Annotated in this window: 35 protein-coding genes; 27 read left to right on the top strand and 8 right to left on the bottom strand. The window is 47.8% G+C overall.

Annotated features, from left to right (window positions below; genetic code table 11):
• Positions 1–290: 290 nt before the first annotated feature.
• The 5 genes from AC1DYT_RS25925 (at position 291) to hemH (ending at position 4,330) form a co-directional block, all read left to right on the top strand.
• A complete protein-coding gene (locus AC1DYT_RS25925; RefSeq protein WP_477472390.1) occupies positions 291–1,142 on the top strand; it encodes a 4-hydroxy-3-methylbut-2-enyl diphosphate reductase in 852 nt (283 codons plus the stop codon).
• Between the two features lie 9 nt (positions 1,143–1,151).
• Entirely contained in the window at positions 1,152–1,658 is a 507-nt protein-coding gene (locus tag AC1DYT_RS25920) for a WG repeat-containing protein (RefSeq protein WP_477472389.1), read from the top strand.
• A gap of 40 nt (positions 1,659–1,698) precedes the next feature.
• The gene (locus tag AC1DYT_RS25915) at positions 1,699–2,427 is read left to right on the top strand and encodes a fatty acid desaturase (protein ID WP_477472388.1); all 729 of its coding nucleotides are present in this window, start codon (positions 1,699–1,701) and stop codon (positions 2,425–2,427) included.
• Positions 2,428–2,539: 112 nt separating this feature from the next.
• Entirely contained in the window at positions 2,540–3,106 is a 567-nt protein-coding gene (locus AC1DYT_RS25910; protein ID WP_477472387.1) for a hypothetical protein, read from the top strand.
• A gap of 198 nt (positions 3,107–3,304) precedes the next feature.
• Positions 3,305–4,330, top strand: coding sequence for a ferrochelatase (gene hemH / locus AC1DYT_RS25905; protein WP_477472386.1), 1,026 nt, complete (start codon positions 3,305–3,307; stop codon positions 4,328–4,330).
• A 112-nt stretch (positions 4,331–4,442) separates the two neighbouring features.
• Here hemH and crtD read toward each other — a convergent pair whose 3' ends face one another.
• Complete coding sequence (gene crtD / locus AC1DYT_RS25900) at positions 4,443–5,921, bottom strand: 1-hydroxycarotenoid 3,4-desaturase CrtD (protein ID WP_477472385.1); 1,479 nt, start codon at positions 5,919–5,921, stop codon at positions 4,443–4,445.
• 113 nt (positions 5,922–6,034) lie between these two features.
• Between crtD and lpdA the strand changes: the two genes are divergently transcribed.
• Complete coding sequence (lpdA, locus tag AC1DYT_RS25895) at positions 6,035–7,438, top strand: dihydrolipoyl dehydrogenase (protein ID WP_477472384.1); 1,404 nt, start codon at positions 6,035–6,037, stop codon at positions 7,436–7,438.
• Positions 7,439–7,515: 77 nt separating this feature from the next.
• A complete protein-coding gene (locus tag AC1DYT_RS25890) occupies positions 7,516–7,953 on the top strand; it encodes a sterol desaturase family protein (protein ID WP_477472383.1) in 438 nt (145 codons plus the stop codon).
• A gap of 158 nt (positions 7,954–8,111) precedes the next feature.
• Here AC1DYT_RS25890 and AC1DYT_RS25885 read toward each other — a convergent pair whose 3' ends face one another.
• Positions 8,112–8,759, bottom strand: a complete 648-nt coding sequence (locus AC1DYT_RS25885; RefSeq protein WP_477472382.1) for an LA_2272 family surface repeat-containing protein — start codon at positions 8,757–8,759, stop codon at positions 8,112–8,114.
• A gap of 204 nt (positions 8,760–8,963) precedes the next feature.
• On the opposite strand from AC1DYT_RS25885, the gene AC1DYT_RS25880 reads away from it, so the two are divergent.
• Complete coding sequence (locus AC1DYT_RS25880; RefSeq protein ID WP_477472381.1) at positions 8,964–9,917, top strand: hypothetical protein; 954 nt, start codon at positions 8,964–8,966, stop codon at positions 9,915–9,917.
• 142 nt (positions 9,918–10,059) lie between these two features.
• Here the strand turns inward: AC1DYT_RS25880 and AC1DYT_RS25875 are convergent, their stop codons facing one another.
• Positions 10,060–11,376 (bottom strand): sugar MFS transporter, encoded by a 1,317-nt coding sequence (locus tag AC1DYT_RS25875; protein ID WP_477472380.1) that lies wholly within the window; start codon positions 11,374–11,376, stop codon positions 10,060–10,062.
• A 113-nt stretch (positions 11,377–11,489) separates the two neighbouring features.
• Between AC1DYT_RS25875 and AC1DYT_RS25870 the strand changes: the two genes are divergently transcribed.
• The gene (locus AC1DYT_RS25870) at positions 11,490–12,470 is read left to right on the top strand and encodes a glycosyltransferase (RefSeq protein WP_477472379.1); all 981 of its coding nucleotides are present in this window, start codon (positions 11,490–11,492) and stop codon (positions 12,468–12,470) included.
• 11 nt (positions 12,471–12,481) lie between these two features.
• Positions 12,482–12,994 (top strand): hypothetical protein, encoded by a 513-nt coding sequence (locus tag AC1DYT_RS25865; protein WP_477472378.1) that lies wholly within the window; start codon positions 12,482–12,484, stop codon positions 12,992–12,994.
• Between the two features lie 103 nt (positions 12,995–13,097).
• On the opposite strand, the gene AC1DYT_RS25860 is transcribed toward AC1DYT_RS25865, so the two are convergent.
• Positions 13,098–13,868: a hypothetical protein gene (locus tag AC1DYT_RS25860; protein ID WP_477472377.1), complete on the bottom strand. Its 771-nt coding sequence runs from the start codon at positions 13,866–13,868 to the stop codon at positions 13,098–13,100.
• Positions 13,865–14,446 carry a hypothetical protein gene (locus AC1DYT_RS25855; protein WP_477472376.1) on the bottom strand — a complete coding sequence of 194 codons (582 nt, stop codon included), beginning with the start codon at positions 14,444–14,446 and terminating at the stop codon, positions 13,865–13,867. Before AC1DYT_RS25855 ends, AC1DYT_RS25860 begins: the two co-directional genes overlap by 4 nt.
• 127 nt (positions 14,447–14,573) lie before the next feature.
• Here AC1DYT_RS25855 and AC1DYT_RS25850 point away from each other — a divergent pair, with 127 nt between their 5' ends.
• Both AC1DYT_RS25850 and AC1DYT_RS25845 read left to right on the top strand, forming a co-directional pair.
• Entirely contained in the window at positions 14,574–16,256 is a 1,683-nt protein-coding gene (locus tag AC1DYT_RS25850) for a glycosyltransferase family 39 protein (RefSeq protein WP_477472375.1), read from the top strand.
• Positions 16,257–16,472: 216 nt separating this feature from the next.
• The gene (locus AC1DYT_RS25845) at positions 16,473–16,964 is read left to right on the top strand and encodes a hypothetical protein (protein WP_477472374.1); all 492 of its coding nucleotides are present in this window, start codon (positions 16,473–16,475) and stop codon (positions 16,962–16,964) included.
• A gap of 107 nt (positions 16,965–17,071) precedes the next feature.
• Here AC1DYT_RS25845 and AC1DYT_RS25840 read toward each other — a convergent pair whose 3' ends face one another.
• The gene (locus AC1DYT_RS25840; RefSeq protein WP_477472373.1) at positions 17,072–17,971 is read right to left on the bottom strand and encodes a tetratricopeptide repeat protein; all 900 of its coding nucleotides are present in this window, start codon (positions 17,969–17,971) and stop codon (positions 17,072–17,074) included.
• Positions 17,972–18,079: 108 nt separating this feature from the next.
• On the opposite strand from AC1DYT_RS25840, the gene murB reads away from it, so the two are divergent.
• From murB to AC1DYT_RS25825, 3 genes are all read left to right on the top strand, one after another.
• The gene (murB, locus tag AC1DYT_RS25835; protein ID WP_477472372.1) at positions 18,080–19,099 is read left to right on the top strand and encodes a UDP-N-acetylmuramate dehydrogenase; all 1,020 of its coding nucleotides are present in this window, start codon (positions 18,080–18,082) and stop codon (positions 19,097–19,099) included.
• A 271-nt stretch (positions 19,100–19,370) separates the two neighbouring features.
• On the top strand, positions 19,371–19,907 hold the full coding sequence (locus AC1DYT_RS25830; protein ID WP_477462203.1) for an RNA polymerase sigma factor: 537 nt from the start codon (positions 19,371–19,373) through the stop codon (positions 19,905–19,907).
• 524 nt (positions 19,908–20,431) lie between these two features.
• Positions 20,432–23,053 (top strand): alpha-L-arabinofuranosidase C-terminal domain-containing protein, encoded by a 2,622-nt coding sequence (locus tag AC1DYT_RS25825; protein ID WP_477472371.1) that lies wholly within the window; start codon positions 20,432–20,434, stop codon positions 23,051–23,053.
• A 74-nt stretch (positions 23,054–23,127) separates the two neighbouring features.
• On the opposite strand, the gene AC1DYT_RS25820 is transcribed toward AC1DYT_RS25825, so the two are convergent.
• Both AC1DYT_RS25820 and AC1DYT_RS25815 read right to left on the bottom strand, forming a co-directional pair.
• Positions 23,128–24,336: an alkaline phosphatase family protein gene (locus AC1DYT_RS25820; RefSeq protein WP_477472370.1), complete on the bottom strand. Its 1,209-nt coding sequence runs from the start codon at positions 24,334–24,336 to the stop codon at positions 23,128–23,130.
• A 153-nt stretch (positions 24,337–24,489) separates the two neighbouring features.
• Positions 24,490–25,398, bottom strand: coding sequence for an AraC family transcriptional regulator (locus tag AC1DYT_RS25815; RefSeq protein ID WP_477472369.1), 909 nt, complete (start codon positions 25,396–25,398; stop codon positions 24,490–24,492).
• 281 nt (positions 25,399–25,679) lie between these two features.
• Here AC1DYT_RS25815 and AC1DYT_RS25810 point away from each other — a divergent pair, with 281 nt between their 5' ends.
• The 12 genes from AC1DYT_RS25810 (at position 25,680) to AC1DYT_RS25755 (ending at position 49,955) form a co-directional block, all read left to right on the top strand.
• A complete protein-coding gene (locus tag AC1DYT_RS25810; protein ID WP_477472368.1) occupies positions 25,680–27,935 on the top strand; it encodes a hypothetical protein in 2,256 nt (751 codons plus the stop codon).
• Between the two features lie 54 nt (positions 27,936–27,989).
• Positions 27,990–29,333 carry a sugar porter family MFS transporter gene (locus tag AC1DYT_RS25805; RefSeq protein ID WP_477472367.1) on the top strand — a complete coding sequence of 448 codons (1,344 nt, stop codon included), beginning with the start codon at positions 27,990–27,992 and terminating at the stop codon, positions 29,331–29,333.
• A 13-nt stretch (positions 29,334–29,346) separates the two neighbouring features.
• On the top strand, positions 29,347–32,649 hold the full coding sequence (locus AC1DYT_RS25800) for a DUF5107 domain-containing protein (protein WP_477472366.1): 3,303 nt from the start codon (positions 29,347–29,349) through the stop codon (positions 32,647–32,649).
• Positions 32,650–32,800: 151 nt separating this feature from the next.
• On the top strand, positions 32,801–35,008 hold the full coding sequence (locus tag AC1DYT_RS25795) for an alpha-galactosidase (RefSeq protein WP_477472365.1): 2,208 nt from the start codon (positions 32,801–32,803) through the stop codon (positions 35,006–35,008).
• 22 nt (positions 35,009–35,030) lie between these two features.
• Positions 35,031–37,982, top strand: a complete 2,952-nt coding sequence (locus tag AC1DYT_RS25790) for a discoidin domain-containing protein (RefSeq protein WP_477472364.1) — start codon at positions 35,031–35,033, stop codon at positions 37,980–37,982.
• 111 nt (positions 37,983–38,093) lie between these two features.
• Positions 38,094–39,131 (top strand): aldose epimerase family protein, encoded by a 1,038-nt coding sequence (locus tag AC1DYT_RS25785; protein WP_477472363.1) that lies wholly within the window; start codon positions 38,094–38,096, stop codon positions 39,129–39,131.
• Between the two features lie 998 nt (positions 39,132–40,129).
• Positions 40,130–43,405: a SusC/RagA family TonB-linked outer membrane protein gene (locus AC1DYT_RS25780; RefSeq protein WP_477472362.1), complete on the top strand. Its 3,276-nt coding sequence runs from the start codon at positions 40,130–40,132 to the stop codon at positions 43,403–43,405.
• Between the two features lie 26 nt (positions 43,406–43,431).
• Positions 43,432–45,342, top strand: coding sequence for a RagB/SusD family nutrient uptake outer membrane protein (locus AC1DYT_RS25775; RefSeq protein WP_477472361.1), 1,911 nt, complete (start codon positions 43,432–43,434; stop codon positions 45,340–45,342).
• 51 nt (positions 45,343–45,393) lie between these two features.
• Positions 45,394–46,629 carry a DUF4959 domain-containing protein gene (locus AC1DYT_RS25770; protein ID WP_477472360.1) on the top strand — a complete coding sequence of 412 codons (1,236 nt, stop codon included), beginning with the start codon at positions 45,394–45,396 and terminating at the stop codon, positions 46,627–46,629.
• A gap of 23 nt (positions 46,630–46,652) precedes the next feature.
• On the top strand, positions 46,653–47,873 hold the full coding sequence (locus tag AC1DYT_RS25765; RefSeq protein WP_477472359.1) for a DUF4998 domain-containing protein: 1,221 nt from the start codon (positions 46,653–46,655) through the stop codon (positions 47,871–47,873).
• A 597-nt stretch (positions 47,874–48,470) separates the two neighbouring features.
• Positions 48,471–48,890 (top strand): (R)-mandelonitrile lyase, encoded by a 420-nt coding sequence (locus tag AC1DYT_RS25760; protein WP_477472358.1) that lies wholly within the window; start codon positions 48,471–48,473, stop codon positions 48,888–48,890.
• 81 nt (positions 48,891–48,971) lie between these two features.
• Complete coding sequence (locus tag AC1DYT_RS25755; RefSeq protein ID WP_477472357.1) at positions 48,972–49,955, top strand: aldo/keto reductase; 984 nt, start codon at positions 48,972–48,974, stop codon at positions 49,953–49,955.
• The last annotated feature ends 1,176 nt before the right edge of the window (positions 49,956–51,131 follow it).

Here is a 51,131-nt window from a genome sequence, read left to right as displayed (position 1 = left end):
GTGTTAGGATGTGGACAACGCTCCGCGTTCCCCACATCCTAACACGGCAAACAAACAATAATAGTTTTATCTTTATAAAATACTGTCAACCTTTCTTAGGACAAGACAAACTCGAATTTTATGGAATTAAAAGAATTTCCAGAATTCTAAAACAAACCTTCGAAGTAGGGATTCCCTTCCAACCTTCCAACCTTCCAACCTTCCAACCTTCCAACCTTCCAACCTTCCAACCTTTTTTTAACCTTTCCAACTTTCCCCAACCAAAATAAATACCGTATTTTTGCCATCAAATGGGTGATTATCAATTACAGGTTACGATAGACCAGGATTCGGGCTTTTGCTTCGGGGTGGTGTATGCTATAGATATGGCCGAGGAGATATTGGCCGAAGACGGCTACTTGTATTGTCTGGGCGATATTGTGCACAACGATGAGGAGGTTGACCGCCTGAAAGCGCTCGGCCTGCGCATTATTGAACATGCCGACCTGGTTGGTCTGCACGATGAAAAAGTGCTTATCCGCGCCCACGGCGAAGCGCCCGAAACCTATAAAATTGCCTTAGAGAACAACATTACCCTGATAGATGCCAGCTGCCCGGTAGTACTTAAGCTGCAGAACCGTATCAAAACATCGTACGATAATAACGAGAAGATACTCATCTTCGGCAAGCATGGCCATGCCGAAGTGGTAGGGCTTGAAGGCCAGACCAATGGCAACGCGCTGGTTTTTCAGGATATCAGCGAACTGGATAACGCCGACCTTCCTGCTAACTTTACCCTATACAGCCAAACTACCAAAAGCATGGAGAAATTTTACCATGTGAAGGACGAGTTGCTGAGCCGTGGCTACGAGGTGAAGGCCAACGATACCATTTGCCGCCAGGTAAGCAACCGCGATAAAGATTTGCCCGCTTTTGTGGCCAAATTCGATAAGATCGTGTTTGTATCGGGCAAAAAATCGAGCAACGGCAAGGTGCTTTACGAGGTTTGCCGCAAGCATAACCCCAATACCTACTTCATATCAAGCGTGAACGAGTTGGACAAAAACATGTTTGCCCCGGGCGATAAGGTAGGCATAGCCGGCGCAACATCGAGCCCGATGTGGCTGATGCAGATGGTAAAAAGCGAACTGGAAACTTATTAACCGCAAAGCATGAAACGAGCGCTGGTTATCATTATACTTTTCATGAGCGCTTGCCAAGCTAAACACGTTTCTAACGACTATCTCTTGAGGGTGAATGATAGCGTAACCGATAGGTACGGCTATGTTGACGCCAAAGGCGATACCCTTATCCCCATGGGCAAATACCCCATGTGCTTTACCGACACCTTTAAAACGTTCGCTGTAGTTACCGACCCGGAAACAGGCTTCGTGGCGATAGACCGTAACCAAAAGGTGTTGTTTAAAGTTTTCCCTTTCGATAACGGGCCGGACTATACCTCTGAAGGGTACTTCCGCATTGAGGATGGCAACAAAATTGGTTATGCCGATACCACCGGCAAGGTGGCCATTACCGCGAGGTTCGGCTGCGCATTCCCCTTTGAGCATGGCCTGGCAAAAGTAAGCGACAATTGCAAAACCATTACCGAAGGCGAACACTCCACCTGGCAAAGCGATAGCTGGTATTATATAGATAAAACGGGCAAGCGCGTTAAATAAGGAACGGGTTTTGCACAGCGTTACCTCAAATTCATTTCCCTTGCAAAAAGCACCATCATATACCGGCTTATTAGTAGCCCTGTTGGTTATCGGCAGCTGGGTTGCTTCTACTTTATTGCTGATGCAATGGCGGGTAGATTTTACTAATCCTTTGCTTTACCTGTTTATTTTGGTGCAGATGCATTTATACACCGGCTTGTTCATCACCGCCCACGATGCTATGCACGGCACGGTTGCGCCAAACAAAGCAATCAACAACCTGGTGGGTTACATCTGCACCTTTCTTTATGCCGCTTTTTTGTACCCGCAACTTTATACCAAGCACCATAAGCACCACAGCCATGTGCATACCCACGAGGATCCGGACTACCACAACGGTAACTTTTTTGCATGGTACGTACAATTCATCCGTAATTACCTGTCCATCTGGCAAATTGTAGCGATGGCCATCCTGTTCAATATATTTAAGTTATGGGTGCCTCAGCCCAACCTTATTATGTTTTGGGTGGTACCATCATTACTGAGTACACTGCAGCTATTTTACTTTGGCACCTACCTGCCGCACAAGGGAGAGCACGATAACAAACACCAAAGCCGCAGCCAGCATCGCAACCACTTCCTGGCTTTTTTTAGTTGCTATTTCTTCGGCTATCATTACGAGCATCATGATGCGCCATGGCTGCCGTGGTGGAAATTGTGGCGAAGCCCGGCACCTTCTGGAGCCTCACCTAAATCCTCTCCAAAGGAGAGGACTTTAAAAACAGGATAGAGAACCCTCTCCTTTGGAGAGGGCAGGGTGAGGCTTCTTCAAAGTTTCCAGTTCAGAAGGAAGGGGGGATAAAATCCTTCCTTTAATCCATTATTAATCATAGCTTTATACCATGGACAGGTATGAAATATTAAACGAATTAGCGCCTCCAGGGGCAACATATTTCTCGGCAGCGCCGCATAATGAGCGTTTTTCGCCGGAGGATGATGATACGGTGGACCTTGTTGTGCGTTTTTATAAAAAAGATGGTACCGCCTGGGTGGCTAATTTTGAAGCCGGCGATGGTTGGGATGAAGTGGCAGAGCTACCCGGAACCAGCAATATATTCGTATTGGCCGGCGGCCAATGTTACCTCGTGAACCCGGAGTCGGAACAGCCCGTAAGCAAATTTGGCGGAGACTATGACGACGTACTTTATAATGCCGATGGCAGGCTTGTGCTGGCTGGAAGAAACGGGCTGGCTGTTGTGGAAGCAAACGGGCAGCACTGGCTATCGGAAAAGTTCTCCCTGGGCGGCTTAGAGAACCTGGCGCTAAAAAACAACATCCTTACCGGGCTGGCTATTGACGGGCTGCCCGGATCAAAAAAAGGGCTGCCTTTTAGCTATAATATTGATACAAGGGTACTGAACGGCGGGATCTATAAAGAATTTATAAAACCATGGTGGAAGTTCTGGTAGAGGTAGCCCCCCAACCCCCTGAAGGGAGAGCTTTTGATTAACATAGTTAAAATAAAGAACCCTCTCCTTTGGAGAGGGCAGGGTGAGGCTTCTTCGGCGACCAGCCATCCAAATATGATCCTCATCATATATTTGTAATTTGTCCTCGCTGTAATGAGGCGCAGCTATAAATTATCTTATTTTTGCGCAATTTAAATTATGGCGAAAAAGGGAGTTTTACTGGTAAATCTGGGCACGCCGGATAGTCCTTCTACTGCGGATGTACGCAAATACCTCGATGAATTTTTGATGGATGGACGGGTGATAGATGTAAACCCCGTATTGCGTACCTTTTTGGTGAAAGGGATCATCGTACCCTTCAGGGCGCCCAAATCAGCTAAATTGTACAAGGCCATTTGGGACGATAAAACAGGCTCGCCATTAAAACATTACAGCATATTGCAGCAACAGGCCCTGCAGCAACGCCTTGGCGATGGCTATATGGTTGAGCTGGCCATGCGCTACCAAAGCCCTTCTATCGAATCGGCATTGGCGCGCTTGAAAGAAGCGCTGGTGAGCGAGATACAGGTAATTGCTTTGTTTCCGCAGTATGCATCAGCCAGTACCGGATCCGTACACGAGAAGGTAATGGATATTGTAAAGGAATGGCAAACCGTGCCTAATATCACTTTCACTAATTCGTTCCACGATAATGAGCTGATGATAGAGACCTTTGCGGATAACGCCGCCAGGCATCAGCCCGAAACCTACGACCATATCCTGTTCAGCTTCCACGGCCTGCCGCAACGCCAGCTGATGAAATGCGACCATACCGGCAATTATTGCCTAAAGGTGGATGGTTGCTGCAACACGCTGAACGACACCAATAAATTCTGCTATTCTGCACAATCGTACGATACGGCGCGCCTCATAGCCGCCAAAATGAATTTGCCGAAAGAAAAATACACCGTCTGCTTTCAATCGAGGTTGGGCAGCGACCCTTGGGTTCAGCCTTACACCAGCGAGGTAATTAAACAAATGGCTGCCGAAGGCAAAAAACGCCTGCTGGTATTTTGCCCGGCCTTTGTAGCCGACTGCCTCGAAACCGTTTACGAGGTTACCACCGAGTACGGCGACGAGTTCAAAGCACTCGGCGGCGAGCACGTACAGCTGGTAGAAAGTTTGAATGCGGAGCCGAAGTGGATTGATGCGCTGGAAAAGATGGTTAGCCCCCCAGCCCCCTGAAGGGGGAGCCGAAGTTCGGCGCAGGGCACCGGGACCAAAACAACATAAACGAACAACGCCCTCTGATTTACCAGGGGGCGTTGTTCGTTTACGCACTTCAAAGGCTCCCCCTTCAGGGGGCGGGGGGGGCTTCGCTCACTATCTTCGCCGATAACAAACAAAGCGGTATCCCTCCGCCCGGATGCACGCTACCTCCGCAAAAATATAGACCACCAACTTTCGATGATTTATTGGCGTGCCTTAAAAACGCTGCGAACCGGCTGTTGCTGCTGGTGCCGTAGATGGAGCCTTTGTAGGATGATGTTTTGCTTTCGATACTGCGCGGATCTAAAATGGTTTCGCAGGCAATCAGTTGGCTAATATCCTCACCTAAGATTTTGGAAAGCTTTCGTTGGATATTTTGCCTGGCATCGGCTATCAGCCTGTTCCAATCCTGCCCCTTATTGGCGGGTACGTTGATCATCACGAACCAGTTCTCGCAGCCTTCAGGGGCATCGACCTGGCTAAGCTTCGAACTGATGTTGATGTAAACGGTAGGGTCGTGGTATATGTCCTGCTCCTGCCAGATGTGGTTGAACTCTGCCCGGTAATCAGCACTAAAAAATATATTATGCAGATCCAGCTGCGGGAATGCCTTTTTTATCCCCCAATAAAATATCAATGCCGAACTGCTCCGTTCCTGTCCCAATATCCGCTCAGGGTGCAGGTCGGGATGTTTTTGCAAAAGGTTTTTGTAGGTAGGCCAAATATCCATGTTAGATACTACCATATCTCCGATGATATTTTCGCCCCGCACCCTTATGCCTTTTGCTATTTTATTGATGATCACTATCTCATCTGCCCTGGCATTATAGCGGAAATTCACGCCCAACTCTTCCGCCAGTTTTACGAGCAATTGCGTGATGCTGTACATACCGCCCTCGGGGAAATACGCACCGAAGTGATGCTCCAGATGCGGGATAACGTTCAGCGTGGCCGGTGCCTGGTAGGGGTTAGAGCCATTGTAAGTGGCGTACCTGTCGAAGAATTGCACTACGCGATTATCCTTAAAGTAGGCTTCATTGGCCCTATGCATGGTACGCATCGCATCTATTTTTGGCAGCCTGAATATCGAACGGAGCGTATCCCAACGGGCAAAGGTTTGCAGTCGGTGCAACGAACGCTCCAAAAAAACATGGTTGGTGATGTTGTAGATATCGGCACTATTGGCCAGATATTTCAATATGTTTGCCGAAGGCTCGCCCGTGGCGCGGTTAATTTCCCCGGCAAATTCCTGCGTATCGGCATAGGCCTTTATGCGCGTGCCATCCTCGTAGAAGTAATTGCAAACCGCATCCAACTTTTGATAGCGGAAGTAGTCGGCAGGGTTTTTACCGGCTAGCGTAAACAGCTCATCGATGTATTGCGGCATGGTAAGCAGGCTCGGCCCGGCATCAAAGCGGTAGCCTTTCATCTCAATTTCTGATAGCTTCCCACCGGGATAACCGTTCGCCTCAAAAACTTCCGCAGCATAGCCTTTCACCGCCAGGCGGATGGCAACCGCAATGCCCGCAATACCTGCACCAATAATAATCGCTTTTTTTTGAGGCATGGCGGTAAAGGTAGTACCACATTCACAGCTATGCAATTAAATCCCTAAATCGCATAAATCTGTTTGTTTACAGTTCAAATGCCTTAACTTTGCCAGCCATAAAATATACTACTATGCAATATGATGTTATCGTTATAGGTTCTGGTCCGGGTGGGTACGTTGCCGCAATCCGCTGCGCGCAATTAGGTATGAAAACCGCCATTATCGAAAAATACAACACCCTTGGCGGTACCTGCCTCAACGTGGGTTGTATCCCCTCAAAGGCACTGCTCGATTCATCTGAACACTACCATAACGCTGCCCACACCTTTACCACCCATGGTATCAAACTGGATAACCTGGGTATCGATTTTGGGCAGATGATCAAACGTAAGCAGGAAGTAGTGGATGCCAACACCAGCGGCATCACCTATTTGATGAAGAAAAATAAAATCGACGTTCACCAGGGCGTTGGTTCTTTTAAAGATAAAAACACCATCATCGTCACCAAGGCAGATGGTACTGCTACCGAGTTGACTACCGACAAGGTAATCATCGCCACCGGCTCAAAACCATCAAGCCTGCCTTTCCTGAAGATAGATAAGAAACGAATCATCACCTCTACCGAGGCTTTAACCTTAACCGAAGTGCCCAAGCACCTGATATTGATTGGTGGCGGCGTTATCGGTTTGGAGCTGGGTTCGGTTTACGCACGTTTGGGTGCCAAGGTATCAGTCGTAGAGTTTATGGACGGAATTATCCCAACCATGGATAAGGGCCTGGGCCGTGAACTGCAAAAGGTATTGAAGAAACTAGGCATGGAGTTTTATCTGGGCCACAAGGTAACCGGAGCTACTGCCGAAGGCGACGAAGTAACCGTTACCGCCGATAGCCCTAAAGGAGAGAAAATAGAACTCAAAGGCGACTACTGCATGGTAGCCGTTGGTCGTATAGCCTATACCGATGGGTTGGGCCTTGATAAAATTGGTATCACCGTGGAAGAACGCGGCCGTAAAATTACCGTTGACGAGCACCTGGAAACCAGCGTGAAAGGCGTTTACGCCATTGGCGACGTGATAAAAGGCGCTATGCTTGCCCACAAAGCCGAAGACGAAGGTACCTTTGTTGCTGAACTTATTGCCGGCCAGAAACCGCACATCAACTACAACCTGATACCCGGCGTTGTGTACACCTGGCCGGAGGTTGCTGCCGTTGGTTATACCGAGGAGCAACTGAAAGAAAAAGGCACCGCTTACAAAGTAGGTTCTTTCCCATTCAAAGCAAGCGGCCGTGCCCGCGCCAGCGGCGATTTGGATGGCTTTGTAAAAGTACTGGCTGATAAAACTACCGACGAGATTTTAGGTGTCCACATGATAGGTCCCCGTGCTGCGGATATGATTGCCGAAGCGGTGATTGCCATGGAGTTCCGCGCCTCTGCTGAGGACGTAACCCGCGCCAGTCACGCTCACCCAACCTATACCGAAGCGATGAGGGAAGCTTGTTTGGCGGCGACTGAGAACAGGGCGATACATATTTAAGGAGTGGGCAGCAATTAGTTGCAGTAGCAGTTAGATTTAGGACTGCTACTGCAACAGCCACTGCTACTAAAAAAGGGATGCAAGTAATACTCAATATCCTTATTTTACTTCTCACCATCGCCGGCATGGAGCTAGCCTCCTGGGCCATGCATAAATACCTGTTCCATGGGCCGCTGTGGTTTATCCATAAAACGCATCATCAGCAACGACAAGGCTGGTTCGAGCTGAACGACCTGTTCAGCATCGGCTTTGCTGCATTGGCTTTATGGCTGATGTGGCTGGGGCATATCACTTTAGATTACCGCTTTTGGATAGGTACCGGCATCAGTACCTACGGCACCATTTACTTTATCTTTCACGATTGGTTTATCCACAACCGCTTTAGAGCCTTCAAAAGCAGTAGTCGCTACCTAATGGCTATCCGCCGGGCACATAAAGTCCATCATAAGTCAACAGAAAAGGACCCTTCGGAAGAGTTTGGATTATTGATGGTGGGGAGGAAGTGGTTTAAGTAATTGTCTGAACTCGAATTTCTCGCGATGTTTTGTTTTTTGGCGCTCGAGAGGGTTTCACCGTTTTAAGGAATTTATTGAATTATCAGAATTGAATATACCTAAATTCTAAAAATTCTTCCAATTCGATGAATTCGAGTTCAGACAAATCGCAGGCTAACCTAATCCCCAAAACTCCAGTTAAGTATCGGCAGTTTCCTTTTCTGGTTGGTGTTCCAAAGCCCGAACTGAATCCCCTTTAAATTGGTGGCATGATTAAATATCCCTATCTGGATACCCCTTGCTTTGCCGCTCGTATTGTTGAAGCCTATCTGGAAGCCCCGCATGGCATAGCTTTCGTTGATCATGGCTACCTGTATGCCATTGTGCTCCTGGGCCAAATTTATCATCACGCTTACCGAAACACCGCTTACCCTACGGTTTATCTGGCCGATTAGCCCTGCGCCGATGCCATTAACAACACAATCGCATACGGTACCGGCGGGGGATAAATTGAAGCCGTTGATTCTTTCGGCTAGAGGCTCGGCCATCTTAGTCTTGAACTGCTCTTCTGTTTCCGCAATAGGGCTGCGGGGCATCAGCGGCGAAAGTATGCCCAGGCCGATGGCCTCCAGCCGGATGCCATTGGTGTGCACATTGTTGATGCTATCCTGTGAGAGGACAGAGTATAGCCCCACCGAAATGCCGTTGATGGTTGAATTTTTCTCATGGAAACTGCCGACAGGGAAATGGCTTGTTCGTTTTTGCAGCTGGGCAAAAGCAGTGGTTGTGCCTGATATGATAATGAGCAGTAATAATTTGAATTTCATGGTCGGTTGTTTTGATAGACCAAAAATAGGTAAGGAAAAGGGCTTGGATTATTGTATAAAGCCACAGGCTTGCCTTGTAGGGTTTTTATACGTAACATTCTATATAAGAATTCTTATATTTATAATCTTAAAGATTAATTTGTCGGCACATCAAAGCTTTTGTATTAAACAAAAGCCTTTCAGTCATCTTTTAGATTATTCTTTATGGATACGCAACAGGTCAAATTCTTCCAGGCTATCAGCCAATCCCTGCCCGAATACCAAAACCTGGCCCAAAACGTGGCCGAAGTACTCGGGATAAGCATAAACGAGGCGTATAAAAAGATCAGGGGTATAAGCAATTTGAGCCTGCCGCAGTTGATAAAACTTTCGGATGCCTTTGGTACGCCGTTTTCATATCAGCCGAAAGATTTGGCCTCGGTGAGTTTCAACTACTTATATATAGACCGTGAAACGCCCAACATGCTTGCTTATCTTCAAGACCTGCAGCAAAACCTAAAAGCCATAAGGCAGCGGGCAGATAAGCATATCATGATTACTACCGATGATATACCCATCTTTCATTTCTTTAAATATCCGGAACTGACTTGTTTTAAGTTGTTTTTTTGGGCCGATAAACCGGCGCTTAAATTTGATTATGAGGCCATCAGCGACGAGATTGTTGCCGTTGCGCAGGAACTGAACAGCATCTATCTCGAAATTCCGAGTACGGAAATATGGGCCAACGATGCTGTTTATGGTACCCTGGATCAGCTACGCTACGCTTTTGAAGCGGGACACATCAGTGACAAAGCCCTCGCCGAAAAAATCGTGGAACAGGTGCGTTATTGCCTCACGGATATGAACATGTATGCTATCAGCGCAAAAAAAACCATCGACCCCGGGCATAGCTTTAACTGGTACACTTGCGATGTATTAGGCAGCCTGGCTTATTTGGTGGAGTTTAAAGCAAGTATGCTGTGCTATAACCGCTTCAATACCTTTAATTACCTTAAAACCGACGACCAATTCTATTGCAAACAAACCAAGGAATGGATGCAGGGCCTTATACGCAAATCTGTAGCCTTTAGCGGGCAGGGCGAAAAGCACCGTAACAGGTTTCTGTACACGGCCTTTGCCGCCTGCGATAAGTTGATTGAGGAAATTAACAGGGGATAAGGGAGATTGTCTGAACTCGAATTTTTTGTTAAATGTCTGAACTCGAATTTTAAGGAATTTATTGAATTAACAGAATAGAATAGTCTCAAATTCTGAAAATTCTTCTAATTCTTTAAAATTCGAGTTCAGACAAAAAGGAAACCTACGCCGCTACTACCTTCTTCCCCGCCTTATAGCCCGCTGCAGCGTAATAGAGGATGAACAAATAAATTGGCAGCAAAATCCAGTAAGAAGATTGCGAAGCTGCTTCTATGCCTTGCGTTTTTTTGAAATGGTCTACCAGCGCGCCATATATCGGTGGGAACACGGCTGCGCCGGCAATGCCCATTACCAACAGCGAAGACGCTAGTTTAGTAAACCTGCCCAGGCCCGATAATGCCAGCGGCCAAATGGCGGGCCACATCAGCGAGTTAGCTAAACCTAAAAGTGCGATGCAGCTGATAGAAACGTATTTGGGCGTAAATAGCGCTATGGTGGTTAGCACAACGCCTAATATGGCGCAGGCAACCAATGCTTTTTGCTGAGAAAGGTATTTGGGGATAAACAATATACCTACCACATAGCCTATAACCATGCACGCTAAAGTACCCGAGGCGAAATATTTGGCTGTAGAAAGGGCGATATGATGTGATGTGCCGTAACCGATGATAGAATCGCCCGCGATAACTTCTGCGCCTACATAAAAGAACAAAGCGATAACGCCCAACACCAGGTGCGGGAACTGCGTGATGCTGGTTTTACCCGAATTGGCCGCAGCAACGGTCTCGTCCTCGTGGTCGGTATCTATTTCGGGCAGGCCGGAGAAGTAGATGAGCACCGCCAAAATTACCAGTATCACTACGATGAGGAGGTAAGGTACGATTACCCTGGAGGCCAGTTCGTTCAACTGGATGAGTTTTTCGGCCGGGGTAAGTTTGGCAAGGTTAGCATCGAAACCATCGAGGTTATTTAAAATTACTGCGCCAAGGGCTAATGGGGCCAGTACGCCTGCAAATTTGTTGCATATACCCATTATACTGATGCGTTTGGCAGCACTCTCGGGCGGGCCAACGATGGTGATATAGGGGTTTGATGCTGATTGCAATACCGCCGAGCCGCAGCCCTGAACAAACAGGCCTATCAAAAATACAGCGTAAACACGGGTTAGGGCAGCCGGGATAAAAATCAACGCGCCAACGCCCATCAATACCAGACCCGCCACCATGCCATTTTTAAAGCCAAGTAATTTCAATAGCCATGCTGAGGGTTTGGCCATGAGCAGGCAGGCGATGTAAAACGAACTTGCCACCAGGTACGATTCGAGGTTGGTTAATTGGCAGGCTATTTTTAAATAGGGGATAAGGACAGAATTTAACCAGGCCACAAAACCCAGTATAAAAAACAAAGAGCCAATAATGATGATGGGGTTTAGTCCTGATTTTTTTGTTGCCGGGATTGCGGAATTGGTAACGACTGCCATATGGTGATTTTAAAATTTGTTAATAAGTTAATGGAGTTACTAAAATAATTAAAAAAGCTGATCTTTTATAATTTGGCTGTTTTATTTTGTGTCGAAAGCTAACTTTGCCGATAATGAATATCCTCATCGTAAACGATACCCGCATACCGGCAACCACCTACGGCGGCACCGAGCGCGTGATTTGGTGGCTCGGGAAGGAACTGGTACGGCAGGGGCACAAGGTTACTTATTTGGCAGGCGCAGGCTCAAGCTGCCCATTTGCACGCGTGCTGGCGTATGATGCCGCGAAGGATATGAACCAACAGGTGCCCGATGATATCGATGTGGTGCATTTCCAGTTCCAGATGCAGGGTTTTACTAAAAAGCCTTACCTATGCACGGTGCACAATAACTCGGGTAGGGGGGCAATGGATATCAATTCGGTTTTTGTATCGGCCAACCATGCGGCGCGTAACGGCTCAACTACTTATGTTTATAACGGATTGGACACGGCCGACTACCGCCTGCCCAACCTTACTAACAAACGCAGCTATACCCACTTTTTAGCCAAAGCCGCCTGGCGGGTAAAGAATGTGCAGGGTGCTATTGACGTGGCTACCAAAAGCGGTAACAAGCTGGTGGTAATGGGCGGTACGCGCCTCAACCTCAAAATGGGCCTCCGTTTTACGTCGAATTTGAATGTGCGCTTTAAGGGGATGGTCAACAACGACCAAAAATCTGAAGTGATGAACGGTTCCAAAGCCCTGCTGTTCCCCGTACTGTGGAACGAGCCCTTCGGCATTGCCATTACCGAAAGCCTTTACTTCGGCTGCCCGGTGTTCGGGACACCATACGGCTCTTTGCCCGAACTGGTTCCGAAGGAAGTCGGGCTTTTATCAAACAGTAAAACCGTTTTGGTGGAAGGGCTAAAGAACGTAGACAGTTATAGCAAGCAGCTTTGCCACGATTACGCGGTGGATAATTTCAACATCGCCAAAATGGCTGCGGATTATTTGAAGCTGTATGAGCTAATATTGAACGGAGGGACGTTGAATACTGTAGCCCCGACGCTGTTAGAGCCAAACCAACCGAAGTATTTGGCGTGGAATGATTAAATTGACTGCGGATGAGGGATTTTAAGATAAGCTTGGGGTACCGCATCATTTTGGTGGTTATAATATTTATAACCGTTTTAGCCACTGTTATTTATTTTATTATCAAGCCAACACCATTGGAACTGCTTTCAAAAGGCACCTGGTGTGTAGACCGCATTTACTACCGCAATGTTTTGGTGGGGCCTGCCACAAAGGTATTTGTTTACTTCCAGGATAATGACGGTAATATACCCTGCACCGACATAGCCGATTTTAGAACAAATGGGGTTTTGGTACTACCCGGAATTAATAGTTACGCCATTCGGGGCACCTGGAAAATGGATGAAGATGGCAATTTATTTATGGATGCAGATTCTATCAAAAACGTTTTTAACGGAGAATACGAGGTTAACGTAACCGAAAAATTCCTTCAATTGAGGAATGAGAACACCACCATACTGGCGCACAAGGACAACTACACATTCCCTAATCCGCTTGACGATCTGCTGAAATGGCAAAGAGAGCAAGGTGGGAGGCGGTATTAATATCTGGCATATCGTGTAAAATTACGTAAAGGGAAACTCTATTTACCCTGGAATAAATAAATAAGGATCAGATTTGTCAACTTTTTAAAAGTTGACAAATCTATCATTGCTTCTTTTTAATGGGCCATTGCTTTTTGTAAAGTTTGTCAACCATGCCGCTAAATTCCGGACTAAAAACCCGCTCGGGTACCCCGCCTTTTTTTAAATCATAAAGGTACTGAATGGCCGCAACGTCAACGTCTTTCCCTTTATACGTGCTATCCCGCCGGGTTTCCATTAGTATCATTCCCGTTTTTTTTATCATTTCCCAGTTTTCTACATTGGTGCCTCGCGGCGATATCTGCCTGAAATTGTTGCCTTCCTTATCGCTGATATATAAGTAATCGGGGTCATTATCGTCAAGCTTTCCATCCTTGTTTTGGTCTTCGGAGATTATCGTATAAAATATAAAGCTACCCTGCTGAACAGCGCCTGATTTATCGTAAGGCGCATGGCCCGATTGCGAAGAATATGCTGATTTGGTGTAATCGGTATTATAAGAGTTAATAATCATTCTTTTATTGTTATCTAGCAGATGATATTTTCTGGTGTTAGTATTATAAAAGGCGATGTTCCAAAAAGTGACTGAGCGGGCGTCACCACTACTTGAGTACGACCCGCTATCGTCTTCTTTCTCTTCGGTGATATGCGGTAGCGGATACATTACATTTTCCGAGCTATCTATTTCTACCGGCCCTGACGTATATAATTCGGGAGGCGCAGGTTTTCCGGGTACAGCTGTAGTATCAGAGGAATTTACTTCGGGCTTATCTCCCGAGCCCGATTCGCAGGCGGCCAACAAAAGGCATATGGCAGGTATCAATATTTTTTTCATAGATGTTCGTTTTCTTTTCGGGTGGTTTCTTCAGTTGTCTGGTGGTTGTCATCGGCGGGTTGCGCCGGTGCCCTCCTCGTCTTTTCAATAAAATTTACCACCCAGCGGTTGTTTACTACCAGCAAATAACCCGTCAAGATAGTACAGAGATCGATAAATATTGAGCCATAGTTAACCGGAGCGCCGGTTTTCGATTCCGTTTGCCATTTGTAATACAAAAACAAAACCCTGAAAAACCCGGGGACGGTGTTAATAATCATTAACCCGCCAATAATAATAATGGCTATAGCTACTGCTGTTGAGCGGTGGATATTAAAGCTAAACTGCTCTTCGTCGAAACGCTTATCCAGTTTAAGTTTATCTATCACCAAATGCGGCTTAAATACTAAAATGTGAATTGCCCATAAGTATATTAATATGGTAATTAATGATATCAGCAGTATTTCCCAGTTTTCAAAAAATTGAGTATATGCCGGATAAAAGGACGAAAAGAACATCGGGATTACGCTAACGCTGGAGAATAATATCCAGACACCAACCAACTTTAAAAGGACGATCCAAAATGAACGTGGGGACATAATTAATTCTGATAAGGTTTTACGTTGCAATATAATAATAATGGCTTAACAGGTTGCCAATACTGGCAGGTTAAATTTGCATAAAGGAAACATAAACCCTGTGTTTCGTAGGAACTAAACAAGTTTAGTGAGAAAAGCAATCACCTCTCCCGGCAGGCAATTACCTCAAAGCGTATATTACTACGTTGTAGCCGCTGCCATATTGATAAACATCGCCGGCATTGGCATCCCCTTTTTTACCGATGACCCCGCCCTGTACGCCATACTTGCGCGCAACATGGCCCGCAGCAACAACTTTACCGACCTGATTTACCACGGTCGCGACTGGCTCGATAAGCCCCACTTTCCGTTTTGGGTGATGGCCATCAGCTTTAAAATATTCGGCATAAATACCATTGCTTATAAGCTGCCGGCCCTGCTGTTTTATGGTGTGTCGGTTGTTTACACTTATAAACTCTGCCGCAAATTCTACGATGAGCAAACTGCGCTGCTGGCGGTACTGATATTGCTTACGGCGCAGCACGCCATCATGTCGAACACCGATGTGCGCGCCGAACCTTACATTATGGGCCTGCTGATAGCCAGCGTTTACCATTTTTATAAGCTGAAGGAGAAATTCAGTATCATGCACCTGCTGCTGGCCACGGTATTTGCCGCCTGCGCGGTAATGACCAAGGGCATCTACCTTCTTATCCCCATCGGAAGCGCCATCATCGGCGATTATGTGTTTAAGAAAGATTACAAAGGGATGCTGCAATGGCGATGGCTGCTTTCGGTAGTGCTGGTGTGCCTGTTCATACTGCCTGAGATATACACCGTTTACGTACAATTCGATTTGCATCCCGAAAAAACGGTGTTCGGGCGCAAAGGTATATCGGGTGTTTGGTGGTTTTTGTGGGGAAGCCAGTTCGGCCGTTTCAATAATGATGGCTTCATCAAAAACTCGCATGGCGACCCAGCCTTTTTCCTGCATACGCTTCTATGGGCCTTTGCGCCATGGGCCATCGTTTTCTTTTACGCCCTGGGTAAAAAAATAAGAGGCATCATTAAAGGAATTGCCCAGCCCGAGTACCTCTGCCTTACCGCATCGGTGGTTATGCTGCTTATATTCTCCATATCAAAATTTCAGCTGCCGTTTTATACCAATATCCTGTTCCCATTTTTCGCGGTGATTACTGCGGGATTCATTCGCCCGCTAATCGCAGGTGCCGAATTGCGTTTTTTCAAAATAAGCCAATACGTTATATGCGGCCTGTTGCTGGCGGTACTTGCGGCTATCAGCTTTTTGTTTGCGCCCGAAAAACTGTTGATTGCCATAGTATTGTTTCTTGCGGGAGCAGCTGCCGCATACTTTATTTACCGGCAGGGAGGGAGGGGCTATCAGCCCGGGTTCTTATTAAGCTGTGTGGTGATGATTATCGTCAATGCCTGGTTTGTGCTGGTATTTTATCCTCAACTGGTAAGCTATAAAGGGGATACCGTTGCGGCGGAGTATGTAAATGCCCATTACCCCGGCAGGCAGGTAATATCCACCGCGCCGATGGCAGATAGATTTGATTTTTATATGAAGCAGCCAGTGGTTTATGCCACCCCGGAGGATATCATCAACAACGATATAGCTAAAGGCAGCCTGGTTTTTGCCAACGATGCCTCGATGCATAAACTTAAGAGCAGCCCATTGCGCATACAGGTAATTAAGGTGTTCGATAATTACTTTGGCGAGAATTTAAAGCTAAGCTTCATAAACGAGGCCACGCGCCAAAATACCCTGGTGCACTTTTATTTGATCAGGGTAGGTTTTGAACGGTAAATTGGAAGGAGCTGAGCCCTCACGATATTTTGTGTTTCGTTTCAGAGCATCTCGGCCAATATTGTAAATTAACCATGGGCGCATGAATTTTTTTGAAAACAAGTAAGAACCCCTTGTTGGGCGCGGTTTGGGTATGAATTTTTTTTGCCTGTTGCGATAACCACCGTGTTTTACGATATTCAACGGATTATATACAGCTTAATACCTAAACTACCTATGGACGAGTTTTACCAACGTCGGCTTTTTGTGAAAAAATGGTTTACTTTCAAGGAAAAAGGCATCGACATTCAGTTCAAAGACAACGACGGAGATTTCTCTTTGTTTATTGCTTATGATAAAATTGGCCCGCGCGATGAGGTCCGCATATTTCATAAAAAACGAAAAGTTATTTGGCGGCTTGGCATCGGTCTTTCATTGCTTACCTTATTTAAAGGAATAGTATCTATCGGTACCGATGAGAGGGCCTTTTTTTCGGCCTTAGCGACGGCTGCAATAGTGGCGGCGATTTTTTACGGGTACTACTATTTTACTACGGAAAAATATTTTGCTATACCGCTTAGTACTGGGCGATATTTTCAGGTTTTTTACAATACTCCATCAGTAGCTGCTTCTGAAGCGTTTGTGGATGCCGTGTACGAACGCAGGGATGCATATATGCGATCTGAGGGCTTTTTTGATGACGATGAAAATGTTGACAGGGGTGAATAAAAAAATAAAATAGGTTTTTAGTATGGCTGCTATATATATGAAATTCAAGTAAGTCCACCCGCAATTAGACAATCCTTGACGTTCAAAACTTGTCGAATCTTAAAAGCTCAGGGCTTCCGCAGTTGACTTAGTTTTTCGGTGGCTTGCTTTTTGGTTTCTTCATTGCCGTATTTCAGGGCAAGCTCGTAGTATTTAATGGCGTTCGGTTTGTCGTGCATATTCATATAGCAAAAGGCGATATTATTAAGTACGATATAATCCTGCGGGTTTATTTTTTCGGCTTTCAAAAGTGGGGTGAGGGCACTGGTATAATCAGCCTTTATCATATAGCCGATAGATAAATTTGATAAACTCTCCACATGATCGGGGTGATACTTCAAAACCGTTTGGGCAATGTTTTTTATATTATCGGCATTCTGGTCGCCTGCTTCAAAAAGCTGCATTACGTAACTTTGTACGGTCGAGAGCATAAATTCTTTCGGTTCATCCAGCGGTTTGTTGTCGGTCCATAACCATTTCATACCGATGGTTTCGCCGTATTCAATGGCTGCCACTATTTCTTTGGTGAATGCATCATAGTTTTTGATGCGCCCTAAAACATATACTTTACCGAAGCGTAGATCGAGCCTTGTAGGGAATTTGGCTATTGCCGTATCGATATATTTAAAACCTTTATTTAAATAAGTATCGTTATGCCCGGGAGTGCTGCCGATGTACCCGGCAACTTTTCCTGTGCTGTCTTTTACTTGTATGGCGTCGCCGGCGGGTGCGTCTTTGGTTAAACTTATAACCTCTTTCAATCCTTCCTTTGCATACAGGTTATAATAGGCCACATACATTTCGGGGTCGTTTGGGGCGGCTTTTTGCCATTTGCCCAGCAGGTTTAAGGTGGCCTGCACGTCGTCTTTGCCGATCAGTTCTTTGAAACTTGCTTTATAATCCTGCGCCAGGGCGCATAAACATGATAAGCAGGCGATGATAAAAAGGGCGATAGATTTAGGTTTCATTTGTTTGTGCGGAATTTTTGTTCAAGATAATAAAATCTGTTTTAAGCTGAAACGTACCGGCAATTTTTAAAGGTTGCCAAATCTTAAATTTTTCCGAAATTCGCCATCATGCTGCAAATACAGGAAAACGTATCCCTTAAAAACTTCAACACTTTCGGTATAGATGCCAATGCCCGCTATTTTGCAGAGATAAGCCATGCAGATGAACTGACCGAATTGTTTGCCGACCCTCTATGGCTGAACATGCCACGCTTGGTTTTAGGTGGCGGCAGCAATATGCTGATGGTGGCCGATTTCGGTGGACTGGTTATCCGCCTTAACATCCGCGGTATTGAGCATCGCATCAGCCACGATGAGGTTTTTGCGGAAGCAGGTGCCGGCGAGGTATGGAACGATCTGGTGAACTACTGCGTAGACCACGGCTATGCAGGCATGGAAAACCTGAGCCTCATCCCCGGCTCGGTAGGCGCATCGCCCATCCAGAACATCGGCGCCTACGGAGTAGAGCTGAAGGATGTTTTCGAAAGCTGCCAGGCCTTTGAGATAGCATCGGGTAATATCAAGACGTTTACTAAAGAAGATTGCAAGTTCGGCTACCGCGAAAGCGTTTTCAAAAGCGAGCTGGCCGGGCAGTACATCATCATATCGGTAAAGTTCAAGCTTTCCTTAAAACCCAATTTCAATTTGAAATACGGTGCTATAGAGCAAGAGCTGGCAGCACGTGGCATCACTGAGCCTACGCTGAAAGACGTATCGCAAGTGGTATCGCATATCCGCGTATCTAAACTGCCCGACCCATCTACCATCGGCAACGCAGGCAGTTTCTTTAAAAATCCGGTTATCAGCGCAGCAGAATTTGAGTCAGTTAAACAAAACTTTCCTGATGTTGTTAATTATCCGGCAGGCGATGGGCTGGTAAAACTGGCCGCAGGCTGGCTGATAGAACAATGCGGCTGGAAAGGCAAAACCGTTGGCAACACCGGCACCTGGAAGAACCAGGCATTGGTGCTGGTGAACCACGGCGGCGCAACGGGCGAAGAAGTGTACAGCCTTTCGTCGCAAATCATAGACAGTGTGTACACTAAATTTGGCGTTACCCTACACCGCGAGGTGAATATTGTTAATTAATATCTTTAACTATAAAGATATTTTCTCAACCCTCTATAAGCTAAGCGTTTAAAAGCCGAAATGTTTTAAATTGTTTTCTGATTTTCCCGCGCTGCGCTTCTTACCGATTAAATGCCTAAAAGTGCTGATTTATAGCTATTTGAGATAATGGACGCTCGTAAATGGGCTGAGTTGCTTCTTACGACCGGTCTTTTGAGGCATTCTAAAATTCGCTACACTTTTTATTAGTGGTATCATGTTTGAATACTATTCTGTACAAAACATTAACAGAATGACAAAGATTGAGTTTAACACCCTGGTATTACGTCAAGCAAGTTCATTAAGGTCATACGCCTTACACTTCACACACGACGCAGACGATGCTAACGACCTTGTTCAGGATACAATGTTGAAAGCCATAACTTATTACAATAAGTTTAAAGAAGGCACAAATTTGAAAGGCTGGTTATATACCATCATGAAGAACACCTTCATCAACAATTACCGCCGTTTTGTTAAAATGAGCACTTTTGTTACCAAGAGCGACGAGATTTCTTCTCCGAACCTGGTATTCAGTTCAACTAAAAATCAGGGCGAAGCCAAATTTGTGATGGACGATATCAAACGCGCTTTGGATCGCCTTCCAGCAGATTATTATGTTCCCTTCACCATGTATTTCGAAGGCCATAAATACCACGAGATTGCCGACCACCTAACCATACCTATAGGCACCGTAAAAACCCGCATACACGTAGCACGCAAGCTGCTGAAGAAAAGCCTTAAAGCTTACGATAACGGTATTGCAAAACCTGTTTACGCAGAAAACTAAGCACATAAACTCAACCCTCTATAAAAGGAAGAAACCCGCTCAAATGGCGGGTTTTTTCGTTTATAAAAATTACGAGGTAGTAACCCTGATGCCACCGGGACGGCATCGGGGTGTTTTTAAAAATTCGGCGTCATAAAAATTAGCCCTGGAGACCTTGCCGGTTTCAGCGAGAACATCGGTAGTGCCCGGCTTATTCACTGTAATTATTTATTAGTGTATTATTAACACTTAATTATAATAAAGCTCGAAGTATGTGGCGGGTTAAGAAATCATGGTGGTTGTGATGCCTTGTATAATTGGATTATTTTAGTAAAAATGACGTGGAATGAGCCGACTTAGGCCCGCTAAGTTGAAAAAAGTCACGTGCAGTCTTTTTTATAATATTTTAAGTGTTTATTTTACAATTAATAAAATTTATGCATATTTGGTTTCGATTTGTTTTACACCAATTATAAATTCGCTTGCGCGCCCCGGGCAACCGGATGAAACCGTTGACGATTATTGAACCAACTAATATTGCCCTAATGAATATTAACAAGAAAAAATACCGCGCTATTTGCCTGCTGCTTTTTGCCGTTGCACTTTTGCCGATGGCCGCGAAAGCTGCCGGTAGCCCGGCGCAGGCCGACTCTGCATACCTTTTTGCCTACGCATCGGCAAAAAATAATCACGATGCAGGCTTGCAGCTGGCCTGGAGCGTGGATAAAATAAAATGGGAAAGCATCGGCAGCAACTTCGGTTTCGTAAAAAGCGATTATGGCCCATGGGGCAGGGGTAAAAAGATGTTCAACCCCTTTCTCTTCCGCGATAGGGCAGGGCTGTGGCATTGCATATGGGGCCTCGGCAACGATATACATGCTTTCGCCCACGCCGCATCTGCAGATTTAATCAATTGGAAAAGGCAAAGCTATCCCGCAATAACTAAAGGCGATGCATTCCTCAACCCGTCGGTTACGTACGATGCCGCCCAAAAGGTTTACCATATTACCTATGCAGATAAACAAGGCAAGCAGTACCGCATCAACACTACAGATTTTAAGGCGTATTCCGCCTCGCAGGAGGTGCCGGATGCGGTAGTTGTAACCCAAACGCAAAGCCTTAACCTTGCAGACGGCACCGAAGCCGGCAATATAACTTTGGTTGCCAGGCCGGTGATTGATAAGCTATTGAATACCTTAAAGCAACGCCAGCGCGCAGGCGCGCTGTTCGGCGAAACTTTACGCAAGGATAGTGCATCCTTTACGGGCCTTAAACCGCTAAGCGTACGGATAAAGCCGCAAACTGCTACCGCGAAGCCCATAAGCGATATGCTCATCGGGATATTTTTTGAAGATATCAACTATGCTGCTGACGGCGGGCTGTACGCCGAAATGATACAGAACCGCGATTTTGAGTACGCCCCGGCGGATAAATCGGGCCACGATGCCAACTGGAACAGCACCTATGCCTGGAAAGCGCAGGGCGATAACATCAGCCTTAAAATTGATTCCATATCGCCCATAAATACTTACAACCAACATTACGCAGTACTGAGCGTGACCAAACCGGGCGGCGTGCTGTATAACACGGGTTACGATGGCATCGCGCTGAAAAAGGAGAGCAAGTATAGCTTCACCTTTTTCGGCAAAGCCGATGGTGCTTCGCCCCGAAAAATAAAAGTTAAACTGGTTAGCGCAAAGCAGGGCGTGGTGGCAGAAGCTGTTATCAACCTAACATCAACAGGGTGGAAGAAGTGGGGCACTACATTGGTATCAGCGGCAACGGTGACTGATGCCGCGCTGTATATTGAACCGCTTTCGGCGGGTGAGCTTGCGCTTGATATGGTATCGCTGTTCCCGGCGAATACATACAAGAACCGGCCGAATGGCATGCGTGCCGACCTGGCCGATGCCATAGCCGATATCCATCCACGATTCGTGCGCTTCCCCGGCGGTTGCGTTGCCCATGGCGATGGCCTCAATAACATCTACCGCTGGAAAAACACCATCGGCCCGCTGGAGGCCAGGATACCGCAGCGCAACCTTTGGGGCTACCACCAAAGTGCAGGGCTGGGCTTCCATGAGTATTTTCAGTTTTGCGAGGATATTGGCGCTGCCCCTGTGCCGGTTATAGCGGCCGGCGTGCCTTGCCAAAATTCATCGACCGGTGGCGATGGCCAGCAAGGCGGCATACCCATGGCGGATATGCAGGCTTACATACAAGACATTAACGACCTGGTAGAATATGCCAACGGTGCCGTAACCACCACCTGGGGCAAAAAGCGGGCGCAGGCGGGCCACCCTAAGCCATTCAATCTAAAATACATTGGCATCGGCAACGAGGATTTGATTTCGGATGTTTTCGAGGCTCGTTTTAAGATGATATTCAACGCGCTGGCTAAAAGCCACCCCGAGATAACTGTGATAGGCACGGTAGGTCCTTTCCATTCGGGTACCGATTTCGTAGAGGGCTGGGATGTAGCCGGCAAACTTAAAGTGCCCGTTGTAGACGAGCATTATTACGAGAGCCCGGGTTGGTTCATCAATAACCAAAGCCGCTATGATAGTTACGACCGTACAAAATCAAAAGTGTACCTGGGCGAATATGCGGCCCACGCCCCCGGCGGCCAAACCAATTTAGAAACCGCGCTGACCGAGGCGCTGTACCTCACCTCGCTGGAGCGTAATGGCGATGTGGTGAAAATGGCATCCTACGCGCCGTTACTGGCCAAAGAAAACCACACGCAATGGAATCCGGATATGATTTACTTTAACAACACCGAAGTGAAGCCAACCACGGGCTATTATGTGCAAACCATGTTCGGCAAAAATGCAGGCGATATTTATATGCCATCGGCAGTTACCCTGAGCGATACCGCTGCTTCCGTGAAAAAGCGCATCGGTATTTCGGTAGTTAAAGATAAGCAAACCGGCGATGTCATCATCAAGATGGCCAACCTTTTGCCTGTTGAAGTAAACGCGGGTATCGATCTTAGTGGTTTCCCATCCTTATCGGCAACAGCTACCAAAAGCGTACTTACTGGCAGCCTGGCAGATAAATTCCTTAAACCAACAACAGCGCAGATAAAAGCACCGAAACAATTAACCCAAACGCTGCCGGCCTATTCTTTCACTGTTATAAGGATACCCGCAAAACCCGTAAAATAGATATTGCTATTAACCATTGGCCTGCCTTGCAAAAATTGAAACAGCAGGGCAAGCTGAGCAAATTGGCCGGTGTGCTAATTGCGGTACATCCAGGCGGCCAGCAGGTAATTGTATTTGAAATACGCTGCGCCAGGGGTGTTTTTGGCATTGTAAACGAATAAAGGCACATGCGCCTCATAGCCCGAGCCATGGCTGCGGTAATGCGCATCCAGCTGCTCCGATTCGGCGTTTTCCAGGTAACCGAATACGGTGGTTTTATCGGCTAGTACCATCAGGTCGCCAATGCGTTCGGGCATCAGGCCAAATTTCTTTGCAGCTTGCGCACGTGTCAATACCGCTTCCACGCCTTTTAGGGAGAGGAGGGCCCTTTTAACTTTTTCGAGGTCCTTCTTATCGTCTAGGTAAATGTATGCCGCGCCGCCCATGCCGCGGTGATGCTTTACGTATTTGTCCTTCTCGGGCGATATCACAATTTTCACCGGCGCATTGCGAGCCTGCAGGGCTTTTTCCAGGTCCCAACAGAGGCTTTTGCTGTTCAGGTCATGGTCCGCAGTAATCAGGATGGCGGCATCAGGTGCAATTTTCCTTAGCTCGCCAATATATTCGTCTACATGGTGCAGAAAGTCTTTAGCATCGGCACTTTCGGGTGGCCACATGTGCATGGGGTAATCGGTAGTGTGTATGTAGATGAGGCCCAAATCGGGGTTATTCTTGATGGTGTATATGGCCGATTTAAAAATCCAGTAAGAGATTTCTTTGGAGTAAACATCCGGCGGCGTGCCGAATTCTTTTGCCCATACGGTGCTGCCCGCGCCATCGCATTCGGGGCAAAGGCTTATGTCGGCAAAGCCGCTCATCAGGTCTACCGTTTTCTTTTTACAGGAGAACAAGGCCGATTTAACGCCCATTTTTTTTGCCCGCTGGAAGATGGTAGGTGTAAGGATAAGCCCCGGGTCTTCTATGTATTCCTCCTTTTGCGTTTTGGGGTTAAAGAACACGTTGCCGGTGATGCCGTTCTTAGCAGGCAAATCGCCGGTGGCAATGGCAATGTTATTAACGTTGGTTACGGCAGGCATCAACGATGGCACCACTTTGTAAATACCGGCCTTTTCCAGCTGGTTAAGGTTGGGCATATCCGCGTTGCGGTAATAGTCCTCGCCGAAGCCATCCATCATAATGATGATAGTGCGCTGTGGTTTTGCCGCCTTTTGGGCGTTTGCTGTTTGCAGGGATAAAAGGCTGATGGCCAGGCAGAGGCCGATGTGGGCGAAAGATTTCTTCATTTTTTGGGGATGGGACAGGGCCTAAATTAAGGCATGGCTATCTTAGCCTCCTCAAAAAATTAAAAACATAACATTGGCTTAATATTGGCCGGGCCAAAAATAATCTGGATGAGCAGGGTATTGCCGACAGGCTGCAAAGGGCGGATAACCACCTCAAGAGCTTGCCTTCACCTTTTTGCGGTATTCGTTTGGCGATGTGCCCATCAGTTTGGTAAACATCCGCGAGAAATAGTACTGGTCCTCTATCCCCAGGCTGATGGCGATGTTTTTGATAGACATGGCCGTGAAAGAGATGTACTGGCAAGCCTTCTGTATCTTCAGTTGGTTGAAATACTCTACCGGCGAATAGCCTGTTTTAGCACGGAAAATGGCCGAGTAATGCGATTTGGATAGCTTGGCGTGGCTGCTCAGTTCGTCCAACCGTATCATGGTGTTGATATTTTCCTGCATGTATTGGATGCTCTTCTCTACGATGTCCATATCAGCAGGCTTATCCTCGGCCTGGTTGAATTTATCCTCGTAAATCAACGACGACAGGAAGTGCGAGAATATCATATTCACATAACGCAGGGCATCGCTGCTGTAGCCCTTCTCCAAATTGAAGCAAATATCCTCGAACAGCTTGATACGGTTTTCGTTGAATGACAGATAAGGCTTATAGTTTTCGGAGTTCTTTAAAATCAGTTCTATGATGAAGGAAGCCACCTCCCCTTTAAAGTGTATCCAGTATATCGTCCATGGTTTATCCATATTGGCGGCGTAGCGGTGCGGCGTATTGGCGGGTATGGCAATAAATTGCGAAGGCGAAACCTCTACCTTTTTCTTGTTAATTTCCAGCCAGCCGTAACCCTCGGTACAATAGATGATAATATGCTGGTTGATGCCGTGTGGCCGCTCGGCGTAATGGTGCATGGCTTTGGGGTAATAGCCAATATCGGTAATGTAGATTTGCTTGGTAACCAAATCCTTGCTCAGGAAGTTAGTGATGATTTTTTTGGGCAGCACGATGAGTTTTTGCCCTTCGAAGCCATCACGGCGCCGCAGTACTGTAGTTTTCGCCATGGGATAGTATTGGTAATTGGTTATTAGCGGTAATGGCGGGTAGCCATACGTTATGCAAACATTCACAATTTTTTTTAAATCAGCCTTATCCTTAAGTAAATAAATCTAAACGCGGTCACCGTAATAAAATCCATCAAGTCCGTAATATTGACTATTTTATTATCTCATTTTATCCATCACTTTTACATCGTAACCAATTAACGATACCAGCTACACCGGCGGCCTTTATCAATATTTCCTTTTGGGCGGATAGGCGCTCTTGTAGCCATATAAAACTGTAGATGCCATACTTTAACACAATAGTACGCAACCGTAAAATATCCACAAGCTGCCTGGCGGTATGGGCAAGCCTGTTTGCCTTCATCCTGTCGGCACAAAGCCTGCAGGCCCAGCAGCTTACCAAAAGCACCGATAATGCCAGCATCGGTAGCGCGCAGCTCAAAATCAGCGTAGATAAAAGCAGCGGCGCGGTAAACTACGCATTCAGCAACGGTACGCATATAGATAATGCTATTGCATACGTTAACGATATAAGCACCGGTTATCTACCCAGCACCGACCTGGCCGACCATACCTGTACAGTAGAAAACATCAACGACAAGATAGGCCAAGGCCTTTGCCTCACCTTAAAACATAGCGACGCGAAGCACGCTATCAGTATCACGCAACAAATCACGCTTTATAAGGGTAAGCCCTACGCGCTGGTAAAGGTTACGGCAACATCAACAGGCAAACCCATAGAGACGCGTGATATAAGTCCGCTGGCTATATTGCCGGCGCATAAGGGCAAGGTTTTTATCCCCGGGACCGAGCCACGTATATTAGACGTCCCCTTTGATAACGACGAATGGACACCCACTGTAGAACGAAAATGGCCCGCCGCAGGCCAATCAAAAAGTATAGGCATCAGCTATGAGTTCCTGGCCGTTTACGACCAGGTGAAGAACAGTGGCCTGGTTATCGGCAGCGTTAACCACGATTTCTGGAAAACGGGCCTCGCCTACCAAACAGGCGCGCAATTGGGCTATGCTGATTCGTTAAGGGTATTCGGCGGTGCGGCTACGGCTAATAATCCATCCCTCAAATCGGGCTATGGCGGATTGGACGGCACGCACGACCATGCCGACCATGGCACTATGCTGGGCCAAACGGTAAGTTCTCCAACGATATACCTTGCCGCGTCCGACGATTTGCACGAAACTTTTAAGGATTATGGCCGCGTAAATGCCCTCATTAACGGCAAGCAAACCTGGGATGCGCCCGCGCCTGTGTATTGGAACAGCTTCGGCGTGGAGGGCGTATTGGGTTACGAAAAGGTAATGATGCCACCTGCGGTACATCAAATCTCCGATTTCATACACAAGATGCCCAATTTCAGCGCGTACTCGAAACCCGTGCTCAGCATCGATTCTTACGACCAGGGCATTTACAGCACCGAGGTGCTTAAAGAAATTGGCGAATACGGCGCAAAGAACGGCCAGCAAATGGGCTTTTATTTTATCCCCTTTGCCATGTGGAGCTGGAAAGATAACATCAAAGGCAACAAACTCCCCGGCGGCGACTACCTGTTGGAGGATGTGCTGCTGCACGATAAGAATGGCAAGCCCATTATGTATAAAGATGGGCAATGGGGCGCTTACGCGATGGACCCTACGCACCCGGCAGTTCGTTTGTACATCATCCAACAACTGAAGAAAGCAAAGGCCATCAACGCCAAATTCCTCAAGATAGATTTCCTTACTGCCGGCGCGCTGGAAACCACCAAACGGTATGACCCTAAAGTGCGCAGCGGCATGCAGGCTTATGACTACGGCATGAAAACCCTGCGCCATCTGGTCGACTCTATCATGGGCAAGGATATTTTTATCACCCAGGCTATCTCGCCGCTGTTCCCGCACCAATATGCGCATACGCGCTTCGTATCTACCGATGTTTACTCGCACTTGCGCGATGACCAGAAAGGTTTCCCCGGATGGGGGAGTACGGAATCGTCGCTGGCCACCGGTTCGCACATGGGTTGGATGCAGGGCACGCTGTTCCCCTACACTAATCTGGATGTGGCTATCATGAAGAACTTCCAGCGCAACCCCGATCTGAACGAGCAGGAAATAAAGGTGCGCCTGTATGCCATGATGGTGATGGGCAGCATTCTGGGTGATGGATCCGACTATCGCAACCCCATAGCGGCCTACCGCGCGCAGGCCTTTCTGGATAATAAGAACATAGCAAAGTTCTTTAGCGACCCAAAAGCATTCATCCCCATCAAAACCGCCGACGGCGACAGCTACGACCAACAGCTATCTTTTTACTTACCCGGCGATAATACCATGCTCGCCCTGTTCAACTTTCACTATAAAGACGATTTCAAGCAAACCTTTAGCCGGGCCGCGTTGCACCTCGCCGCAGGCAAAAAATACGAGCTACGCGATTTTATGAACGATAAACCGATAGGCGAATTAGGGGCTGACAAACAGGAGCTTACCCTACAAGCCAGCCCCGGCGATGCCGTGTTGGTAAAATTCGTCGCGGTTGATTAATCAACAAAATAAGTTTAATATTATGCCACCAGTTAACCCTATACAACCCAAACAATGAGTAGCACAAAAGGCTTCAACAGCAATTATATTATCGGCATTTCCTTTATTTCGGCATTAGGAGGGTATTTATTCGGGTTCGATTTCGCGGTGATATCCGGCGCGTTGCCTTTCCTGCGCACCCAGTTTCTGCTTACCCCTGTTTGGGAGGGTTTCCTCACGGGCTCGCTTGCTTTAGGCTGCATCGTAGGCTGCCTGCTAGCCGGTAACATTGCCGATAAGTATGGCCGCAAGCCGGGGCTAATCATAGCGGCGCTTATTTTTGCCGTTTCTTCTATAGGCATAGCGTTCTCACCATCGCTTGCCTATTTTTTGGTATTGCGCTTTGCGGCGGGCATTGGCGTGGGTATGGCATCTATGCTTTGCCCCATGTACATCGCCGAAGTTTCGCCCGCAGAGGTGCGCGGGCGTAACGTTGCTATCAACCAGCTTACGGTGGTGATAGGCATTTTGGTTACCAATCTGGTCAACTACTTTCTGGCAGACCATGGAGCAGATTCCTGGCGGTGGATGTTCGGCCTGGGTGCGGTGCCATCTGCCATATTTTTGATAGGGGTTACCTGGTTGCCCGAGAGCCCAAGGTGGTTGATGAAAGCGGGCCAGACGGAAAAAGCGATGGCCATCCTCAATAAAATTGGCTCGCCCGATTTCGTGGAATCTACATTCAAGGCGGTAAAGAAATCATTGGAGGGTTCTACCAAGCAATCTTACGCCATGGTGTTCGAGAAGGCCGTGCGCCCTGCCGTGGTGGTTGGTATCACCCTGGCGGTGTTCCAGCAATTTTGCGGTAGCAATATACTTTTCAATTACGCGTCGACTATTTTTAAGGAGGCAGGCTCAAGCGTGGACCATCAGCTGCTCGAGACGGTTTTCATCGGGGTGGTGAACCTCATATTTACTGTGTTGGCCATGTTTATGGTTGATAAATTAGGCAGGCGGCCACTAATGCTCATCGGTTCGATAGGCTTATCGGTGTCCTTCATCGTGCTGGCCTTTTTACTGCAGAGCCATGCGCCGGTGCTGCTGCTATCTATAGTGGTGCTATCGGCCATCAGCGTCTACTCTTTTACCCTGGCCCCGGTTACCTGGGTGCTTATCTCCGAGATATTCCCCAATAAAATACGCGGCGTGGCCTCCTCTGTGGCCATCGTTTCCCTTTGGCTGGCCTATTTCATACTGGTATTTACGTTCCCCATATTGGCTAATCACCTGGGCACGTACGGTCCGTTTTACCTGTACGCGGGTATTTGCTTCGCAGGTTTCCTGTTCGTGAAAGCAAAAGTGAAAGAAACCAAGGGCCAGACTTTGGAAGAGTTGGAAGATAATTTAGTAAGACATTAACCTCATACAGCACATGCAAAATTCATCTGTTTCCGTTTGGGAAGAGCAAGTCATAATTCCTACCTACGGCGTAGGCAAGCCCGATAAAAACCCCATGTTTTTCGAGAAACGGGTTTACCAGGGCAGCAGCGGTGTAGTGTATCCTAACCCGGTCATCGAAAAAATTGCCGACGAGAAGGAGGATAGAGCCTACACCGGCTTGTTTTTAGAGAACAAATACCTTAAAGTGATGATATTGCCGCAATTGGGTGGCCGCATCCAAACCGCGTACGATAAAATAAAGCAACGTCATTTCATCTACCATAACCAGGTAATAAAGCCGGCATTGGTTGGCCTTACCGGTCCCTGGATTTCGGGCGGCATCGAGTTCAACTGGCCGCAGCACCATCGCCCAAGCACCTTCGATCCGGTAGATTACCGTTTGGAAGAGCACGCCGACGGCAGCAAGACCGTTTGGGTAAACGAGTTGGAGCGCATGTTCCACACCCGTGGCATGGCTGGCTTTACGCTGCACCCCGATACTGCTTACATCGAGATAAAGGCGAAACTGCTTAATCGCTCGGCATTGCCGCAAACCTTCTTATGGTGGGCCAACCCGGCCGTAAAGGTGAACGATTATTACCAGTCGGTTTTCCCGTCCGATGTGAATGCTGTGTTCGATCATGGCAAACGCGATGTATCCGATTTCCCCATCGCCACCGGCACTTATTACAAGGTAGATTATTCGCCGGGTACGGATATCTCGATGTATAAGAACATCCCGGTGCCAACATCTTACATGGCCATCAATTCTGATTATGACTTTGTTGGCGGATACGAGCACGATAGCCAGGCCGGTTTGCTGCATGTGGCTAACCACCATGTATCGCCGGGTAAAAAACAATGGACATGGGGGCACAGCGATTTCGGCCAGGCCTGGGACAGGAACCTGACCGACGAGGACGGTCCGTATATCGAACTGATGACCGGCGTTTTTACCGATAATCAGCCCGATTTTAGCTGGCTGATGCCCAACGAAGAGAAAACCTTTACGCAGTACTTTTTGCCTTACCGCGAGTTGGGCATGGTAAAAAATGCATCGAAAGATATATTGCTGGCATTAAGTAAAGATGGAGAAACCCTCAGCCTTAAAGTGCAGGTGACATCGGCACAGGATAACCTGCATATCAGCCTTACCCATAGGGACGAAGAATTGTACGCGCGCACCGGTACGCTTACGCCGGAAGCCGTTTTTGTGAAAGAACTGCCGGTTGCCGCAAGCCTGAACGAACAGGAATTGCTGCTGATTATTACGCAGGATGGCCGCGAAGTACTGCGATACGAGCCTGCCAAAAACAAGCAGAACGAAATGCCTATCCCTGCGAAGCCAGCTGTGGAGCCTGCTGACGTGGAAAGCGTGGAGCAATTGTTTTTAACCGCTCAGCATTTAGAGCAGTACCGCCATGCTACGTTTTCGCCGGTGCCTTATTACGAGGAAGCCCTGCGCCGCGAGCCGGGCGATATCCGCAACAACAATGCACTGGGCAAATGGTATATCCGCAAAGGGCAATTCGCCAAAGCCGAAGCATTTTTGAGGAAAGCAGTAGAGACCAGCATTCAGCGCAACCCCAACCCTTACGATAGCGAGCCATATTATAACCTAGGCCTCTGCCTAAAATATCTGGATAGGTCGGACGAAGCTTACACCGTCTTCTATAAATCGACATGGAGCAACGCCTGGAAGGATAGCGGCTTTTTCGAAGTGGCTAAAATAGATGTAGCCCGCGGGCATTTTGCCCTGGCGCTCGACCATATCAACCAATCATTAGACCGCAACGCCAACAACAGCAAGGCTTACGTAGTGAAAATTGCTGCCCTGCGCAAATTGAAGCAATTGGATAAGGCTTTTGCTATTGCCGATGCTGCGCTGGAGCGAGATAGCTTCAACCTGGGTGTGATTTTCGAAAAAGTACAGCTTTATAATGCCACAGGCAATGCTGAAAAGGCCACTGAATGCCTCGATACCCTGCTGATTCTTAGCCGTAACGATGACCAGAATTTTATAGAATACGCGCTCGATTATGCATCGGTCGGCTTATATGCCGAGGCTGCCGAGTTGTTACAACTGACGCTGAAAAGCACCGGCAACAATGCCATGGTGTACTACACGCTCGGTTACCTGAACCATAAAAGCGGTTTGCAGGCCGAAGCGCAGGAATGGTTCTTAAAAGCCGCCGCTGCGGATCCATACCTGTGTTTTCCTAACCGTTTGGATGAGATAAAGATATTGGAGTTGGCTATGGAGGTAAACCCTGCCGACGCCCGCGCGCCTTACTATTTGGGTAACTTGTTTTACGATAAACGGCAGTACGATGATGCGCTTTCCAATTGGGAAAAAGCGGCTAAGCTTGACGATAAGTTCCCTACTGTGTTCCGCAACCTGGCTATCGCTTATCATAACAAGCAAAACGATGCCGAAAAGGCGCTGAAATATTTCGAGAAAGCTTTTGCGCTGGATACAACCGATGCCCGGGTATTGATGGAGTTGGATCAGCTATACAAACGATTGAATTACCCGTCCGCCACGCGCCTGAAGTTCCTGGAAGATTACCCCGAAGTAGCTGTCCAGCGCGACGACGTTTACCTGGAACGCGTAACGCTTTACAACCTGCTCGGCCGATACGATACCGCGCTGAACCTCCTGACGCAACGCCAGTTCCACCCATGGGAGGGAGGCGAAGGCAAAGCATCGGGCCAATATGTATTCAGCCTGATGCAGCTGGCCAAGCAGCAGATTGAAGAAAGCAATTTCGATGAGGCTATCGCGAATCTTACCCGCGCCAAAAGCTATCCGCACAACCTGGGCGAGGGCAAGCTTTTCGGTACGCAGGAAAACGATATCGATTACTGGCTCGGCTGTGCGTTTGAAGGATTAGGCCGGGCTGAAGAAGCCAAAGCAAGTTTCATCGCATCAACCGTAGGCCTTGATGAGCCATCTGCCGCCGTGTTCTACAACGACCAGCAACCCGATAAGATATTTTATCAGGGACTCAGCTGGATAAAACTCGGCGACAAGGAACGGGCGAAAAGCATCTTCAGCAAGCTGCTTGCTTATGGCAAGGCGCATGAGAACGACGAGGTGAAGATAGACTACTTCGCAGTATCGCTGCCCAACCTCCTCATTTTTGATGATGACCTTAACCTGCGCAACGTTTGCCACACCAGCTTTTTGCAGGGCCTCGGCCTGCTTGGTCTTGATGAGCTGGATGCCGCCAAAGAAATGTTTACCAAAGTACTGCTGATGGATGCCACCCACGCCGGGGCATTGGTCCATTGAGAGATGGCAAAAAAACAATTAAACGTATCCAGCTACTAAGAAAAGCATCCCCCAAACCATAAACAATAGCCATTGCGGGTGGTACCCGTGGAGCCGCGATGCTTCACCGGCGGGGAGCTTTTATGTCCATTTTAACGATAAACGATAAGATATGTATTTATTCCATACCCTAAAAAGAGCTTCGGTCATTGTGGTTGTGAGCTGCTTTTTTGCCGCCACGCAGGCCAGTGCACAGGTGATTACCATACCTGTAGAGACGGCCCACCATGCTGTGTTATTGCAGGTTGATGAGGCAGAAAGTCTCAGCACCGTTTACTTCGGCAAGCGTTTGGCAGACGCGAGCGGGTATAAAGAGGTGGCCGCCATGTACAAATTCTCGGCGGATTATAGCGGCGTGCTTAATTCAGCCTATACCACCGCCGGTTCGCGCAATCTTGCGGAGCCAGCCATCGCGGTTACGCATGCAGATGGCAATATGTCGCTCGATTTAAAATATGTCAGTCACCAGTTAACGAAGATAGATGAGGACGTGGCCCTGCTCAGCATAAACCTGAAAGACCCGGTTTATAATTTGGAAGTTACGCTGTATTACAAAACATACTTTAAAGAAGATGTTGTGGAGCAATGGAGCGCCATCAAAAACCTGGAGAAAGGCAACATCACGCTGCAGAAATTCGCTTCGGCAAATTTATACGTGCAAGCCAAAAGCTATTGGCTAAGGCAGTACCATGGCGATTGGGCCAAAGAGATGCAGCCCGAAGAAAAGGAATTGAGCCACGGCATCAAGGTGCTGGATAGCAAGCTGGGGACGCGCGCCAATCTGTTCCAGCCATCGGTTTTTATGGTTTCCTTGGATAAACCTGCATCCGAGGATGAGGGTGCCGTCCTCTACGGTTCGCTGGAGTGGAGCGGGAATTTCCGTGTCGACCTGGAGGTAGACCCACAGGATAACCTGCGTATCATCGCCGGGATAAACAACTACGCATCGCCCTATGTGCTTAAACCGAACGAGGAATTTACTACGCCTCCATTCCTCTACACCTTTTCTGATAAGGGCAAAGGCGATGCCAGCCGCAAATTGCAACGCTGGGCCCGCGAGTATAAACTGCTGGATGGCAAAGGCACGCGCTTAACCTTGCTGAACAATTGGGAAGCAACGGGGTTCGATTTCAACGAAAACAAGCTGAAGGAAATTTTAAAAGACACCAAAAAACTGGGCGTGGATATGTTTCTGCTGGATGACGGTTGGTTCGGTAATAAATTCCCCCGGAACGATGATCACGCAGGGCTTGGCGACTGGCAGGAAAACGTAAAGAAACTGCCTAACGGCATCGCTTCGTTGGTGCAGGAATCCCAAAACACGGGCGTAAAATTCGGGATATGGATAGAGCCGGAGATGGTGAACCCCCAAAGCGAGCTATATAAAAAGCATCCCGATTGGGTAATCAAACAAGCAGGCCGCCCGGAATATTACTTCCGTAACCAGTTAGTGTTGGATCTGGCTAACCCCAAAGTACAGGATTTCGTTTACGGCATTGTCGATTCCCTTTTTATCAAAAGTCCGGCCTTGGCCTATATTAAATGGGATTGCAACGCGGTTATTTATAATGCATACTCGGCTTACCTTAAGAAGGACCAATCGCAATTTTATGTAGATTATGTAAAGGGCCTGTACAAAGTGTTAAAACGCATCCGCGCTAAATACCCTACTGTGCCTATGATGCTGTGCAGCGGTGGTGGCGGCCGGGTTGATTATGGTGCCCTGCAATATTTCACCGAGTTTTGGCCAAGCGACAACACCGACCCGCTGGAGCGCATTTTTATGCAGTGGGAGTACTCGTATTTCTACCCCGCAATGGCCACCGCCAACCACGTAACCGACTGGGGTAAACAACCGCTTAAATTTCGCGTGGATGTTGCGATGATGGGCCGCCTCGGTTTCGATATCGTAATCGGCAAACTATCCGGTAACGACCTTGCTTTTTGCCAGCAGGCCGTTAAGATCTACGATAAGCTCAAACCTATCATCTTCCAGGGCGACCAGTACCGTTTATCAGACCCGGTTACCGAAAGCGTAGCCTCGGTACTGTATGTAGATACCGCCAAGACATCAGCCGTGGTATTCAATTACCTGGTGAACAACCGTTACGGGCAGGGCAACAGGCTCCCCATCAAACTTAAGGGCCTCGATGCGGCAAAACGCTACAGCCTGCAGGAAGTGAATCTGTATCCCGGCGCAAGCTCGCCCTTAGATGGCAAAAAAACCTATACCGGCGATTTCCTCATGACCGTAGGCTTCGACCCGGGCATCAATACCTATAAAACCAGCTCAGTCATCCGCCTTGTCGAGGTAAAATAGAGCGACCCTATCACCATTAATCATGTCAAAAAAGTATAACATCGTTTATAGATATTTAATAGCCATCGTTCTCTGCGTGGCAATGGGAAGCCAATCACAGGCGCAAACGGGTATGGCCTCGCTTAATAGCACAGCCGGGCAGCTATGGGAAGTAAAGCCTCAGGCAGAAGTTAGCGGTAATCCGACACAGTCCGGCTACAACGCTGCAGGATGGGTAAAAGCCATAGTGCCGGGTACCACCTTTGCATCGTACGTGGCCGCAGGGCTGGAGAAGGACCCCAACTTTGGCGATAATATCTATAAAGTAGACCGCAAAAAGTACGACCGAAGCTTTTGGTACCGCACCGAGTTTAAAATGCCGACCAATTACCACAATAAAGTAACCTGGCTAAACTTCAACGGCGTAAACCGCAAGGCTGATATTTATCTGAACGGTACCTTGCTGGGCACGCTGGATGGCTTTATGCAGCGAGGCCAATTTGATATTACCGAACTGGTAAAGGGTAAGGATATCAACGTGTTGGCCGTGCTGGTTTACATACCCCTGCAGCCGCTGGCCAACGTAGGCAGCCCAAATTATGTTGCCAGCGCAAGCTGGGATTGGATTCCTTATGTGCCGGGCCTCAACTCGGGCATTACCGATAATGTGTACCTCAGCAACACCGGCGACATTACCATCAAAGATCCCTGGATAAGGACAAACCTGCCCAATAACGCCAAAGCCGACCTATCCATAGCCATGGAACTGAAGAACAATGGCCCCACCTCGCAGGCGGCAGTTATCAATGGGTTGATAACGCCAGGCAATATACAGTTCAGCAAAAAGGTGTACATGTGGGCCAACAGCAGCACCGATGTAAAACTGACCAAAGTAGATTTTGAGCAGCTGGTTATCAACAACCCCAAACTTTGGTGGCCAAACGGATACGGTGAACCTAATTTATACAACTGTAAACTGAGCGTAGCAGTGGGCGATGCAGTATCTGATGTGCAGGAAGTTAAATTCGGCATCAAGAAATATAGTTACGATACCATCGGCCACGTGCTGCACGTAGCTATCAACGGCGTAAAGGTATTCATTAAAGGAGGCGATTGGGGCATGTCGGAATATATGCTGCGTTGCCGCGGCAACGAGTATGATACCCGTGTTCGATTGCACAAGGAGATGAATTTTAATATGATTCGCAACTGGATAGGCTCGGTTACAGATGATGAGTTTTACCAGGCCTGCGATAAATACGGCATCATGGTTTGGGACGATTTCTGGCTGAATGCCAACCCCAACCTCCCTGCCGACCTCAACGCATTCAACGGCAACGTCATCGAAAAGATAAAGCGTTTCCGTAATCACCCGGCCATTGCCGTTTGGTGCGCCGATAACGAAGGCTGGCCCGAGAAGCCCCTGAGCGCCTGGTTGAAAGAAGACCTCGATACATTCGACGGCGGCGACCGCTGGTACCAACCCAACTCGCATGCCGAAAACCTTACCGGCAGCGGCCCCTGGGCAAACAAAGACCCGCGGTATTATTTCACTGCCTACCCAACTGGTACCGGCGGTAATAGGGGATGGGGCTTGCGCACCGAGTTGGGTACTGCGGTTTTCACCAATTTCGAGAGCTTCAAAAAATTTATGCCGAAGGAAAATTGGTGGCCGAGGAACGATATGTGGAACAAACACTTTTTTGGTCCGTTGGCATTTAACGCTGGTCCGGATGATTATGCGCAAAGCGTAGATAATTACGGAAAAGCAAAGAATATTGAAGATTTTTGCAGGAAAGCACAGTTCGTAAACATCGAAACTAATAAGGCGATGTTCGAAGGTTGGCAGGATGCCATGGGTGAGGATGCCTCGGGCTTGATGACCTGGATGAGCCAATCGGCCTACCCATCGTTGGTATGGCAAACCTATGATTACTATTACGACCTCACCGGAGCTTTCTGGGGAGCTAAAAAAGCCTGCGAGCCATTGCACATCCAATGGAACCCGGTAACCAACGGCATCAAGATCATCAATACCAGCAAAACCGACGAGGCCGGCTTAACCGCCAGCGTAGATGTGTACAACCTAGATGGCACGCTGGTAAAGCGATACAGCCAAAGCAAAGTAACCGATGCGCCAGCCAACAGCGCGGGCGAGGTCTTCGCCGTAAACTTTAACCCCTACCATGCCGATTTGGCCAAAGGGAAGCGGGCCTTCGCGTCCTCATCTGCCAATGGCGATGTAAGCGCCGTGAACGATGGCAACAACGGCAGCCGCTGGGCCAGCGAGTACCGCGACGACCAATGGGTAGCCATAGACCTGGGCCAAACTGAACTGGTAAATGGAGTTGGCCTCAACTGGGAAGATGCCTATGCAAAGTCCTTTAAGATACAAACATCTATCGATGGCAAGCAATGGCGCGATGTGTTTAGCACTACCAAGGGCCATCCCGGCCAGCAGAAAATCATGTTCGCCGAAGTACCAGCAAGGTATGTGCGCATGCAAGGCGTAGAACGTGCAACCTCCTGGGGGTATTCGCTGTTCGATTTCGAGGTTTATGAGGGAGATGTGGCCAGCGAGGGCTTATCCGATGTGCATTTCATCAAGCTGAAGCTTACAGATAAAGTGGGCAAGCTGATATCCGATAACTTTTACTGGCGCGGCAACAGGCGCAGGGACTATTCGGCGCTGAACACCTTAAGCCGGGTAAACCTGAAGGTGGATAGCAAAACAATTATAAAGGATGGCAAGTATTATGTTACCGCAACCATCTCCAACCCGGCGGATGCCAAAGCAGTAGCCTTCGGTGTGAGGGTGCAGGCAGTAAAATCGTCTACCGGGGAGCAAATACTTCCCGCCATCGTGAGCGATAATTATTTCAGTTTGCTAAAGGGTGAAACCAAAACGGTAACGATTGAATTTGATGCCACACTATTGGGTAAAGACACGGTTAAGCTGTTGGTTGAGCCGTATAATAACAATATCCAATTGTAGGATTTAAAGGAGACGAGCACTCCCATATCATAAACAACAAAAAAGATTAACCCGATAACAGTCAGGTTAATCATAATATCTACTATCTTGAGCTTTAAAACAGAACCAATTATGATCAATAGCCCAGCCGCCATATCGTACCAAAAATGGGGCGAGCATGTGGGGCAGCCGGTTCACCTTTTCAGGCTGGGCAACAGCGCAGGCGCATATGTAGAACTTTGCAACTACGGCGCAACGCTGGTTTCGGCTGTGGTGCCCGATAAGAATAGCAATTTTGGGAACGTGGTACTGGGCTACCCATCACTGGCCGGCTACATAAACGACGAGTGCTACCTGGGTGCCACCATTGGGCGTTTTGCCAATCGCATAGGTGGCGCGGCATTCGAATTGGATGGTAAAACATATCAACTACAGGCCAACGATGGCGGCAACACGAATCATGGCGGACGGGATGGATTCAACAGAAAGGTGTTCGCTTACGAGGTAGGGGAGGACAGCGTTACGTTTACATGCCACAGCGCAGATGGCGAGGGTGGTTTCCCCGGCAACCTGAAGCTTGCCGTTACTTATAGCTTTAAGGACGACAACGAGCTTCGTATCCGTTTTAAAGCCATTACCGATATCACTACCGTAGCCAATTTTACCAACCATGCCTACTTCAACCTGGCGGCGAAGCCGGGCAATATTTTAGGGCATAAGTTAAAAGTACATGCCCAAAATATGCTGGATACCGATGCAGCCCACATACCAACCGGGTTAATAAAACCTACGGGCAGCAAAGCCTGGAACGGCGATCCCGTAGGCAACAAAATGAATAGCGACGGGCATGCAACCACCGGTTTCAATTATTGCTACCTGTTGGATAGTGCCGAATCATTAAAGTCCGCCGCCGAATTAATGGACGATAAAAGCGGCCGCAGGCTGGAAGTCACTACCACTTATCCATCGGTAATGGTTTACACCGGCGATTACCTCAGCAGCAATTGCGAGGGTAATTTTGGCCGACCGTATCAGCCGCTCGATGGCCTTTGCCTGGAATGCCAGTACTATCCCGATAGCCCAAACCATGCACATTTCCCCTCCACAGTGCTGAAACCGGGCGAAGAATACGACCACACCATCGTTTATAAATTCGGGGTAATAAATTAAAAGTTAAGGCAGGAGCCTTTCCGCGCAAATAGAGCCCGTACCCTCGATAAGCGGTATTGATGCAGTGTTGTTAACGTATCTGCCAAAAAAAATAAAGTTTCGTAATATTGTCTATCTAAAATTGATCACTGTTTAAAATTGGAATGAGGTTCGCCATCCTCACTATGCGTTCGCCCCGGCCGTTCGATTTTTAAAATCCCATACGGCTAAAACGTTTCGGTTTGCATTTTAAAGCCATTCGGAAGGTTGACCTTAACCGCGGTCGGAAAAAAGAAAAGTGCCTGTCGGGGAATTCGGCCTTCTCAAAAAAGCCTACACTATCGCTCCGCGCCTGGCTTTGCTACGGCCTTGCCAAAAGGCACAAATCAGTAGCCATGCGCCTTTTATAGTTGTCTAGGAGCCTGATTGCGCGGCTTCTGTAAATACTTCCTCTAATATTCCCCCTGCGATTGCTGCCAGTAATTGTTTCCTTAGTTTCGGCATCAGAGAAATCGGGAGGAATAGCCGCCGGGATTTGATTGCAGCGGATGGCGAAAATTCGAAAATGGCCGCCGATGGACTGACTTTTTTGCGTACGGTGGAGTGATGTCTGTACACATTGGCGGGCATGCCGTGCAACTAATACCGGATGATTAAATCCCTGCTTTATGCTGCCTCTGCCGCCGCGATGTATTATCTTCCAAAAAAATCAAAAATCAGAATATTGTCTATCTATTTTGGAAGTCAATCCATTTTTTAAACGCGTTGTGCGCTATACATTTACAAAACCAATTATTAACTAAAGCCATAAAGTATGTAAAAAATTCGACTCTTATATCTAAGGGGAAGCGCGTAAACTTTTCATTCCAACCGGGTTAATTCATTAGCCCCAATAGGTTGGCATGTTTCAGCATATTGATATTTTGGGCTACAGCCTACCCCAGCTACAATCCAGTGTACCAACCAAACTGATTGACCAAACCCGATTGACTTAAAATAAATTTTATGACCAAAACTTTATGAACTTAGCTTACCTAATCAACAAAATACTTTTAAAGGAGTATGCAAAGCCCTTAAGGTACTGCCAGCGGCGCTGCCTGATGCTTTTTGCCCTTTGCATGTTCATCGGTACCGCGTTTGCGCAAACCGCCAAAATTACGGTAACCGGTAAAGTAACCGATACCACCGGCGTTACCCTGCCAGGCGTTAGCGTAGCCGTTGTAAACAATAGCAAACTGGGTACCCAAACAGATGTAAATGGCCGGTTTATATTAGAAGTTTCAGACGGGGCACAGCTGCGTATTTCTTACGTAGGTTTCAAACCCCAAACCATCATTGTATCGGCAACAAATAACAACCTTACCATACGGCTTAGCGAGAGCAAGGGCCAGTTAGATGAGGTTGTGGTAACGGCCTTCGGTAAAAAGGAGCGTAAAGAAGCGCTCGTGGGCTCGGTTACCAGTATAAAACCCAGCGAACTGAAGATACCCGCAAGTAACTTAACCGCTGCATTGGCGGGGCAGGCGGCCGGTATAGTTGCTTATCAGCGCAGCGGTCAGCCGGGGCAGGATAACGCTTCATTCTTCGTGCGCGGTGTAACCACTTTCGGCTACAAGCAGGATCCGCTAATTTTGATAGATAACGTAGAGCTCACCACGTCAGACCTTGCCCGTTTGCAGGTTGATGATATCGCCAGCTTCTCTATATTAAAGGATGCCAGCGCAACCGCCCTTTACGGGGCGCGTGGTGCAAACGGCGTTATTTTAGTAAGCACCAAAGAGGGTAAAGTAGGCCCGGCAAAAATCAATTTCCGGTCGGAGTATTCTTCTTCGCAATCTACCCAAACGCCGCAGATAGTGGATCCTATCGAATACATGAATTTGTATAACGAGGCATCCCTCACCCGCGATCCCGCCTTGCCTTTGCCATTCCCGCAAAGCAAAATCAACAACACGCAAAATACCATCAACGGCGGCCCCGGCGCAAACCCCTACGTTTACCCGGCGGTTGACTGGCTGAAGATGCTGTTCAACAAAAGGGCAACCACGCAGCGCAATAATTTGAGCGTAAACGGTGGTAACGAATTTGCTCGTTATTATATAACTGGTACTTACAACCAGGACAATGGCGTGCTTAAAACCGATGTGCGCAACAATAATAACAACAATGTAAGCTTCAAGAATTATCAGCTGCGCTCTAACATCAACCTAAACCTTACCAAAACTACCGAGGTTGTGGTGAGGCTATCAGGTACGTTCAATGAGTACGCCGGGCCAATAACAGCCGATGGTTCGTTTGCATCTGACCTTTATAATATAGCTATCCACACCAGCCCGGTGCTTTTCCCGGCTTTTTACCCTGCAGATGCTGCCAACCAGAACGCACAGCATATCCTTTTCGGGAACGTGGGCCAGGCCGATGGTGCCAGCAGCAACAATATATTATATAATAACCCTTACGCAGCTTTGCTGAGGGGGCACAAGAATTTTTCAGAATCAAGGATGTCGGCCCAGTTGGAGCTGAACCAGAATCTGAATTTCGTAACCGATGGGCTTAAGTTCCGTTCGCTGTTCAATACCAACAGGCACTCTTATTTCGATTCGCAATTGGCCTACAGCCCCTTTTATTATAATGTAGGTTCGTATGATAAGGTAACCGACCAGTACACCTTATCCTGGCTCAACCCCCAGCCAACTGGCTATAACGTAGCGCAGGAATACCTGTCGTACTCCAAGAACGAGCCGAATGCCGATACTTTCCTGTACCTGCAAACAGCGCTCGATTACAACAAACAGCTTGGCGATCATAATATCAATGCCACGTTGATTGGTACTGTGCAGCAAACCGTTTACTCCAGCCAAAGGGATCCGAAGACAAATACCACCACCTTGCAGTACTCTTTGCCTTTCCGCAACCTGGGCCTGGCGGGTAGGTTAACCTATGGTTTCAAGAGCAAATACTTTATAGAGGGTAACTTCGGGTACAATGGATCCGAGCGTTTTAATGCTGCGCACCGTTACGGTTTCTTCCCAACCATCGGCGGCTCGTGGGTAGTTTCGAATGAAAAATTCTGGAACCCTGATATCATCCAGCGTTTAAAGATACGCGCCAGCTACGGTTTGGTGGGTAACGATGCCATTGGCCAGCAACGCTTCTTCTACCTGTCTGATGTGAACTTTACCAACGGCCCCAATTACTCGCAGTTTGGTTTCAACAACTCGTACGAGCGTAAGGGCGTTTTCATCAACAGCTACGAAAACAACAACATCACCTGGGAAACATCAAGGCAAACCAACTTAGCGGTAGAGTTTACCGTGCTGAAGAACCTAAGCGTGATTGCCGAGATTTACAAAAACCATCGCTACGATATCCTGCGCCAGCGTTTGGTGCCATCAAGCGAGGGCTTCGAATCGGCCATCAGCTCTAACTTAGGGGTGGTAGATTCTAAGGGCCTCGACCTTTCTGCAGATTACAAGGCAAGCTTCAGCAATGGTGCCTGGGCATCATTCAGGGGTAACTTCACGTATTCTACCAACAAGTACACCTATATAGAAGAGCCCAATTACAACGAACCGTGGAGGCACTTCATAGGCCAGCCCATCAGCCGTGGTTACGGTTATGTGGCCGAGCGTTTATTCGTAGATGATCAGGAAGCACGCAACTCGCCATCTCAGGTATTCAGCGGTACCGGCATAGCCCCTAAAGGTGGCGACATCAAATACCGCGACCTGAACAACGACGGCAAGATAGATAACCTTGACCTTACTTTCCTGGGCTATCCGCAAACGCCGGAGATTGTTTACGGTTTCGGTTTCTCTACTGGTTACAAAGGCTTCGATTTATCGGCCTTCTTTCAGGGGCAGGCCAGGGTATCGTTCTTCGTAGATCCTAACCGCGTTAGTCCCTTCATCCCAAGCCCCGATGCCTACGTTTATGGCAATACGCAGGTGCTGAAAGAATTTGCTGATAGCCACTGGAGCGAAGAGAACCAAAACCTTTACGCCGCTTACCCAAGGCTGGGCACTACAAGGGCAGTTATAGAGAATAACCTGCAGCCAAGCACCTGGTGGCTTCGCGATGCCAGCTTCCTGAGGCTGAAATCGCTGGAGATTGGTTACATGCTGCCCGTGCGTTTAGCAAAATCATTAAAGCTTACCAACTTAAGGATATATTTCAACGGTTTGAACCTGGTTACCTGGAGCCCCTTCAAGATGTGGGATCCCGAACAGGGCGGCAATGGATTTGCTTACCCTATACAAAAGGTGTTCAACATTGGTATTAACGTGAATTTATAACCCTAACCGATTAAAAAAGAGACGATATGAGACCATATTATAAATTTATACTGATGGCTGTATTATGCATTTCGGGCGTGTCGTGCAAGAAATACCTGGATGTAGCGCCTGATAACGTTGGTACGCTGGATTATGCTTTTCGTAACCGCAATGAGGCGGAGAGCTATCTGTTTAGTTGCTACTCTACCATGCAGCAGATGAACAACGTAATTTACGATGCAGGCTTCACCACCTCATCGGAGATTGTGTACCCAAACAACCTTACCGCCAATTTCTTCGATCAAAGCGGCTTTAACCTCATCAGGGGTGTACAAAGCACGGGCTCGCCGGTGTTGAATTACTGGGGCGGCAGCGTGGGTAGCGTAAACCTATTCCAGGGCTTGCGCAGGTGCAACACCATGCTGGAGAATATAGATAAGCCCATAGATCTGAGCGCACCCGAGAAACAGCGCTGGATTGCCGAGGTGAAATTCCTGAAGGCATTTTACCACTACTATTTAATAAGAATGTACGGGCCGGTTATACTAATTGATAAAAGCTTCCCGATAGATGCGCCAACCGATTCGCTGAAACGCAAACGCTCATCTACCGATGAATCTTTCGATTACGTGGTAATGCTACTGGATGAGGCTATCCCCAACCTGCCGCCCACGATAGAAAACCAAGCTAAAGAGTTTGGCCGTATCACCAAATTCATCGCCATGTCGGTAAAGGCCGAGGTGTTGGCAACTGCTGCCAGCCCGCTGTTCAACGGCAACCCTGATTATGCCAGCTTTACGGATCATGCCGGCAAGCACCTTTTCTCGGCTAATTACGATCCTACCAAATGGAAAACAGCCGCCGATGCCGCAAAAGCCGCAATAGTAGAGTGCGAGGCCAGGGGCCTTCACCTCAACACTACTGCGCCTACTACAGGCGTAAGCAGCGCATCAGACGAAATGAAGCGGGTGCTCACGTTGCAATCGGCCATTACCGGCAAATGGGAGCAGAACCCCGAACTGATATGGGCACTTAACTACGGTTTCGGCTACCAGGGCTTTGTGATACCCAAGCTTACCAGCGCGGCCGTGGGCATGGCCAATACATACCCATCCAATTGGGCGGTACCCATCAGCCAGTCGGATTTATTCTATAGCAACAAGGGCGTACCCATCGGCGAGGATAAAACCTTCGATTATAATGGCCGCTTTACGCCACAGGCCGGCGACGATGCCAACAAGCATTATGTAAGGCAGGGTTACGAAACAGCCAAAGGCAACCTTAACCGCGAGCCACGCTTTTACGCCAGCATCGGTTTCGACGGCGGCATATGGTTCGGCAACGGCAAGGTTACCGAGGCCGATGCGCCTTACGTGCAGGCAAGGGGTATATTTGCTACCGCAGGGCCCAAAAGCTTCAACTCTACCAACATTACCGGTATATGGCCCAAAAAGCTGGCCAATTACCAAACCGTAATGGATCAGACATTCGATGTAATCAACTACCAATTGCCCTTGATCAGGTTATCGGGCCTATACCTTTTATATGCCGAAGCATTGAACGAAGCCGAAGGGCCGAGCGCCGAAGTATATAATTATATAGATAGGGTGCGTGCAAGGGCAGGCCTGGAAGGCGTGCAGAGCGCCTGGGCCAATTACTCTAAAACCCCTGGTAAAGCCTTATCAAAAGATGGCTTACGCCAGATTATACACCAGGAGCGCAGGATAGAGCTTGCTTTTGAAGGCCAGACAGGTTGGGATTTGCGCAGGTGGAAGGAATTGCAGGAAGTGTTGAGCAAACCGCTGCAAGGCTGGAGCATAAACGAAACGAGTTCTGCCAATTACTATCGCCCAACAACCGTGGTTATACCCGTATTTGGCGTAAAGGATTATTTGTTTCCTATTGCCACGCAGGATATCATCATCAACGAAAACCTCACCCAGAACCCATACTGGTAGCAGGTAGGATCTTAACCATATGTTGGCATTGAAAATATTAAAATACGAATTATGAAAAAGATATATAAACGCAGCTGCCTTGCATGCCTCTTGCTGGCATCGTTGATGCTCATGATGTTTGCGCCCTCTTGCAAGAAGGCCGAATCAAACATCCAGATAGTGTCTACAGACCAAACCAAGCCAGGGCCGGTAACCAACGTTACGGTAGAGAACCTTAACGGTGCGGCAAGGCTCACCTACACCCTGCCCGATTCAAAAAACCTGCTGTACGTTTTAGCCAGGTACGATATCAATGATAGCCGCACCCGCGAAACCAAGGCCAGCTATTATACCGATACCATCGTAGTTGATGGCTTTGCGAAGGCTAAAGAGTACACCGTTACTTTATATGCGGTAAGCAGGGCCAACGTAATGTCGGACCCGGTTACGGTTAAGGTAAACCCGGCTACGCCCAACTACGAACTGATTAACGAAAACCTGGCTATCACGCCCGATTTTGGCGGGGCAAATTTCTTTGGACTCAACCCTAATAAAGTTCCGGTAGCTGTGCACATCCTTTCGTTCAACTCAACTACCAATAAGTACGACGAGCAAGAGCCGACCTACCTGGCAGGCGACACTGTAAACGTATCGGCACAGGGTTTCCCTGCATTGCCGCAAAAATTCGGCGTGTTTGTTACCGATAGGTTCGGCAACGTATCTGATACCATCTTCAAAACTTTGACGCCATTGTTTGAGGTAACGCTGGATAAAAAGAAGTTCTCAACCTACCACCTGGCCACAGATAGCCCTATTGGTTATGGTTGGGAGTTCAAGAATTTCTTTGACGATAACCTGGGCGATCCGGGATGGCACACCACCAGCAACCCTTTGAAGATAGGCAGCATCAGCCTCGGCGTAACGGCCAAGATAAGTCGCGTAAAGCTGTACAACAGGCTGCCCGATATCTACGGCTATCAAAATACCCGCCAATTCACCATCTGGGGTTCGCTAAAAGATGCGCCTGCAGATTATTCTGCATGGCCTGCTACAGTAACGCCGGTTGGCACGGTACTGGGCGATTGGGTTAACATGGGCAACTTTGTGTTCCCTAACCCGCCTTCGGGCTTGCTTCCGGGCCAGGCCAATGCTGCTGATATCGCTTTCGGTGCTGCCGGGGTCGATTTCAAGATGCCGAATACTGCGCCTAAGGCCAAATTTATCCGTTTCCAGTGTACGCAAACCTGGGCGGGGCTCGATTATATCAACGCGAAGGAAATTACATTATTCGGCGATCCTACACAGTAACCGTTAATTAATAAAACAACGAAATGAAAAATATCTTCCATGTTATTATTTTCCTGGCGGTGTGCGTGTCAATAGCCGCCTGCCGGAAGTATGCAGACGACTATAAGAGCTTCCTGGATAATCACGAAGTTACCTACCCGGGCCTTGCATCGGGCGTGGGTTACCGCGCGGGCAACCTGCGGGCCGTGCTGGTATGGCACCCCAGCCCCGATCCCAGCATCAAGAATTACCGCGTGAGCTGGAACAACAACGTCGATTCGATGGTGGTAGAAGCGACAAGCCATAGCCCCGGCGATTCCATCAAGGTATCCATCCCTAACCTTAAGGAATATGTGTACAGCTTCAGGATTATCGCCCGCGATAATAGCGGCAACGCATCGGTAGGGCAGGACCTTAATAACGTGCGTGTGTACGGGCCTATATATCAGTCTACACTGCTTAACCGTGGTTACAATATAGCAAACCCGTACATGGTGCGCCCTGATGGTTCGGTGGACCTTAATTTTATACAGCCTGATAGCGGTAACGTATCTACATCGATAGAATACAATACCAATACCGGTGGGTTAAAAACCGTAACCTTGATGCCTAAAAACAACACCATCAATTTGCCTGATTTTAAATTTGGAACGGTGGTAAAGTATCAATCGAGCTATGTACCGGCAGCCAATTCGGCAGATGTATTTACTACGCTGGAAAAAGCTACTTTCCCAACCATAAGATTTATTGCCATATGTGATAAATCGTTGTTTAGGGAGAACCCTTTACCTGGCGATGCAGGGATCTATGACTCCAACACCACGGTACGCAAATTGTGGGATGGATCGGTTGGCCCGCAGGGTTACCCGGATGTATTCCACAGCGATGGCAGCCATGGCATGCCGCATGCCATAACTTTTGATATGGGTAAAGTGTATAAACAGCTTACATCGGTAGAAGAAACCGGGCGTAGCTGTTGCAATAACCCCGACCAGTTTGAAATTTGGGGGATAGCGGATATTACCGGTGCAGAAACAAGCCTGTCGCCGCGCGATGGCGGATGGCCGGCCGAAATGGTTGCCAAAGGATGGACGCTGTTGAAGGATATACGCAGGACCGATGATGGCCAGAACGCGCAGAAATTCGATTTCGGTACAGTTCCGCCGGTAAGGTACATCCGCGTACGCATCAAACACGTAACCACAAATGATAGCAATTACAGCAACATCAGCGAATTTACCTTCTGGAACGAAAAGGTTGATTAGCCCCCATCAGGGCGATATTCACATCTCTGTTCATTTTAAAGCAGGGCAACTGTTTTAAAGGTCAGAAGTATAAAGCTTAGAAAAATCGAGTAATTGGTGCTTTTATATATTGGTTGAATAGAAGCCGGCGGCGCAATAAGTGCCTGCCGGCTTTTTTTGCGTGTATATAAATATATGTAGGGAGGGCTCCGGTCGGCAGGTGTTCCACTTTTGATGTGGAACACTGTTTTTTAAATTCCTATTGATTATCAGGATTTTGTGTTTTTTGTGGAACACTTGGAACACCCCGCCTTGTCAAAAGGGTGGTCTTATACGGCTATAGGTTTACAGGAGAACCTATAGGGCAAGATCCGGTGTATTGTCCTGAAAAGGTTTACGCTTTTAATGATTAATCTTGATATAGGTTTACACATGGCCCGTAGTCATGGCTCAACGTTGTTTGATTTTCGCAACTTTTTGTTTGATTGGCGATATCGGTTGCCTTAGTACCGCGCTAACTTTACTTTAATTAACAATGGCCCTTGAGGGGCGCGATAGTCAACAATATGCCACCAGTTTTGTTATGCACAAGCCGCTAAGGGCAAAAAACTCCAAATAATGAGCACTACGGATAATCAACAAGCAGATTCCATTTTCCCGCAAGGCGATAGCGCGCCGGCCGATTACTTTACGGGTCAGGCATGGGTGAAAGTTTTGGTACCCAACGATACCACTTTTAACAGCGTAATTGGCAACGTAGTATTTGAGCCGGGCACACGCAACAATTGGCATACCCACCCCGGCGGGCAGATATTGCTTTGTACAGAAGGCACCGGCTATTACCAGGAAAAAGGCAAACCTATTCGGGTGTTGCACAAAGGCGATGTGGTTACCATACCGCCCGATTTGGTGCATTGGCACGGCGCATCGCCCGATAGCCGGTTTACGCACATCGCCATCAGTACCAATACGCAGAATGGCGTAGTAATTTGGCTGGATAGGGTTACCGACGAAGAATACTATAGCCTGATAAAATAAGTAGCCTGGCGGCCGGCAATGATGCGGATGCCGCATACCTATATATTACTATATTATATAATCTTAAGATAAAACAACATTATGGAGAAAAGGAAATTAGGCAGCGGCGGCCTCGAGGTATCGGCAATAGGCCTCGGCTGCATGGGCTTGAGCTACGCCTACGGCCCCGCTACTGATATTACGGATGCGATTAAATTGCTGCGCGCCGCTTTTGAGCGTGGGGTAACGTTTTTTGACAGTGCCGAGGCTTACGGCCCCAATGCCAATGAAGAATTGCTGGGCGAAGCGCTGCAACCATTCCGCAATGAGGTAGTGATAGCTACTAAATTCGGTTTTAAGGATGGCATAGTGGCCCACGGCCTTGATAGCCGGCCCGAGAACATCAGGGCGGTTACCGAGGGCGCCCTTAAACGCCTGCGTACAGATCGTATAGATCTTTTATACCAGCACCGCGTAGACCCCAACGTGCCTATAGAAGAGGTTGCCGGCACCGTGAAGGAGTTGATAGCCGAGGGCAAGGTGAAGTACTTCGGCATGTCGGAAGCCGGGGCGCAAACCATCCGCAAAGCACATGCCGTACAGTCTGTATCTGCGTTGCAAAGCGAGTATTCGCTTTGGTGGCGCGAACCTGAAAATGAAATCATCCCTACGTTGCAGGAACTAGGTATTGGCTTTGTGCCTTTCAGTCCGCTGGGCAGGGGCTTCCTTACCGGGGCTATTAACGAGAATACCACATTCGATAAAAACGATTTCCGCAACACACTACCTCGCTTTGGTACCGATGCCCGCAAAGCCAACCAGGCCCTGGTAGATCTGCTTGGCCGGATAGCGGGGCAGAAGGACGCAACAACAGCGCAGATTGCGCTGGCCTGGCTGCTGGCGCAAAAATCATGGATAGCGCCTATCCCCGGTACCACCAAGCTGCATAGGCTGGAGGAGAACCTCGGCGCAGCCAATGTGGTGCTTACGGCAGAGGATATTAGCCAAATTGAGGAAGCGGCTGCTCATATTATCATAGAAGGAGCGCGTTACCCGCAGCAAATGCAAGCCACCGTAGGGAAATAGCGCCTGCACGGTGGGACAAAACTGGGACAAACGCCTCATACGCTTCTTTAAGGCTGATACTTTAAGATAGTTTTTTGACCTTTGCGCTCTCATTCGTAGGCATAGCTTACTATTGTGATAAGGTTTAGGTTAAAGCCCCCAGGCAGCGAGTGCGAGGGGGCTTTTATTTTTTGGCCATTTTCGGCCGCTATGGGCAATCGAAGCCGTTTCGGGCATCAGTTTGGTTTATTCCCTCTATATTATATATAGCAATAGTGTAGTAATGCTGCCTATAAATAGGCCCTTTTTGCATACGCGCAGCAGTAACGCCCGGCATTTACTACCACATAGCGCTTTTAAGGGCAGATAACGCAAATTTTTAGCCCTCATCTACAGCGTGTTAAAACTACACTATGCAAAATGTTTGCAAAGCATTTGCAAAAGCAAAAAAGCTATGTACCTTTGCATCCCGCAAACGAAATAGCGGGTTGTTCTCTAAAAAAATAAGCAACTAAAAATTAAAAAATAAAGTTTGCAAATTCAACAAAGGTTAATACCTTTGCAGCCCGCAAAATAGGTAACGAAATTGCGATTGTACATTGAAAAGCAAGCTGGAAAAATTAAAAAATAAAGTTTGCAAATTAAAGGAAAGTAAGTACCTTTGCAGCCCGCCAAATCGGCAACGATTAGCGAATTGAAAAGAGAAAAACAAAGCAAAACTTTTAAATAATAAAGTTTGCAAAATCCAAAAGGTTTTCTACCTTTGCAGTCCCAAAACGAGGGAGCGGAAATTAGAAATAAGGGAAGCAAAAAGCGTTAAAAATTAAGAGCAATTCTTAATAACAAAATATTGAAAGTTAAGCATCGCAATGATGTAACGACATATACCGGAACCGTGAGGCGAAGGGAACAAGTTCTTAAAAGAGATAGAAAATGAAATTATGCAGCGTAACGGCCGGAGGGTTGTTAAGCTGAGGAAAAGAAGCTTGAGATTGATAGAGGGATAATGTAAGAGAATATTTTTTTTTACAGATTTCTATTGATTGAGTTTAATAGGGTCTGGATTTGAACAACACATTATACAATGGAGAGTTTGATCCTGGCTCAGGATGAACGCTAGCGGCAGGCCTAATACATGCAAGTCGGACGGGATTTGGGAGCTTGCTTCTGTCGGACGGGATTTGGGAGCTTGCTTCT

The sequence above is a fragment of the Mucilaginibacter sp. P1_D10 genome (assembly GCF_056406215.1).
The sequence above is the reverse complement of the archived record's forward strand: the minus strand, read 5'-3'. Positions and strand labels throughout refer to the sequence as shown.

Coding starts and splice junctions, on each gene's coding strand:
- AC1DYT_RS25925 (WP_477472390.1), top strand. CDS start 291: ATGGGTGATTATCAATTACAGGTTACGATAGACCAGGATTCGGGCTTT.
- AC1DYT_RS25920 (WP_477472389.1), top strand. CDS start 1,152: ATGAAACGAGCGCTGGTTATCATTATACTTTTCATGAGCGCTTGCCAA.
- AC1DYT_RS25910 (WP_477472387.1), top strand. CDS start 2,540: ATGGACAGGTATGAAATATTAAACGAATTAGCGCCTCCAGGGGCAACA.
- hemH (WP_477472386.1), top strand. CDS start 3,305: ATGGCGAAAAAGGGAGTTTTACTGGTAAATCTGGGCACGCCGGATAGT.
- crtD (WP_477472385.1), bottom strand. CDS start 5,921: ATGCCTCAAAAAAAAGCGATTATTATTGGTGCAGGTATTGCGGGCATT.
- lpdA (WP_477472384.1), top strand. CDS start 6,035: ATGCAATATGATGTTATCGTTATAGGTTCTGGTCCGGGTGGGTACGTT.
- AC1DYT_RS25890 (WP_477472383.1), top strand. CDS start 7,516: ATGCAAGTAATACTCAATATCCTTATTTTACTTCTCACCATCGCCGGC.
- AC1DYT_RS25885 (WP_477472382.1), bottom strand. CDS start 8,759: ATGAAATTCAAATTATTACTGCTCATTATCATATCAGGCACAACCACT.
- AC1DYT_RS25880 (WP_477472381.1), top strand. CDS start 8,964: ATGGATACGCAACAGGTCAAATTCTTCCAGGCTATCAGCCAATCCCTG.
- AC1DYT_RS25875 (WP_477472380.1), bottom strand. CDS start 11,376: ATGGCAGTCGTTACCAATTCCGCAATCCCGGCAACAAAAAAATCAGGA.
- AC1DYT_RS25870 (WP_477472379.1), top strand. CDS start 11,490: ATGAATATCCTCATCGTAAACGATACCCGCATACCGGCAACCACCTAC.
- AC1DYT_RS25865 (WP_477472378.1), top strand. CDS start 12,482: ATGAGGGATTTTAAGATAAGCTTGGGGTACCGCATCATTTTGGTGGTT.
- AC1DYT_RS25860 (WP_477472377.1), bottom strand. CDS start 13,868: ATGAAAAAAATATTGATACCTGCCATATGCCTTTTGTTGGCCGCCTGC.
- AC1DYT_RS25855 (WP_477472376.1), bottom strand. CDS start 14,446: ATGTCCCCACGTTCATTTTGGATCGTCCTTTTAAAGTTGGTTGGTGTC.
- AC1DYT_RS25845 (WP_477472374.1), top strand. CDS start 16,473: ATGGACGAGTTTTACCAACGTCGGCTTTTTGTGAAAAAATGGTTTACT.
- AC1DYT_RS25840 (WP_477472373.1), bottom strand. CDS start 17,971: ATGAAACCTAAATCTATCGCCCTTTTTATCATCGCCTGCTTATCATGT.
- murB (WP_477472372.1), top strand. CDS start 18,080: ATGCTGCAAATACAGGAAAACGTATCCCTTAAAAACTTCAACACTTTC.
- AC1DYT_RS25830 (WP_477462203.1), top strand. CDS start 19,371: ATGACAAAGATTGAGTTTAACACCCTGGTATTACGTCAAGCAAGTTCA.
- AC1DYT_RS25825 (WP_477472371.1), top strand. CDS start 20,432: ATGAATATTAACAAGAAAAAATACCGCGCTATTTGCCTGCTGCTTTTT.
- AC1DYT_RS25820 (WP_477472370.1), bottom strand. CDS start 24,336: ATGAAGAAATCTTTCGCCCACATCGGCCTCTGCCTGGCCATCAGCCTT.
- AC1DYT_RS25815 (WP_477472369.1), bottom strand. CDS start 25,398: ATGGCGAAAACTACAGTACTGCGGCGCCGTGATGGCTTCGAAGGGCAA.
- AC1DYT_RS25810 (WP_477472368.1), top strand. CDS start 25,680: ATGCCATACTTTAACACAATAGTACGCAACCGTAAAATATCCACAAGC.
- AC1DYT_RS25805 (WP_477472367.1), top strand. CDS start 27,990: ATGAGTAGCACAAAAGGCTTCAACAGCAATTATATTATCGGCATTTCC.
- AC1DYT_RS25800 (WP_477472366.1), top strand. CDS start 29,347: ATGCAAAATTCATCTGTTTCCGTTTGGGAAGAGCAAGTCATAATTCCT.
- AC1DYT_RS25795 (WP_477472365.1), top strand. CDS start 32,801: ATGTATTTATTCCATACCCTAAAAAGAGCTTCGGTCATTGTGGTTGTG.
- AC1DYT_RS25790 (WP_477472364.1), top strand. CDS start 35,031: ATGTCAAAAAAGTATAACATCGTTTATAGATATTTAATAGCCATCGTT.
- AC1DYT_RS25785 (WP_477472363.1), top strand. CDS start 38,094: ATGATCAATAGCCCAGCCGCCATATCGTACCAAAAATGGGGCGAGCAT.
- AC1DYT_RS25780 (WP_477472362.1), top strand. CDS start 40,130: ATGAACTTAGCTTACCTAATCAACAAAATACTTTTAAAGGAGTATGCA.
- AC1DYT_RS25775 (WP_477472361.1), top strand. CDS start 43,432: ATGAGACCATATTATAAATTTATACTGATGGCTGTATTATGCATTTCG.
- AC1DYT_RS25770 (WP_477472360.1), top strand. CDS start 45,394: ATGAAAAAGATATATAAACGCAGCTGCCTTGCATGCCTCTTGCTGGCA.
- AC1DYT_RS25765 (WP_477472359.1), top strand. CDS start 46,653: ATGAAAAATATCTTCCATGTTATTATTTTCCTGGCGGTGTGCGTGTCA.
- AC1DYT_RS25760 (WP_477472358.1), top strand. CDS start 48,471: ATGAGCACTACGGATAATCAACAAGCAGATTCCATTTTCCCGCAAGGC.
- AC1DYT_RS25755 (WP_477472357.1), top strand. CDS start 48,972: ATGGAGAAAAGGAAATTAGGCAGCGGCGGCCTCGAGGTATCGGCAATA.